The organism is Aeromicrobium sp. UC242_57, from assembly GCF_044452305.1.
Classification (GTDB): domain Bacteria; phylum Actinomycetota; class Actinomycetes; order Propionibacteriales; family Nocardioidaceae; genus Aeromicrobium.
This window is the reverse complement of the sequence record NZ_JBIOAM010000005.1, coordinates 879,576-934,204: the sequence shown is the minus strand read 5'-3', so window position 1 is coordinate 934,204 and position 54,629 is coordinate 879,576. Positions and strand designations below refer to the sequence as shown.

61 protein-coding genes, 13 pseudogenes and 1 riboswitch (1 of these 75 only partly in view) are annotated in these 54,629 nt (G+C 67.8%); of the genes and pseudogenes, 25 read left to right on the top strand and 49 right to left on the bottom strand.

Going from position 1 to position 54,629, the window contains the following annotated elements; genetic code table 11:
* Positions 1-1,428: the 5' portion of an Ig-like domain-containing protein gene (locus ACHMWU_RS27395; RefSeq protein WP_396048666.1), read on the bottom strand. 99 nt of this gene lie to the left of the window's left edge; 1,428 of the gene's 1,527 nt are visible here — the first part of the coding sequence; the start codon lies at positions 1,426-1,428; its stop codon lies off the left edge, out of view.
* 2 nt (positions 1,429-1,430) lie between these two features.
* Here ACHMWU_RS27395 and ACHMWU_RS27390 point away from each other — a divergent pair, with 2 nt between their 5' ends.
* Positions 1,431-1,790 (top strand): hypothetical protein, encoded by a 360-nt coding sequence (locus ACHMWU_RS27390; RefSeq protein WP_396048665.1) that lies wholly within the window; start codon positions 1,431-1,433, stop codon positions 1,788-1,790.
* 254 nt (positions 1,791-2,044) lie between these two features.
* On the opposite strand, the gene ACHMWU_RS27385 is transcribed toward ACHMWU_RS27390, so the two are convergent.
* The 5 genes from ACHMWU_RS27385 to ACHMWU_RS27365 form a co-directional block, all read right to left on the bottom strand.
* Positions 2,045-2,509 (bottom strand): aldolase/citrate lyase family protein, encoded by a 465-nt coding sequence (locus ACHMWU_RS27385; protein WP_396048664.1) that lies wholly within the window; start codon positions 2,507-2,509, stop codon positions 2,045-2,047.
* 115 nt (positions 2,510-2,624) lie between these two features.
* A complete protein-coding gene (locus tag ACHMWU_RS27380) occupies positions 2,625-2,909 on the bottom strand; it encodes an aldolase/citrate lyase family protein (protein WP_396048663.1) in 285 nt (94 codons plus the stop codon).
* The gene (locus tag ACHMWU_RS27375; protein ID WP_396048662.1) at positions 2,909-4,117 is read right to left on the bottom strand and encodes a CaiB/BaiF CoA transferase family protein; all 1,209 of its coding nucleotides are present in this window, start codon (positions 4,115-4,117) and stop codon (positions 2,909-2,911) included. Before ACHMWU_RS27375 ends, ACHMWU_RS27380 begins: the two co-directional genes overlap by 1 nt.
* On the bottom strand, positions 4,114-4,842 hold the full coding sequence (locus ACHMWU_RS27370) for an alpha/beta fold hydrolase (protein WP_396048661.1): 729 nt from the start codon (positions 4,840-4,842) through the stop codon (positions 4,114-4,116). The genes ACHMWU_RS27375 and ACHMWU_RS27370 overlap by 4 nt, the downstream gene beginning before the upstream one ends.
* On the bottom strand, positions 4,839-5,150 hold the full coding sequence (locus ACHMWU_RS27365) for an antibiotic biosynthesis monooxygenase family protein (RefSeq protein ID WP_396048660.1): 312 nt from the start codon (positions 5,148-5,150) through the stop codon (positions 4,839-4,841). Before ACHMWU_RS27365 ends, ACHMWU_RS27370 begins: the two co-directional genes overlap by 4 nt.
* A 57-nt stretch (positions 5,151-5,207) precedes the next feature.
* Here ACHMWU_RS27365 and ACHMWU_RS27360 point away from each other — a divergent pair, with 57 nt between their 5' ends.
* The gene (locus ACHMWU_RS27360) at positions 5,208-6,035 is read left to right on the top strand and encodes a hypothetical protein (protein ID WP_396048659.1); all 828 of its coding nucleotides are present in this window, start codon (positions 5,208-5,210) and stop codon (positions 6,033-6,035) included.
* Positions 6,036-6,074: 39 nt separating this feature from the next.
* A complete protein-coding gene (locus ACHMWU_RS27355; RefSeq protein WP_396049251.1) occupies positions 6,075-6,905 on the top strand; it encodes an NAD-dependent epimerase/dehydratase family protein in 831 nt (276 codons plus the stop codon).
* An 80-nt stretch (positions 6,906-6,985) separates the two neighbouring features.
* Here ACHMWU_RS27355 and ACHMWU_RS27350 read toward each other — a convergent pair whose 3' ends face one another.
* From ACHMWU_RS27350 to ACHMWU_RS27290, 13 genes and pseudogenes are all read right to left on the bottom strand, one after another.
* The gene (locus ACHMWU_RS27350) at positions 6,986-7,282 is read right to left on the bottom strand and encodes a hypothetical protein (protein ID WP_396048658.1); all 297 of its coding nucleotides are present in this window, start codon (positions 7,280-7,282) and stop codon (positions 6,986-6,988) included.
* Positions 7,248-8,168 carry a hypothetical protein gene (locus ACHMWU_RS27345; protein ID WP_396048657.1) on the bottom strand — a complete coding sequence of 307 codons (921 nt, stop codon included), beginning with the start codon at positions 8,166-8,168 and terminating at the stop codon, positions 7,248-7,250. The genes ACHMWU_RS27350 and ACHMWU_RS27345 overlap by 35 nt, the downstream gene beginning before the upstream one ends.
* A gap of 8 nt (positions 8,169-8,176) precedes the next feature.
* A complete protein-coding gene (locus tag ACHMWU_RS27340; protein WP_396048656.1) occupies positions 8,177-8,788 on the bottom strand; it encodes a neocarzinostatin apoprotein domain-containing protein in 612 nt (203 codons plus the stop codon).
* 27 nt (positions 8,789-8,815) lie between these two features.
* Entirely contained in the window at positions 8,816-9,103 is a 288-nt protein-coding gene (locus ACHMWU_RS27335; RefSeq protein ID WP_396048655.1) for a hypothetical protein, read from the bottom strand.
* Positions 9,104-9,197: 94 nt separating this feature from the next.
* A pseudogene (locus ACHMWU_RS27330) lies at positions 9,198-9,563 on the bottom strand (ATP-binding cassette domain-containing protein); the annotation flags it as partial.
* Positions 9,448-11,694 (bottom strand): ABC transporter permease, encoded by a 2,247-nt coding sequence (locus tag ACHMWU_RS27325; protein ID WP_396048654.1) that lies wholly within the window; start codon positions 11,692-11,694, stop codon positions 9,448-9,450. The pseudogene ACHMWU_RS27330 and the gene ACHMWU_RS27325, both read right to left, overlap by 116 nt.
* Before the next feature lie 18 nt (positions 11,695-11,712).
* Positions 11,713-11,970, bottom strand: coding sequence for a hypothetical protein (locus tag ACHMWU_RS27320; protein WP_396048653.1), 258 nt, complete (start codon positions 11,968-11,970; stop codon positions 11,713-11,715).
* Positions 11,963-12,469 (bottom strand): ABC transporter ATP-binding protein, encoded by a 507-nt coding sequence (locus ACHMWU_RS27315; protein ID WP_396048652.1) that lies wholly within the window; start codon positions 12,467-12,469, stop codon positions 11,963-11,965. The genes ACHMWU_RS27320 and ACHMWU_RS27315 overlap by 8 nt, the downstream gene beginning before the upstream one ends.
* A gap of 32 nt (positions 12,470-12,501) precedes the next feature.
* Complete coding sequence (locus ACHMWU_RS27310; protein ID WP_396048651.1) at positions 12,502-13,023, bottom strand: hypothetical protein; 522 nt, start codon at positions 13,021-13,023, stop codon at positions 12,502-12,504.
* 132 nt (positions 13,024-13,155) lie between these two features.
* Positions 13,156-13,416: a hypothetical protein gene (locus ACHMWU_RS27305; protein WP_396048650.1), complete on the bottom strand. Its 261-nt coding sequence runs from the start codon at positions 13,414-13,416 to the stop codon at positions 13,156-13,158.
* Positions 13,413-13,802, bottom strand: coding sequence for a hypothetical protein (locus ACHMWU_RS27300; protein ID WP_396048649.1), 390 nt, complete (start codon positions 13,800-13,802; stop codon positions 13,413-13,415). The genes ACHMWU_RS27305 and ACHMWU_RS27300 overlap by 4 nt, the downstream gene beginning before the upstream one ends.
* A gap of 42 nt (positions 13,803-13,844) precedes the next feature.
* Complete coding sequence (locus ACHMWU_RS27295; RefSeq protein ID WP_396048648.1) at positions 13,845-15,158, bottom strand: hypothetical protein; 1,314 nt, start codon at positions 15,156-15,158, stop codon at positions 13,845-13,847.
* Positions 15,159-15,332: 174 nt separating this feature from the next.
* Complete coding sequence (locus ACHMWU_RS27290) at positions 15,333-15,839, bottom strand: hypothetical protein (RefSeq protein WP_396048647.1); 507 nt, start codon at positions 15,837-15,839, stop codon at positions 15,333-15,335.
* A 138-nt stretch (positions 15,840-15,977) separates the two neighbouring features.
* Between ACHMWU_RS27290 and ACHMWU_RS27285 the strand changes: the two genes are divergently transcribed.
* On the top strand, positions 15,978-16,649 hold the full coding sequence (locus tag ACHMWU_RS27285; protein ID WP_396048646.1) for a class E sortase: 672 nt from the start codon (positions 15,978-15,980) through the stop codon (positions 16,647-16,649).
* Between the two features lies 1 nt (position 16,650).
* Positions 16,651-16,806, top strand: coding sequence for a hypothetical protein (locus ACHMWU_RS27280; protein ID WP_396048645.1), 156 nt, complete (start codon positions 16,651-16,653; stop codon positions 16,804-16,806).
* Between the two features lie 23 nt (positions 16,807-16,829).
* Here the strand turns inward: ACHMWU_RS27280 and ACHMWU_RS27275 are convergent, their stop codons facing one another.
* The 18 genes and pseudogenes from ACHMWU_RS27275 to ACHMWU_RS27190 form a co-directional block, all read right to left on the bottom strand.
* Entirely contained in the window at positions 16,830-17,669 is an 840-nt protein-coding gene (locus ACHMWU_RS27275; protein WP_396048644.1) for a hypothetical protein, read from the bottom strand.
* 2 nt (positions 17,670-17,671) lie between these two features.
* Positions 17,672-17,977 (bottom strand): hypothetical protein, encoded by a 306-nt coding sequence (locus tag ACHMWU_RS27270; RefSeq protein WP_396048642.1) that lies wholly within the window; start codon positions 17,975-17,977, stop codon positions 17,672-17,674.
* Positions 17,970-18,854: an SDR family NAD(P)-dependent oxidoreductase gene (locus tag ACHMWU_RS27265; protein WP_396048640.1), complete on the bottom strand. Its 885-nt coding sequence runs from the start codon at positions 18,852-18,854 to the stop codon at positions 17,970-17,972. Before ACHMWU_RS27265 ends, ACHMWU_RS27270 begins: the two co-directional genes overlap by 8 nt.
* Positions 18,839-19,117, bottom strand: coding sequence for an SDR family NAD(P)-dependent oxidoreductase (locus tag ACHMWU_RS27260; RefSeq protein WP_396049250.1), 279 nt, complete (start codon positions 19,115-19,117; stop codon positions 18,839-18,841). Before ACHMWU_RS27260 ends, ACHMWU_RS27265 begins: the two co-directional genes overlap by 16 nt.
* Positions 19,118-19,240: 123 nt before the next feature.
* A complete protein-coding gene (locus tag ACHMWU_RS27255; protein WP_396048639.1) occupies positions 19,241-19,846 on the bottom strand; it encodes a hypothetical protein in 606 nt (201 codons plus the stop codon).
* Between the two features lie 303 nt (positions 19,847-20,149).
* Positions 20,150-20,905, bottom strand: a complete 756-nt coding sequence (locus ACHMWU_RS27250; protein WP_396048638.1) for a hypothetical protein — start codon at positions 20,903-20,905, stop codon at positions 20,150-20,152.
* Positions 20,902-22,146, bottom strand: a complete 1,245-nt coding sequence (locus ACHMWU_RS27245) for a Rieske 2Fe-2S domain-containing protein (protein WP_396048637.1) — start codon at positions 22,144-22,146, stop codon at positions 20,902-20,904. The genes ACHMWU_RS27250 and ACHMWU_RS27245 overlap by 4 nt, the downstream gene beginning before the upstream one ends.
* 9 nt (positions 22,147-22,155) lie before the next feature.
* Positions 22,156-22,533 (bottom strand): hypothetical protein, encoded by a 378-nt coding sequence (locus ACHMWU_RS27240; protein ID WP_396048636.1) that lies wholly within the window; start codon positions 22,531-22,533, stop codon positions 22,156-22,158.
* Positions 22,524-23,159, bottom strand: coding sequence for a hypothetical protein (locus ACHMWU_RS27235; RefSeq protein WP_396048635.1), 636 nt, complete (start codon positions 23,157-23,159; stop codon positions 22,524-22,526). The genes ACHMWU_RS27240 and ACHMWU_RS27235 overlap by 10 nt, the downstream gene beginning before the upstream one ends.
* An 11-nt stretch (positions 23,160-23,170) precedes the next feature.
* A complete protein-coding gene (locus ACHMWU_RS27230) occupies positions 23,171-23,980 on the bottom strand; it encodes a hypothetical protein (RefSeq protein WP_396048634.1) in 810 nt (269 codons plus the stop codon).
* An 86-nt stretch (positions 23,981-24,066) separates the two neighbouring features.
* A pseudogene (locus ACHMWU_RS27225) lies at positions 24,067-25,489 on the bottom strand (aldehyde dehydrogenase family protein).
* A 58-nt stretch (positions 25,490-25,547) separates the two neighbouring features.
* Entirely contained in the window at positions 25,548-26,708 is a 1,161-nt protein-coding gene (locus ACHMWU_RS27220; RefSeq protein ID WP_396048633.1) for an FAD-dependent oxidoreductase, read from the bottom strand.
* Positions 26,705-27,580, bottom strand: a pseudogene (locus ACHMWU_RS27215) (oxaloacetate decarboxylase); the annotation flags it as partial. The gene ACHMWU_RS27220 and the pseudogene ACHMWU_RS27215, both read right to left, overlap by 4 nt.
* Before the next feature lie 54 nt (positions 27,581-27,634).
* Positions 27,635-28,749, bottom strand: a pseudogene (locus ACHMWU_RS27210) (aldehyde dehydrogenase family protein).
* Positions 28,750-28,810: 61 nt separating this feature from the next.
* A pseudogene (locus ACHMWU_RS27205) lies at positions 28,811-29,137 on the bottom strand (aldehyde dehydrogenase family protein); the annotation flags it as partial.
* Positions 29,134-31,458: an acyl-CoA dehydrogenase family protein gene (locus ACHMWU_RS27200; protein WP_396049249.1), complete on the bottom strand. Its 2,325-nt coding sequence runs from the start codon at positions 31,456-31,458 to the stop codon at positions 29,134-29,136. The gene ACHMWU_RS27200 and the pseudogene ACHMWU_RS27205, both read right to left, overlap by 4 nt.
* A pseudogene (locus tag ACHMWU_RS27195) lies at positions 31,413-31,538 on the bottom strand (hypothetical protein); the annotation flags it as partial. The gene ACHMWU_RS27200 and the pseudogene ACHMWU_RS27195, both read right to left, overlap by 46 nt.
* A gap of 64 nt (positions 31,539-31,602) precedes the next feature.
* Positions 31,603-31,725: pseudogene (locus ACHMWU_RS27190) on the bottom strand (flavin reductase family protein); the annotation flags it as partial.
* A 202-nt stretch (positions 31,726-31,927) separates the two neighbouring features.
* Between ACHMWU_RS27190 and ACHMWU_RS27185 the strand changes: the two are divergent.
* Positions 31,928-32,260 (top strand): GntR family transcriptional regulator, encoded by a 333-nt coding sequence (locus ACHMWU_RS27185; RefSeq protein WP_396048632.1) that lies wholly within the window; start codon positions 31,928-31,930, stop codon positions 32,258-32,260.
* On the top strand, positions 32,257-32,640 hold the full coding sequence (locus tag ACHMWU_RS27180) for an FCD domain-containing protein (protein ID WP_396048631.1): 384 nt from the start codon (positions 32,257-32,259) through the stop codon (positions 32,638-32,640). Before ACHMWU_RS27185 ends, ACHMWU_RS27180 begins: the two co-directional genes overlap by 4 nt.
* Positions 32,641-32,744: 104 nt before the next feature.
* On the opposite strand, the gene ACHMWU_RS27175 is transcribed toward ACHMWU_RS27180, so the two are convergent.
* Positions 32,745-34,253, bottom strand: coding sequence for a carbon-nitrogen hydrolase family protein (locus tag ACHMWU_RS27175; RefSeq protein WP_396048630.1), 1,509 nt, complete (start codon positions 34,251-34,253; stop codon positions 32,745-32,747).
* A gap of 176 nt (positions 34,254-34,429) precedes the next feature.
* Here ACHMWU_RS27175 and ACHMWU_RS27170 point away from each other — a divergent pair, with 176 nt between their 5' ends.
* Positions 34,430-35,794, top strand: coding sequence for an MFS transporter (locus ACHMWU_RS27170; protein ID WP_396048628.1), 1,365 nt, complete (start codon positions 34,430-34,432; stop codon positions 35,792-35,794).
* Positions 35,795-35,994: 200 nt separating this feature from the next.
* Here ACHMWU_RS27170 and ACHMWU_RS27165 read toward each other — a convergent pair whose 3' ends face one another.
* From ACHMWU_RS27165 to ACHMWU_RS27145, 5 genes and pseudogenes are all read right to left on the bottom strand, one after another.
* Positions 35,995-36,582, bottom strand: coding sequence for a hypothetical protein (locus ACHMWU_RS27165; protein WP_396048627.1), 588 nt, complete (start codon positions 36,580-36,582; stop codon positions 35,995-35,997).
* Complete coding sequence (locus ACHMWU_RS27160) at positions 36,575-37,234, bottom strand: isochorismatase family protein (RefSeq protein ID WP_396048626.1); 660 nt, start codon at positions 37,232-37,234, stop codon at positions 36,575-36,577. The genes ACHMWU_RS27165 and ACHMWU_RS27160 overlap by 8 nt, the downstream gene beginning before the upstream one ends.
* Before the next feature lie 8 nt (positions 37,235-37,242).
* Entirely contained in the window at positions 37,243-37,470 is a 228-nt protein-coding gene (locus tag ACHMWU_RS27155; protein WP_396048625.1) for a CoA transferase, read from the bottom strand.
* Positions 37,398-38,451 (bottom strand): annotated as a pseudogene (locus ACHMWU_RS27150) (CaiB/BaiF CoA transferase family protein). Before ACHMWU_RS27150 ends, ACHMWU_RS27155 begins: the two are co-directional and overlap by 73 nt.
* Before the next feature lie 40 nt (positions 38,452-38,491).
* A complete protein-coding gene (locus tag ACHMWU_RS27145; protein ID WP_396048623.1) occupies positions 38,492-38,884 on the bottom strand; it encodes a hypothetical protein in 393 nt (130 codons plus the stop codon).
* Between ACHMWU_RS27145 and ACHMWU_RS27140 the strand changes: the two genes are divergently transcribed.
* The 3 genes and pseudogenes from ACHMWU_RS27140 (at position 38,878) to ACHMWU_RS27130 (ending at position 41,617) form a co-directional block, all read left to right on the top strand.
* A complete protein-coding gene (locus ACHMWU_RS27140) occupies positions 38,878-39,501 on the top strand; it encodes a hypothetical protein (RefSeq protein ID WP_396049248.1) in 624 nt (207 codons plus the stop codon). The genes ACHMWU_RS27145 and ACHMWU_RS27140 overlap by 7 nt on opposite strands.
* 18 nt (positions 39,502-39,519) lie before the next feature.
* Positions 39,520-40,829 (top strand): annotated as a pseudogene (locus ACHMWU_RS27135) (DUF4437 domain-containing protein).
* Positions 40,830-40,837: 8 nt separating this feature from the next.
* Positions 40,838-41,617: a hypothetical protein gene (locus ACHMWU_RS27130; RefSeq protein ID WP_396048621.1), complete on the top strand. Its 780-nt coding sequence runs from the start codon at positions 40,838-40,840 to the stop codon at positions 41,615-41,617.
* A 109-nt stretch (positions 41,618-41,726) separates the two neighbouring features.
* Here the strand turns inward: ACHMWU_RS27130 and ACHMWU_RS27125 are convergent, their stop codons facing one another.
* The 3 genes and pseudogenes from ACHMWU_RS27125 to ACHMWU_RS27115 all read right to left on the bottom strand — a co-directional run bounded on the left by ACHMWU_RS27125 (position 41,727) and on the right by ACHMWU_RS27115 (position 43,006).
* Positions 41,727-42,593: an NAD(P)H-binding protein gene (locus ACHMWU_RS27125; RefSeq protein ID WP_396048620.1), complete on the bottom strand. Its 867-nt coding sequence runs from the start codon at positions 42,591-42,593 to the stop codon at positions 41,727-41,729.
* A 22-nt stretch (positions 42,594-42,615) separates the two neighbouring features.
* Positions 42,616-42,672: pseudogene (locus tag ACHMWU_RS27120) on the bottom strand (hypothetical protein); the annotation flags it as partial.
* A gap of 169 nt (positions 42,673-42,841) precedes the next feature.
* Entirely contained in the window at positions 42,842-43,006 is a 165-nt protein-coding gene (locus ACHMWU_RS27115; RefSeq protein ID WP_396048619.1) for an ArsR/SmtB family transcription factor, read from the bottom strand.
* Positions 43,007-43,454: 448 nt separating this feature from the next.
* On the opposite strand from ACHMWU_RS27115, the gene ACHMWU_RS27110 reads away from it, so the two are divergent.
* The 13 genes and pseudogenes from ACHMWU_RS27110 (at position 43,455) to ACHMWU_RS27050 (ending at position 50,819) form a co-directional block, all read left to right on the top strand.
* Positions 43,455-44,435, top strand: a complete 981-nt coding sequence (locus tag ACHMWU_RS27110) for an ABC transporter substrate-binding protein (RefSeq protein WP_396048618.1) — start codon at positions 43,455-43,457, stop codon at positions 44,433-44,435.
* Positions 44,357-44,842, top strand: coding sequence for a hypothetical protein (locus tag ACHMWU_RS27105; protein ID WP_396048617.1), 486 nt, complete (start codon positions 44,357-44,359; stop codon positions 44,840-44,842). The genes ACHMWU_RS27110 and ACHMWU_RS27105 overlap by 79 nt, the downstream gene beginning before the upstream one ends.
* 100 nt (positions 44,843-44,942) lie before the next feature.
* Complete coding sequence (locus ACHMWU_RS27100) at positions 44,943-45,710, top strand: ABC transporter permease (RefSeq protein WP_396048616.1); 768 nt, start codon at positions 44,943-44,945, stop codon at positions 45,708-45,710.
* A gap of 20 nt (positions 45,711-45,730) precedes the next feature.
* Positions 45,731-45,985: a hypothetical protein gene (locus tag ACHMWU_RS27095; protein ID WP_396048615.1), complete on the top strand. Its 255-nt coding sequence runs from the start codon at positions 45,731-45,733 to the stop codon at positions 45,983-45,985.
* Positions 45,975-46,547 (top strand): annotated as a pseudogene (locus ACHMWU_RS27090) (ABC transporter permease); the annotation flags it as partial. The gene ACHMWU_RS27095 and the pseudogene ACHMWU_RS27090, both read left to right, overlap by 11 nt.
* Positions 46,548-46,566: 19 nt before the next feature.
* Entirely contained in the window at positions 46,567-46,932 is a 366-nt protein-coding gene (locus ACHMWU_RS27085) for an ABC transporter permease subunit (protein WP_396049247.1), read from the top strand.
* Entirely contained in the window at positions 46,929-47,498 is a 570-nt protein-coding gene (locus ACHMWU_RS27080) for an ATP-binding cassette domain-containing protein (protein ID WP_396049246.1), read from the top strand. The genes ACHMWU_RS27085 and ACHMWU_RS27080 overlap by 4 nt, the downstream gene beginning before the upstream one ends.
* Positions 47,410-47,868 (top strand): hypothetical protein, encoded by a 459-nt coding sequence (locus ACHMWU_RS27075; RefSeq protein WP_396048614.1) that lies wholly within the window; start codon positions 47,410-47,412, stop codon positions 47,866-47,868. The genes ACHMWU_RS27080 and ACHMWU_RS27075 overlap by 89 nt, the downstream gene beginning before the upstream one ends.
* Entirely contained in the window at positions 47,868-48,533 is a 666-nt protein-coding gene (locus ACHMWU_RS27070; RefSeq protein WP_396048613.1) for an ABC transporter ATP-binding protein, read from the top strand. The genes ACHMWU_RS27075 and ACHMWU_RS27070 overlap by 1 nt, the downstream gene beginning before the upstream one ends.
* A 729-nt stretch (positions 48,534-49,262) precedes the next feature.
* Positions 49,263-49,643: a Sir2 family NAD-dependent protein deacetylase gene (locus ACHMWU_RS27065; RefSeq protein ID WP_396048612.1), complete on the top strand. Its 381-nt coding sequence runs from the start codon at positions 49,263-49,265 to the stop codon at positions 49,641-49,643.
* A complete protein-coding gene (locus tag ACHMWU_RS27060) occupies positions 49,622-50,059 on the top strand; it encodes a Sir2 family NAD-dependent protein deacetylase (protein WP_396049245.1) in 438 nt (145 codons plus the stop codon). Before ACHMWU_RS27065 ends, ACHMWU_RS27060 begins: the two co-directional genes overlap by 22 nt.
* Before the next feature lie 213 nt (positions 50,060-50,272).
* Positions 50,273-50,488: pseudogene (locus tag ACHMWU_RS27055) on the top strand (DUF4389 domain-containing protein); the annotation flags it as partial.
* A gap of 142 nt (positions 50,489-50,630) precedes the next feature.
* A complete protein-coding gene (locus ACHMWU_RS27050; RefSeq protein ID WP_396048611.1) occupies positions 50,631-50,819 on the top strand; it encodes a DUF4389 domain-containing protein in 189 nt (62 codons plus the stop codon).
* 61 nt (positions 50,820-50,880) lie between these two features.
* Here ACHMWU_RS27050 and serA read toward each other — a convergent pair whose 3' ends face one another.
* From serA to ACHMWU_RS27035, 3 genes are all read right to left on the bottom strand, one after another.
* Complete coding sequence (serA, locus tag ACHMWU_RS27045; RefSeq protein ID WP_396048610.1) at positions 50,881-52,119, bottom strand: phosphoglycerate dehydrogenase; 1,239 nt, start codon at positions 52,117-52,119, stop codon at positions 50,881-50,883.
* A 45-nt stretch (positions 52,120-52,164) separates the two neighbouring features.
* Positions 52,165-52,254, bottom strand: a riboswitch (ZMP/ZTP riboswitch).
* Positions 52,255-52,285: 31 nt separating this feature from the next.
* Entirely contained in the window at positions 52,286-52,678 is a 393-nt protein-coding gene (locus tag ACHMWU_RS27040) for a PaaI family thioesterase (protein ID WP_396049244.1), read from the bottom strand.
* A 241-nt stretch (positions 52,679-52,919) separates the two neighbouring features.
* On the bottom strand, positions 52,920-53,387 hold the full coding sequence (locus ACHMWU_RS27035) for a hypothetical protein (protein ID WP_396048609.1): 468 nt from the start codon (positions 53,385-53,387) through the stop codon (positions 52,920-52,922).
* 208 nt (positions 53,388-53,595) lie between these two features.
* Between ACHMWU_RS27035 and ACHMWU_RS27030 the strand changes: the two are divergent.
* Positions 53,596-54,255 (top strand): annotated as a pseudogene (locus tag ACHMWU_RS27030) (RNA polymerase sigma factor); the annotation flags it as partial.
* Positions 54,256-54,629 lie beyond the last annotated feature (374 nt).

Genomic DNA, 54,629 nt, shown 5'->3' with positions numbered 1-54,629 from the left:
GCCCCCGAGCTCGCCTCGCGGATGCTCGCCAGCACCAAGAACGGCGACGAGATCGCCTGGCTGACGAGCGGGCGTCTCGCCAAGCGGTTCATGACCCCGGGCTACGCCAAGAAGCACGACGTCCTGAGTCGCTACGGCCTCTGATCTCCACCCTGCGGGTCCACCGCGCATCCTCATCCGGTGCGCGGTGGATCGGCAACTCTTCCGGGAGAGGTGGCTCAACAACCTCAAACGGTCCCACGAGGTTGATAGACCACCGTGCCGAGACAAAGCAGTGCCCCGGCCCTCCGAAGAGGACCGGGGCACCGACTGTGTCAAGCGATCAGCAGTTCGCGTTGACCGCGTTCTGTGCGGCAACAGCCGTCGCCTTGGCCGACGCCAGCTTGCTCGTTGGCGGTGGCCGACTTGCTCTTGGCCGTGGCGAAGCTGCGACTTGGCCGTCTTCAGCTTGCTGCTGGCCGAGGACTTGGCCTTCTTGGCCTTGGTGTTGGCCTTCTTGGCCTTCGCCAGCGCCTTCTTCGCCTTGGCCTTGGCCGACTTGCTCTTGGCCTTCTTAGCAGCCTTGGACGCCTTCGTGTAGGCCTTGGACGCCTTGGTGGCAGCCTTGGACGCCTTCGTCGACGCCTTCGTGGCGGCGGTGACCTTGGTCGTAGCCGTCTTCACGGCAGCCGTCGCGGTGCTGGCAGCCTTGGTCGCATTGGTGACTGCAGCCGTTGCTGCAGCCAGCGCCGTCTGGGCGTCGATGCAGGGCTGTGTAGCCGCGACCGTGACGCTCGTGGCCGTCGACGTCGACGTCTTGTAGGCGGCCGGGTCGGTCGGAACGAACTCAGCGGTGTACGAGTAGGTACCGGCCGAGACGTCGGTCAGCTCTGCGGTGGCGCTGCCAGCAACGACAGGAGACGTGGCCACGACGGCCGCGCCCTTCTTGAACTGCACGGTGCCAACGGCGTCGACGTCGTCGATCGACGCGACCAGGTTGACCTGTGCGGCCACCGGTGAGGTAGCAGCAAGCGTCGTCACGGTCGGCCAGCCGGTCGTGACGCAGTCGACCGTGTTGTCGGTATCGCCTGACGTCATCACCAGCGTCGCGCCAGTGACCTTCACGTCGGAGGTCGCGACGTCGGAGACACCGGTACGTCCGGCGTACGCCAACGGCAGCACGAAGCTCTGGTTGCCCGGTGCAGCAGGATCGAAGGAGGTGACTCCCTTGGCCACGAGAGGCGTACCCGCGACCGTGACGTTGAAGTTGTCGACGATCTTGGAGACGGGGACGAATGCCGGCATGCCGGACTGGAAGCCCGTGATCGACTCGATCCGGGCGATCTTCGGGGACGTACGAGTCTTGATCACCGCGGGGTACGTGAACGAGAACGTGCCGAAGGTGCACTGCAGCGCCTGCTTGATCTGGCTGTCCCTGAGCCGCACCACACGTGAAGGCGACGGGAGCGGCGGAGCCGCCGGGAGGACCGTACGGAACGCGCAAGGTGCCGTTGATAGCAACGCTGGTCACGGTGGCCGCGGTGACGTCAGCCGTGCCGGTGCGGGTGCCGGTCAGGGCAGGCAGCGCGAGCGGGTCGCTGAGCGCCACACCAGCGCCGCTGGCTCGGGTCGTCGTGCCGCTCAGCACAACGGGCTCGCCGTTGACGGTGGCGTTGACCGTCAGGGTGATGGTCTCCATCTTGAAGGTCGGGAAAGTCGCACCGCTTGCACCGTTGTGCAGCACGCCCGACGAGCTGGCCGGAACTGACACCGCAGTCCCGTCAGCGGAGATCGTCAACGACTGGGTGTAGGCCGTTGCCATGGTGTTGCCACTGGACACCACCGTGCAGTCCTGGTTCACCGCCACGGACGCACTGGTTGTCGCCGCGTGGGCGGTTCCCATGAAGGCGGGCACGCTCAGCGCACTCGCAACGAGGGCGCCGGCTGTGACGCCAGCAATCTTTCCAAAACGCATGTTTCCTCCTCAGGGACCGCACTCCGAACGAGTGTGGCCTAGGTCTCACCGATGAGAATATACGATATCCGATTGTTTTAACACGGTTTTCTATAACGACTGTGTGAACTTTCGAGCCAGCACTCGCCGGGCCTGACGTGCCACCGCCTCGTCGAGCATCCGGCCACGGCTGTCGACTGCCACGCCGCTACCGGCTGCGGCCAAGGCGGCCAGCACCTCCTCGGCCTCCGCGATCGCTTCTGCGCTCGGGGTGAACACGTCGTTGACGACCGCCACCTGGGCCGGGTGGATGCAGGCTCGTCCGACGAATCCGAGCCGCGCCAGCGCTTCGGTCGACGCCCTCAGCGCGTCGAGGTCGCGGAAGTCGGTCGAGACCGGGGCGATCGGCGGGGCAATACCAGCCGCCGCGGAGGTCACCACGATCTGCGATCGCACCCACAGGAGCTCTCGCTCGTCCGGCCCGAGCGTGACACCCAGATCTGCCCGCAGATCCGCCTCGCCCACCTGGAGCCGGTGGACCCGGGGGGCTGCGGCGATCTCGGCCGCCCGCAGCACTGCTGCTCCACTCTCCAGCAGCGGGACGATGCGTGCCCGCGATCCGAGCCGTCGAGCACAGCCGCAGCCGCGGCGACGTCATCGGCCGACTCGGCCTTGGCCAGGACCACGCCGGTCAGCCCTGCTGCGCCGCAGATCGCGCGGATGTCGACCAGCCCCGCCGCGCCTGGATTGACCCGCACCCACACCCCGACGTCGGTGGCAGGCAGTCCGTCCAGCCAGCCACGACGATGTCACGGGCCAGGTCCTTGCGCTCGGGCAGGACAGCGTCCTCGAGATCGACGATCAGCTCGTCGGCGCCTCGGTCGATGGCGCTGCGGAGCTTGTCGGGCACGTCACCCGGGACGTACAGCGCCGAGCGCGCGAGCCGCATCGTGTCAGTCGTGTCAGAGACCGTCATCACGCCTCCGCCGGACCGAATGCGCCGGTTGCCTTGAGCTCGGCGATCTTGGCGTCGTCGAAACCGGCCACGTCGCGCAGCACCTCGTGGAAGTGCTCGTTGCGCTGCGGCGCTCGCACGTACTCCGGGGGCTGCGTCCCGACACGTACCGGCGAGGCCAGCTGGGTGACCGTGCCGTAGCGCGGGTGCTCCGTCTCGACGAGCAGCTGACGCGCGATCGTGTGCGGCTCTTCCAGTGCTGCCGCCACGTCGTTGATCGGCCCGCATGGCACCCCGGCGGGGTAGAGCTCGCCGAGCCACTCGTCGACCTTCCTGGTCCGGAAGATCTCCTCGAGATGACCGATCAGCTCGGCCTGGTGCTGCTGCCGCAGAGCGAACGTCTCGTACCGCGAGCCAACGCCGGCCCATTCCGGATGCCCGACCACGCCGGCCAGCCGCGTCCAGAACTTCTCCTTCGCGCAGCCGACGACGAACCAACCGTCCGCCGCCTCGAACGCCTGGAACGGAACCAGCGAAGGATGGGCAGAGTGGCTCGTGCGGGCCGGGGTGTAGTCGGCGTTGAGGTGCCACGTGGCGGGGTAGGTGAGCATCGACATCGCCGTGTCGTAGAGGCTGACGTCGCAGTCCATCCCGATTCCGTCGCGGCGCGCGGCGTGCAGGCCGGACAGCAAGGCCAGTGCTGCAACGTAGCCGCCGGAGAAGTCGACGAGCGACAGCCCCGACTTGGTCGGCGGCCCATCGGGCTCGCCGGTCAGGTCCATCCACCCGGCCAGACCCTGCAGGATGTAGTCGTACCCCGGTTCCTTCTGGCGCGGTCCGGTCATCCCGAAGCCGGTCAACGAGCAGCAGACGATCGCCGGATTGAGGTGCTTGAGCTGCTCGTACGTGATCCCGATCTTCTCCGGCACGTCGCCGCGCAGGTTCGAGTAGACGACGTCTGCGTTGCGCACGAGCTCCTCGAACACCTCTCGTCCGGCCGGGGTCGTGATGTCGAGCGAGAGGCTCTTCTTGTTCCGGTTGAAGGTCTCGAAGAACAGCGAGTCCTCGTCCTCGGCGTACGGCGGGACGTAGCGTCCGACGTCGCCGCCGACGCGCGGGTCCTCGATCTTGATGACCTCGGCGCCGAGGTCGGCAAGGTGCACGCTCCCGAACGGCCCTGCACCGTACTGCTCGAGCGAGATGATCCGGACGTCTTCCAAGGGCTTCACGGGGTGGCTCCTGACGAGCTGGTGTTGTGCATGGACAGAGGCTGTGGTGCTTGCTTCAGCAGCGCCTGCGCGACGGCCGCGGGCGCTGAGATCGGGGCGTCGTGCCCGGCGTCGATCACGACGGGCACGACACCGGCCGCCTCGACGCGTGCCCGGGTGGCACGGGAGGGGTAGCCGTGGGGCGTGCGAGCGCAGAACACGAAGGTCTCGCGCACCCCCGTCGGCACTGCCGGAACCGGATCGAGCGCCGGTCCGACCGGGCTCGGCGTCAGCCGGTCATTGAGCCAGGTGACGGTTGCTTCGTCGTACTCGCCGGACGCTGTGGTCGCTGGCTGCGACGGAACGCTCCCATCGCGAGGCGGGAGCACGTCGGTGGAGGGAAACAGGTCGATCGCGCGCTCTCCAGGCGCTGGCACCGCGGCATCGAGGTGCACCACGGAGGCGATCCTGGCGGGGATGCGGGCGGCCACCGCACTGGTGACCAGGCCCCCCTGGCTGTGCCCCACGAGGACGACCTCAGCCAGGTCCTCGAGCTCGATGAGACGCGTGACCTGGTCTACCCACACCTGCAGCCCGGTCACCTCGGAGAGCTGGCCGATGTGCTCACCCGCGCCGACCAGGCTGGGAGCGTGGACGTCGTGCCCCGCAGCGATCAGCAGCGGCCGGACGCGCGACCAGGCCCAGCCACCCCGGAAGGCGCCGTGCACGAGCACGAAGGTCGTCACGACAGGCTCGGATCCGGTTCGTCGAGGACGACCTCGAGGTACTCGCGTGGATAGGAGTCGTAGGGCTCGAGGTGCTGGTACATCGCCTCGGTGTGGGCGACATAGCCCTCGGCGCGGGTGCATTCCTCGTAGCTCTCGACCTTGTCGAAGAAGCGCAGGTGGGTGAAGTGCTGCGGATCCTCGATCCCGCGCACCAACCGGCGGCCACGAAACCCGGGATGGTCCCGGAAGAACCGTCCGAACTCCTCGTTGAGCGCGATGTATCCACGCGCGTGCTCTTCACCCGGTTTCGTCCGGGCCTGACTCACCACAATGATCATCGCAATCTCCTAGCATCATAGATCATATATGGATAGTCTCATCCAATGAGTAGCAGCAACCAGACAAAGACCATTCCTGAGTTCCTCGCCGATGCGCCCGACGTCGACAGCCACGACCTGTGGCAGCAGTTCTGGGACATCCTGAGCGAGGCAAAGGACAAGATCACGGCGGTCCTTCCCGTCGAGCCCCACGCGTCCAGCGCAGGTCTCGGTTCGTGGACCACCGACGACGGCGGCTACGAAGGGTCGCTCAACACCTACACAGGCGATCCGGACCAGGGCGCCGAATGGCTCGTCCACTCCTGGATCGGCAACCGCAGCGCCTCGATCCTCGACATGAACCTGCAGGTGTGGCTGGGTCCGCACATCGACGTGCCCCACCTCGTCATCGTGTTCGGCACGATCCCCAACATCTTCCACTTCAGCGACCTCGTGCCGCGCCGCGACCTGATGACCGACATCGAGCACCTCGACCGCTACTACGACTCGCAGAACGACTCGTGGCTCGCGCTGCGCGGCGACGACCGCTTCACCTGGTCGGTCAGCCACGGCACCTACATGCGCGCCTACCTGTCGCCGCTCGGCAACTCCTACGTGGCCGACCGCACCGACGACGTCGTGGAGACCCTCCGCGCCGCCGTGCACCAGCGGGTCGACACCTGGCTGCAGTGGGTCGCCGAGGCGCAGCCCGTCCCCGAGGCCGAGCGGGCCGCGCTGCGCAAGCGCGACCACGCCGTCCGCACCTACGGCTACACCCTCGACCCGATGAACGAGCTGTCCAAGCGATTCCTCGGTGCCGAGCGGGTCGACGAGCTCGTCGCCGTCCGGGCCGGTCTCGCCCAGATCGCCGAGATCGACGGAAACTCGCCGTGAAGGTCCTCGTGATCGGAGCCGGCTTCGTCGGATCGGCCGCTGCGACCCAGCTGGCCGCAGCTCGGCCACGAGGTCACGGTGACCGCGACCAGCGAGGAGAAGGTCGCGACGCTCAAGGAACGGTTCGGACGAGCCGTCGTCCTGCGCGGATCCGATGCCGACAGCGTCGCAGCCGCCGTGGCCGACAAGGATGCTGTGGTCATCACCGCAGGGCCTTCGGCCCAGGGATCCATGACGGCAGAGGGTCGTGCCAAGACGTATCACGACGTCCTGGTCAGGACAGCCGAGAACATCGTGGCGGCAGCCGGACCCGACAGCCGGCTGGTCTCGCTGTCGTCGCTCTCGGTCTACGGCAATGCTGCCAACCACCTGACCGAGATCGATGAGTCCTCGCCCGTCACCACATCGTCGGATCCCAGCCCGAGCAACTTCCTGGCCATGGAGCGCACCTACTCCCAGGCCGGCGACCAGGCCGCGATCCTGCGCTGCGGCGACATCTTCGGTCCTGGCGATCCCCCGGTCGCCGAGAAGGTCGCCATGGCACACAAGTATCTCGGCGGCTCGGTGCCGTTCTCGGGCGCAGCGCTGCTGTACCGGCTGCACGTCGACGACGCGGCAGCAGCCGTCGTGCACGCGGTCCAGGACGAGCTCGCCGGAGTGTTCAACCTGACGCATGCCGAAGTGCCGCCGACCAACGCTCGGCTCTTCGACACGCTCTCGGCCGAGCAGGGGCTCCCCCGCTCGACTACCGCGACGAGATCGCCTCACCTTCGTCACCGATCTCGGTGGAGAGACTGGCCGCGACGGGCTTCCAGGCCACGCAGTCGTTCGACCCCGCCCTGGCAGCACTGCGCTGACCGACACAGCTGACGCAACGCTGCTGACACGAAGAAGCCCTCCCCCGGCCTGGCGGCCGAGGGAGGGCTTCTTCGTTGGTAGGTCAGCCGGTGTCAGGCACCTGTCTGACGTCCGCGGCGCGGCAAGAACAGCAGGAGCGCTGCAGCCAGCAGAACGAAGGCGCTCGACCAGAGACCGATCATCATCAACGGTGCACCAGCACCCGTCTTGGGCAAGGTGTCAGCTGAGGTCGCATTGCTGTTGCTGTTGTCGTCGTCATCATCCGAGCCATCATTGTCATCACCGATGCCGACCGTCATGGTGCCGATCTTCCCGCCACCACTGCAGTCGGAGTAGATCTGCAAGCCCGCCATCTCACCGAAGTCGAACTTGAACGCGGTGATCTCCACCGACAGCGTCCTCGTCGGTCGTGATCGACGACTTCAGCGTCGGCACCGGGACCTTGGCCTTGGTCGCCACATTGACCGTCGACGTGCTCGAGAAGTTGACCTTCTTGCCGCCGATCAAGGCCGAAGCGTTGATCTTCATGGTGCCGTTCTCGATCGGCAGCGGAGCGAGGCCCGGGATGTCGGTGAAGGTCGCTCGCAGGTTTACCTTGCTGTCACCAGCCTTCGCCCGCGAACCCGACATCGTGACCTTGGGATCGTAGGTGAACGGACTTCCGAGCGTCTCCAGGGTGCACGTGAACTTCGCCGTCCCCTCCGCGGGGACACCCTCCTTCTCGCCGTCTTCCGGCTTCTGGGTCGGCGTCGGGGTGGGGGTCGGCGTCGGAGTCGGCGTGGGCGTCGGGAAGACGACGTCATCACCCTTCTCGCAGTTGATGTCGACGACGACTCCCGACGACGTGACCACGAAGTCAGCCTTGGTGATCTCGATCTCCGGATCAGCGGTGCTGCCGGCATAGTCGCCGCTCATCGGCATGACCGGGATGGGAGCGTTGCCGGCGGCGACCGCCGTTCCATTGCCAGTCGCGGCGACCGGCGCGTCACCGACCGTCAGAGTCAACGCGCCGGTGATGGTGCCATTCAGCGGCGCAGGCGACAGGCCCGGCATGTCAGACATCGCCAGGACGATCTTCTGGGTCGCACCAGAGCCCGTGAACGTGGGTGTCACCGTCGGCTCCCACGTGAACTGCTTGTTGAACGGCAGCGTGTTGCAGGTGAACTCGACCGTGAAAGGATCTGCGGCGGCAGCGGCAGGCGACGTGCTCAGGCCGGTCACCCCGACAGCCACCACGGCGGCCGAGACGGCACCGGCAGCGAGACGCTTGGTCATCAGGGTCCTCATGCCACACCGCCCTTGCTCCGCAGACCGATCCGCAGGCCCGCTCCGACGACCAGGAACAGTCCGGCACCCAGCAAGACCATCGGCAGCACGTCGCTCGCACCGGTCTTCGGCAGCTCGGTGCTGGCCGCAGGGGTCGCCGCGGGGGTGGTCGGTGCCGGCGTCTCGGGCGCCGCAGCGGCAGCGCCAAAGGTGACCGGGATGATCGACTGGTTGGCCGAGACCGTCGCAGCGTCAGCAGCACCCGGCAGCGGCGCAGCAGCGATGACGCACTTGATCTTGGTGCAGTCGTGAGCGCCGAACTTCTCCTTCACCACGATCGTGAAGGTGCCGATGGAGCCCTTGTCGTCGGCGTTGCGGAACGTCGCGCCACCCTGCAGGTTGCAGTCACCAGGGCCGGTGTAGCCCTCGATGCACTGGCCGGCCGCGATCTGCTTGAGGCCCGGCTTGAAGCCCGACCCGCTGAGAGTCACGGTCTGGCCGTCCTTCAGGGTCGTCGCACTGACCTCCAGGGACGGCGCCGCGAAGCTCGGTGATGCGCTGAAGATGGCGACGACGAACAGCGCGAGCGCTGCCGCCGATGCCTTGGCGAGTGCCGTGGTGGTTCTCATGATTTCTCCTTGGTCGAGCAAGCTGGCTCAGGGAATCTTCGGTGTCGGGATGTCGAATGGGTCGATGACGGTGGTGAGGCCTGCGGCGACGCCGGTCGTCCGGACGGCGGACCTGGTGATGGCGTTCTCGTCGGTGCCGAGGTAGGACCGCACGACCTCGGGGTGCTCGCGCACCTCGTCGGGGGTGCCTTCTGCGATGACTCGGCCCAGGTTCATGGCGATCATGCGATCGCACAGGTGCGACAGCAGGGGCAGGTCGTGCTCGATCACGACCATCGTGGTGCCGAGCCGCGGCGGATGCCGAGCAACAGCCACCCAGCGGCTCGCTCTCGCTCTGCGCGATGCCGGCCGAGGGCTCGTCGAGCAGCAGGACACGAGGCTCGAGGGCCAGGAGGCAGGCCAGCTCCACGACGCGCCGGGTACCGGTCGACAGCTCGGAGATGCTCATGCGGGCGAATGGCGTGAGCGCCATCCGCTCGAGCAGCTCGTCGGCCATCTCGGACTTGCGCCGCTCGGCGGCGCGTCCACCCAGCGATGCAGCCCAAAGGCCCGAGGGGGCCACCCGCTCCTGGGCCAGCATCAACGTCTCGTGCACCGTCAGGGTCGGGAAGAGCGCCGCGTCCTGGAAGGACCGCACGAGGCCGACCTTGGCCCGGTCTTCAGGCGAAGACTTGGTGACGTCGCGTCCGCCGTAGACGATCTGGCCCTGGTTGGGCGCGGTGAAGCCGGCGATGATCTCGAACAGCGTCGTCTTGCCGGCGCCGTTCGGACCGATGATGCCAACGATCTCGCCCTGCGCCGCGTCGAGAGTCACCTCGTCGACCGCGAGCACTCCGCCGAACCGGCGGGTGACCGCATTGACCGACAGCACCGGAGCATCGCTGATCTCCCCGTTCGGAAGGATCGCGGGTGCTGAGCCCCTCGAGCCGGAGCTCGCAGGCCAAAGGAGAGACCGCATCGCCCACGGCGCCCAGCCGGGCACGTTCCACGTCGATCCCGGCGCGTCGTGCGACACCGTCGGCCCACCAGTCGCGGACCTTGCAGATGATGCCGCCGAGCCCGTCCTTGAGCAGGACCACCACGAGAAGCCAGCCGATGGCCAGCGCTGCCTGTCCGGGCAGGTCGAGCGCCCACAGGCTCGGGATGCCGATGATGATCAGGGCACCCAGCACGGGTCCACCAGTCAGCGCGAGACCACCGACCACGGCGATCGCGACGACGTCGATGCTGGCGCCGGCCGGGAACGAGTTGACGGTCAGCTCGGTCTGGCTGTGTCCGATGACCGCGCCACCGAGACCAGCCACGGCGCCGGACAGCGCGAAGATCTGCAGCTTGCGCATGCGGCTGCGGACCGTGAAGGCGCGCGCCGCGTCCTCGTTGTCGCGGATGGCCTGCAGGGCTCGGCCGAAGCCGCTGTGCCGCAGGTTCGCCACGAACCACATCGCGAGGATCAGCATCAGCAGGGCGAACAGGTAGTAGTCGACCGCGAGCTCGAGGGCGTAGCCGAACCAGGTCGGCTTCTCCGGCTGCACGCCGAAGCCGAGGAAGCTGTCGAGCTTGAGCAGCCAGCCCGACGTGGCCAGCGCCAGCGCCAGGGTCGACACCGCGAGCGCGAGCCCCTGCAGACGCATCGCAGGAATGCCGACGAGTGCCGAACAGATGGCTGCGGCGAGGATTCCCGCGCCAACGCCCAGGACGAAGTTGCCGGTCGTGGAGACCGCGTGCACCGAGACGGCCGCACCGATACCGGCGTAGGCGAACTGGCCCAACGAGAGCTGCCCGGAGACACCCGTCAGCAGTCCGACGCTGAGTCCGACCAACGCGAATCCGATGACGTTGATCAACGCCGAGGCCGTGGAGTTGCTGATCGTGTAGGCCAGTCCCACCGAACCGGCCAGCAGGATGGCGCCCATGATGCGGGGGAACCAACGAACGGCCCACAGCTTCTGGTACTCCTGCGGCAACGGCACCATGACGATCCGCTGCCAGCCGACACGCTCGCGGGCCGCGCGGCCCAGAGCGGGCTGGGTCAGCAGCGCGATGACGATGATGACGCCCAGCGCGAGCGGCACCATGTTGCGGGTGTCGGGATTCGACAGCAAGAACTGCTCGAGGACGCCGACGCCGAGCGAGGCAATGACGGCGATCGGGATCGACGACATGCGGGCGATGACAGCTCCCGCCAGACCCTTGAGCAGGATGTCCGGTCCGAGGGTGTCGATCGACTGACCGGCTGTGGTCGGGGTGACCAGGATCGCCGAGAAGGCAGCGACACCGCCGGCGATCGCCCAGGCGAGGGTCGCCATGCGCTTGGCCGGGATGCCGTCGAGAAGAGCTGCGTCGTTGTCGTCGGCTGCGGCGCGGATCGCGATCCCGACGCGGTGCTGCCGCAAGAACCAGCCGAGGGCCAGCAGCAGCAATGGGCCGAGCGTGACCATCGCGACCTGCGGCGTCCCGACCTGAGTGGCCCCGATCGAGAACTCGGGCAGACCAGGCGGGCGCGGGAAGGTGAATCCGGTGACGCCGTCGGTGTTGATGATCAACGCGAAGATCAAGATGAACTCGGACAGTCCCAGCGTCGCGATCATGCCGATCATCGTGGGACGGCCAGCCAGGCGACGGACGACGATCCACTCGATCGCCGCTCCGAGACCCGCCGCGACACCCATGGCCAGGAGGAAGGCCCCCCAGTAGGGCATTCCCCAGTCGCCAGCCAGCAGGCCCAGCATCGAGGCGCCGAAGACGCCGATCGACCGTGGGCGAAGTTGACGAACCGGCTCGACCGGTAGACCAGCACCAGGCCGACCGCCAGCAGACCGTAGGTCAGGCCGGCAAACAGACCGATCGCGAGTCGGTCGACGCCGAAGTCGAATCCGCCCAGGTGATCCGGGCCTCGGCCACCGCAAGGGTGTTCAGCATCGTGTTCATACGCCCTCCGCCACGTGGCCACCCAGCATCAGGGTGCGGATCCGTTCGGGATCGGCGGACAGCACGGCTGCGGACTCCTCAGCGATGATCTCGCCTTTCTCCATGACGTAGGCGCGGTGCACCAGTGAGAGCGCGACGTTGACTGACTGCTCGACGACCAGCACCGATGTGCCGCGCTCGTTGAGGCGTCTGACCAGCTCGCACAGACCACCGACCACGACGGGGGCGAGTCCCAGCGAGAACTCGTCAATCACCAGAAGCTCTCGGGTCGTTGACGATCGCCTTGGCCAAGGCGAGCATCTGACGTTCTCCGCCGGACAGCGTCGATGCGGCTTGGTTCCGTCGAGCGTCGAGCCGCGGGAAGATGGCCAGAGCAGCTTCGACCGCCTCGTTGACCCACTTCTTGTCCTTGGCCGCGTACCCGTGCATCGTCAGGTTGTCGACGACGCTGAGCGATCCGAAGGCCGACTGGCCGATGACCTGGCTCAGGCCGGCCTCGACGCGCTTGCGAGGCGACCAGCTCGTGGCGTCGACGCCCCCGAGGTGGACCGACCCGGCGTCGGGCTTCAGAAGCCCGCCGATGACCCGCAGCGTCGTGCTCTTGCCGACCCCGTTCGGACCGAGGAGCGCCACCATCTCACCGCGCTCGACGGTCAGGCTCGCGCCGAACAGGACCTGGACGGGACCGTACGACGCGCTGATCTGATCGACGCGCAGGGCCGGAGCCTTGGCGTCACTCGGTGAACGCGACATCTTCACCCTTGTAGACGAAGCAGCGGCACTCGTCATCGAAGCTGATCGCCCGGGTAGGCGCCGGCTGCGGCACGGCCGCCGTTGCCCAGTGCGTTGCCGAAGCCGGCCGCGGTCTGGAAGTCGCCACCCACCTTGTCGACCGCTTCGCCCCAGGTCGTCGCGCTGAGGTCTCCGGATGCTTCGTCAGCACCCAGCTTCAGCAGACGGACGGCGTCGCAGTACGGGAAGGCGACGCGCGCAGACTCGCGGGTCTTGAACGAGATGTCGGCCTCGGAGTAGATCTCGAGGCACTCCTTCTCAGCATCTCCGGACGGGAAGGACATCTCTTTGTCCGGGACGTCCTGCGGCGGGTGGAAGCCGATACCGACCATGCCGTCCATCGTGTTGGAGGGCACTGTGTCGGGGTTGTTGACGAAGAACGACGGGTTGTCGAAGCTCGAGATGGCGTAGGTCGCGTTGAACTGCTTCGAGCCGGCGATCGTCGCGAAGATCGAGGCGAGTCGTGAGCCGCCGAGGAACATCACTCGGTCGACTCCGCCGCTGGCGAACGTCACGGCGGCCTGCTCCCGAACCCATGTAGATCGAGCCGATGTCGGTCGTGTCGACCCAGCCGACCTCGGCGGCGATGCCGAGCTTCTTGCTGCGGGACAGCGAGCTTCTCGATCGTGCGTCGGTTGACAGGCGTGTCAGCAGCCACGATGGCGGCCTCTTGCGACCCTCGAAGAAGCCTTGGGTCGACAGGGCGTCGATGTAGGACGCGGTGAAGCCGGTGTACTCGGGGAAGCTCGGGACCAGAGATAGGGAGCCAGCTCGTCGAACAGCTTCTGGTCGTTGGCGACCAAGGTCGCATCGAGCATCAGTGTCTTGCGCTGTGCATAACAAGGACGTGCATTCGACTGGAACTGTCCGGTCAGCACGACGGCGAAGGCCTTGTCGTCCTGGGTCACCTGGTTGCAGAGCTGCTCCTCGGCCGCCGGCGAGTCGGCCTGGGCGTCGTACCAGCGGAAGACGGCGTCGAGCTGCGTCCGCCCAGACCGCCGTTGGCATTGACCCAGTCCTCGAGCGCCTGGACCTGGGCCTTGGGGTCGCCGGTCGAGGCGGTGACCAGCTTGGTCTGCTTCTTGACCGCGTCGAGGTCGACTCCGACGAAAACGACCTTGACGCTCTCGTTGCTGGCCGAGGGGCTGGCGGACGGCGAGTCGGAACCGCCTGAGCCGGGCGCGATGGCGCCGCACCCCACCAGCGCGAGGGCGGCGGCGGCCGCGACTACTACCGAGCGCACCCCCAGTGCCCGGTCACGGGGCTGCGTCGAGCCGCCGTTTTCCTCAGCCATGGAACGCCCTCTCGTCAACATGGGACCTACTATATAGGATATCTAGTTTGCCGACGAGGCTCTCTGAGCAGAATGTTCCATCTCCGCACTCCGCGACGAACAGCGCTCGAGCCAGCGCTCGACCGCGTCGACGTCGACCACGGCGTCGGCCGTCGCACCGACACCGACCGGCGTGGGGAGGCCGGCGTCATCGGACTGCAGGGCCCACCACTTCTCCAGGACGTCGAGGTCGATGACCGCAGCACCGGCATCGCCATGCGCCGCCACGCCGGCGCCAGGCGCAGCGACCAAGGCGCTCACCCGGCTCGGCTTCGGAGCGAACACCCGACGGCGAACCGCGAAGACGATCAGCAGGAGCCCCAAGGCGTTGAGGCCGAACAGGCCCCACGGATACGTCTCCCACTCGACCGTGAACGCCCCGGACTCACCCGCGCCGAGCTGACCGGTGATCGTGTAGACGCCGAACGCGCCGGCGGACAGGCTGATCGGGATCTCGACGTTGAGGCTGTCGCCCGGCGCCAGCCGGCCGAAGCCGTCCGACGTGTAGATCGGATCAGCGTCATCGCCCTTGCCGACCGCGATGCTGAGACCGGGTGCGACCGCGTCGACCGTTCCGACGTTCTCCACTTGGAACCGCAGCACTCGCTCCGGCCCGCCGCCGAACAGGTCGGCCAGCCCGGTCGAGCCTGCCAGTCTCACCTTCGACACGGCGAGCGCGTCGGCGGGGAGCGCCCCGGCCTGGGGGCCGTCGACGCTCGTCACCGGCATGTCGACCGGTGCGGGGATGTCGAGAGGCAACGTAGCCGGGGCCGAGGCCACCGGCGTGGTCGTCGTGCCGCCGCCGTTGTTCTGGTTCTCGTTCTCCGTCTCGCCACCACCGCCACCACCACCGCCGCCGAGATCGACGTCGACCGTCGCCTCGAGCGAGGAGCCGGGACGTTGCTGCACGGCCACGACAGACGCCACCTCGGCGTCGTCCGGCACCGTGACCCGGGCCGTCAGGGCGCCGCCCGTTCCGGCTTCGACGCGCACCGAGGAGCCCACACGGTCACCGCTGTCGTCGACAGCCGTGACGCGGACCGGCCGCAGCGGGTCCCACTGCTCGCCGGTCAGGTTGAGGCGGGTCGAGGTGGAGGTCGAGAGGAGCTCGAGCGCCGGCTTGTCCAGCACGCTCAGCTGCTGGTCGAGCACGACGTCGTCGCCCCCGACCTGCGATGTCGCCCGGATCGAGCCAGCGCCCGTAGCCGCGTCAGCGGGCACCGTGAGCTTGGCCGTGCTGCTGCCGTCGGCGAGTGTCGTGACTGGTGTCGTCGGTCCACAGCCAGCTGCGGACGGTCCACAGAATCCCAGCTCCACCGGGGTCTCCGAGGCGAATCCCGAGAGGCTCAGCTGCACTTCGTCGCCAGGACGGGCCGCGTTGACGACCTTTGACCGACCACCCGCGTGACGGTCAGGTCGGTGGCCGCGACCGTCGCCAGGCTCGCCACCACCGAGGTGTCCTGAGGGGTCGTGGCCGGGTTGATCGTGGCATCACCGGTGGTCTGTCCGTTGCAGGCCAACCGCTGGGCGAGCCCCGGCAGGTCGAAGTACACAGCGCGAAGGATCAGTGCGGAAGCGCCGGCCACGGCAAGGGGGGAACGATCCTTCGGCGACCGTCTCGGGAATCGCTGTCGCGCCGACAGGAACGTCGAAGTCGACCACGATCGGGTCGAGCGCTGTGCGCTGCGCCTCGGGATCGATCACGTCGAAGAAGTACGTCGCGGTGCCGGATGTCTCGGTCAGCTGAGGCAGGAGCGACGGACCTTCGGCCATGCCGAGGCTGAACGTACGGACTCCTCCGACGACGGTGTCTCCTGCGGTGCCAAGACTCGGCTCGGGATCCGCGGCCCACGGCTCAAGCGCCGTGCTGATGTCGGTGATGCCGGTGACGTCGTCGACCTCGGTGCCGGGACCCGGCACGTAGCGCCAGCAACCGCCGGTGGGCACGACCGGTTCGGCTGGTGCAGCCGAGGCGCTCGCCACGAAGAAGCCGGGCATGGTAGAGCCCAGGACCACCAAAATGGCGAGAAACGACCTCATAGGTCTAGCTGGCATGACACACTCCAAAACGAGGGCGTGCAGGATCGCACCTCATATCCAAGGGGCGACGACAAGTCTACATGATATATTAATCACGTGTCGAGCCCTGTTTCCTCCGTTGTTCCAACGGTCCTCCGCGTCTTCGCAGAGCTCCTGTTGACGGCCGGAGCCTTGCTCGCTGCGCTCGCGTTCTACCTCCTCGTCTGGACCAACGTTCAGGCAGCCGCGGCCCAGGACGACCTGCTCCAGGAGTTCCGCTCACAGCAGCAGAAGAACCAACCCGCCGGCGATGTCCAGCGCGAGACCGGTGACGGTCTCAACGTGCTGCAGATCCCGCGCCTCGGTGACGACTGGAAATGGGTCGTCGTGGAGGGCGTCGACATCAAGACGCTCAACAAGGCACCTGGCCACTTCCCCGACACCGCGCTGCCCGGGCAAGTCGGCAACTATGCCGTCGCCGGGCACCGAGCAACCCACGGCGAGCCTTTCGCCAATCTCGACCGGCTGGTCGAGGGAGACAAGATCTACGTCGAGGCTCCGGACGGCTGGTTCACCTACCAGGTGACCTGGTCCCGCATCATCGCGCCGACCCACACCGAGATCCTGGCGCCCGTGGCCGGCAAGCCCGGAGAGAAGGCGAAGGCACGCACGATGACCCTGGTCACCTGCCACCCTCGATGGGGATCGAGCGAGCGGCTCGTCGTCGGCGCACAGCTCGTCGAAGAACGTTCCTTGGCTGCAGGCCCACCGGAAGAAGTGGCGGACTGACATGTACTCACTGATCTGGCGACTGCTGCCCGGACCCACCGCAGTCAAGGTAGGTGAGGCGATCCTTCTCGTGCTGCTGGTCCTGTGGCTCCTGATGGCCGTGATCTTCCCGGCCCTCGAGCCGCACCTGCCCATCGAAGAGGTCGTCGTCGGCTAACCCTCTCCCCGCTGACGAGGCACTTATCGCCCCTCGGCGAGGTAGTTGCTGCCCATGGACAGGGCGTCAACTACCTCCTCATGGGGCGATAAGTACCTCCTCAGCGGGGAGGGGGCGGGGTCAGTGCTCGCGGAGCAGCGTTCCGTAGCCCTGCGCTGGTCGTCGATGCCGTTCTCGCGCAGGGCCATCCACCACGTGGCGGCATTGATCGCGATGACCGGCTTGTCGAGCCAGCGCTCGGCCTCGTCGGCCAGCTCGGTCATGCACAGGTTCGTGCCGCACTGCACGATCGCGTCGACGTCGGAGTCGTTGATCTCGATCAGCGACTCGCGCAGGGTCTTCTCCGTCACCTGGGCGATCTCGACGGCACTGTTGACGGACAGACCCTTGATCTGACCGACCTCGAAGCCGAGCTCGGTGAAGAACTTGCGCACGTTCGTGTCGCCGATCGGCGTGTAGGGCGTGACGACAGCGATCTTCTTGGCGCCGAACAGATTGAGCGCACGCTCGCAGCCCTCGGCACCCGTCGCGACGCCCAGCCCGCCCGTGAGGTCCTGGATCTGCTGGACGAACTGGCGATTGCCCTCGACCCCGTCCCAGAACGTCTCGGCGCTCATGCCCATGACCATGTAGTCGGGCTGCATGGTCATCAGGCTCCGGACGCAGTCGTCCATGTTGGCCCGGATCTGCTCGAGCAGGTTCTCCATGCCCTCGTCGTCGGCGATCCGACCGTCCGGGATGTAGATCCGCCCGTAGTGCGACGTGACACCTGGAACGCGCATCGAGTCGAACTCGGGTTGCACGATCGTGTTGGTGCTCGGCGCGATGACGCCGAACTTGCGACGCCAGCCCAGACGATCCACGGTCACTTCAGCACCCCAGCCTCTTGGCCTGCCTTGGCCTTGGTCGGCAGGTACTCGCGCAACCACAACGCTCCCAGCAGGAAGCAGAACTGCACCACGGAATTGGTCAGCTGCTCGGCCCACTGCAGCTCGGCCGACTGGTCCGGCTGAGCGGCCAACGGCGGCAGGATGTTGGTGCCCAGGACGTACAGGACGAACAGTGCACCGACACCGGGCTTGCCCGCCTTGAAGGCGATGACCGCGGCGGTGATGCCCAGAGCAGATGCGCTCACTGCGGCGGCGATCAGGAGGGGCCAGTTCTCACCCATCCACAGGGCGCCGATCGCGGCTCCCACCGGGAAGGCGGCGAACGGCCAGCCCGGCAGCACGCTGCCTCGCTTGGCCGAGAGCAGAGCCCAGACCAGAGCACTGAACCCGAAGGCCAGGCACGGGAAGAGCATCCGTTCGAGGATCGGGTACTCCCAGCAACCGGTGGCGACCAACAGCTTCCAGGTCGCCTTGCCGAGGCCACCCAGCGCGACGACGATGGCGCCGATCAGCGCGACCGGGAAGACGCTGGGCACGCGCCGACCGACGGCCTGGGCCGTGATGATCAGGGCAGCGCTGGCCAGGACGACGGGGACGAAGTCCTCGATCGCCAGCGCTACGCCGTACTCCTCGCAGACGTTGATGCTGCTGGCGAGCAGAGGTGTGGTTGAGCCGTTCATCAGGCCTCCTGGGGTGCAAGATGTCGCGCTTGCGGAATCCAGCGCTCATGAAGCGGCCCATCGCCTTGGGCTTGGTCAGCCAGGCGACGCGCGAACCGTGCTTGTCGGCGTCGAGGACCTGCTCGACCAGCCACGGGGTGACCGTCTCGACCCGGTCGCCGAGGATGTTGAAGATCTTCTTGACCTTCTCGAACTCCTCGGGATGCCCCTCGTAGTCGCCCACCAGCAGATCGGTGGCCACGATGCCCGGCGACAGGAAGCCGACCTTGACCGTGCTGCCCTTGGCGTCGCGGATCAATGCCTCGGTGAGGTACTGCACGGCGCGCTTGGACGCACCGTACGTCGCCATGCCGGGCTGGTGCTCGCCCCGCGACCCGAAACCTTCCATGTTCCAGATCCAGCCGCCGCCGGACTGCGACGACATGCCGGCCTGCGCGATCGCCGAGCCGTTGAAGGCGCCGATCAGGTTGGTCTGCACGACCCCGTCGACGACTCGGCCGGCTGCTCCGCGAGGGGGCCCCGCGGCGCCGACACTCCGGCGTTGTTGATCCAGATGTCGACGCGGCCGAAGTGCGCGGCCGCCTGGTCCCACAGTGCCTGCACGGCGGCGCGGTCGGAGACGTCCGTGACGACCCCGAGCACCCGTCCGGGATCAGCCAGACCTTCTCGCAACGCCGAGACGCCGGTGTCGACCGAAGCCTGCGAACGACCGCAGACCGCGACCTGGTGACCGCGGGCCAGCAGCCACGTGACAGGCCCAGGCCGATACCGCGCGTACCGCCGGTGACGACGACGACTCGTCCGGTGGTCACCGAGGTTCCCACGTCAAGGAGCCGTGCACGAAGTGCGTCGTGGTCTCGCCGCTCACGGCTGCCAGACGATCGCCAGCTCGCGGGTGTCGGGATCGATCAGGAACTCACGTCCGCGGATCTTCTCGACACCCGTGTTGTCGGCGCCGACCAGGTGCTGCACCGTGAAGAGTGCCCGGCCGTACGACGTGGCGTTGCCGAAGACCTCGGGGCCTTCGTACATCGTGCGTGCGCCGTCGCGGTAGCGGTCGAACGTGTACTGGCGATCGAGGTGACCGCTCCACGTGACCGTGTGCCGAGCCGACCGCAGCGACGTCGGCTCGTGGTCGATGCGCACCTGCACGGTGCCCTCGGTCTGCTGGTCGGCATCGTTGACGAAGAGCGTGCCGGTCCAGGCGCCTGCCTGCTTGGTCGGCAGCACCTGGGGACGCGAGCCGCGCTCCTGCTCCAGCGCACGCCACTCGTCGACGAGCTTCTGGGTGGCCGGATTGGTCTCGCGGTCGGTGGTCCGCTTGTAGACGCCGTTGAAGACCGCGCACACCGTCCAGCCGTCGTGCAGGACAGACGAGTAGACCTGGGTCTCTCCGTCGGCGAGCACCTGGTTCCAGGTACGAAGGTCGGCCTGCCAGCCCGGCGAGTAGTAGTTGGCCTCGACGAACAAGCCATAGGGCTGGCCGGTGCCGTAGAAGTCGGGTCCGGTGTAGACCCGGTTCTCGTCGGAGTCGACGACGCCGAAGTCGAACTGCGCGCCGAGCTCGAAGCGGTTGCGCAGCGGTCCTGCTCCGGAGAAGCTTGGAGTCCATCCAGTAGCGAGCGCCCTCGGCGGTCACCTCACTGGCACGCGCGATCGACTCGAAGCCGACGTGATTGCCCTGGGCGTCGAACAGGCCCGGGATACCGTGCCACTCGCCCTCGATCTTCTTCTGCCACTCGCTGGTCTCGACGACGGCCTCGGTCGTGGTGGTCATGCGGACACCTCGTTGGTGACGGCTTGCTTGCGGATGCTCTCGGCGACGGGTTCGGTGATGAGTCGCGAGATCTGCGCCCACACCTTGTCGACGTCGGGGCTGAACAGCAACCGACGATTGCGGTCGTCACGGACCGCGAGATCGGTGTCGGCCACATCGGCGATCACCTCGGCCGGGACGTCGTTGTCGACCAACGAGAACCAGTGGTCGAGGAGTCTGCCGACCGGCCCGCCCAGGTGGCCGAAGGCCTCCTCGGAGGCACGGCTCGCCAGCATCCACGGCGACATGACGGACGTCTGGCGAGGCTCGAGGTTGGCCTTCGTGAGACCCTCCATCTCGCCGACCTGGGTGAACGTCTCGGTCAGCGGCGTGTGCGCCCAGTCGTTGTAGACCATGTGGGTCGCGTTGTCGACGCGCTGGATCAGGTCGAGGTGGAAGGCGTGGTAACCGCCGGCACCGACCGAGTCGAGCGTGAAGTGCGGCACCGGCGAGTCGGCGGGCATGAACGCGAACACCATGTGGCTGTCGAGGCCGATCTGCGGGACCACGATGCCGACGTAGACGGCCTTGGCCACCTTGTCGCCGGTGAAGATGCGCACCGAGCCGACCGGGTCGGGACCCATCGTCGAGCTGAGGGTCATCGCCGGACCACCGTCGGCGCCGGCCACCTCTTTGAGGCCGGCCCGGTCGATCAGTGTGTCGAGAGTTCCCAGGCAGAGATCGCGGGGCAGGCTCAGTACGTTTTCCTTCACGCTGGTGGTGGGTTCATCGGTCGCGGCGGCCGGCTTCGGAGCGGGATCGTCGTCGTGCAGCACCAGGCGGTGCTCCACGCGGGGCGGTGTCGTCTCGCCGCGGCCCTCGAGGATCTCGCGGCTGCGGACCTCCTTGAAGTTCCAGGCATTGGCCAGCTCGGGCACGGACTTGCGCGTCGGGGACGGGATGACCCGGGCCTCGACCCGGGCGCCGCCTTCGCCGACGATCGTGTTGCCTTCGACGCCCCAGCCCGCCTCGATGAGCCTTGGCGGCGGCGACGGTACTTGACCGCGTTCTGGTCGCTCTTGATGTGCAGCTCGGCCGAGAGGTCGAACGGCAGCAGCTCGGGCCGGACGTTGTCGACGATCGCTTGGTCTTCGTACAGGACCTTGAACACCCGGCGGCGGGCATCGCGGTCAGCCCACTTGCCCTTGAAGAACGAGCGCAGCGCGACGAACTTGACGAGTGTCCACTCGTCGTCGATGGGGATGTTGACGTCGAAGATCTTCATCGCACCCATGGGGGTGCCGACGTCGAGCAGGATCATGTTGGGCAGGTACCACGTCGTGGAGACCGGCACCGGCGGACGATCGGCCAGCGCCTGACGGTTGGGGTTGATCATGCCCCAGATGCCCTTGGAGCGCGGCGGGTTCAGCACGATCGAGATCTTGCAGTGCCAGTCGGACTCCTCCATCACGAACTCGGGCACCTCGGGCTTCTCCGGGTTGCCGAAGACGCCGCCGTGCACGAACGGCGTGTGGGCGACGTCGACGCCGTTCTCGAGGATGCGCTCGTAGTTGGAGTTCCACAGGAACGAGCCCGTGACGGCGCGGTAGGTCTCGGTGTCGTCGATCTCGGACCAGTCGGGGATCGGCGGGCGCTCGTCCTCGGGCAGGTCTCCCATGTAGACCCAGATGAACATGTACTTCTCTTGGGTCGGGTATGAGTCGATACGGGCCTTGCGCGGGATGGCCTTGTCGGGCTGCGCCGGGACCTTCTGCACAGCACCGTCGGGGCTGTACTCCCAGCCGTGGTACGGACAGACGATGCAGTCGTCCTTGATGGTTCCGCCCGACAGGGCAGCGCCGCGGTGCACGCAGAGGTCGGACATCGCGACGACGGAGTTGTCGCTGTTCTTGCGGTAGAGCACCAGCTGCTGGCCGAGGATCTTGACCTTCTTCGGCTTCCCGACCTCGAGGTCGGTGCTGAACTCGACGGCGTACCAGAAGTTCTTGAACATGGGTTCCTCCTAGCGTCGACGGATGTCGGCGATTTCGGGGCGGGATTGGTCGTGCCAGCGGTCGAGCTCGACCTTGGCCTCGGGATCGGCTCCGAGCCGTGCCGAGAAGAAAGTGGTCACCAGCTCGATCAGGACCGTGCGGAGGTGGTCCTGGTCGGCGGCGGGCGGGCTTTCGAGGAAGCCGCGGGCGGAGGTGGGATCTTCCGGTCCGGCAGGCAACATGTGGCCGGCGTCGGCGAGCAGCACCAGCCAGGCCTCGGTGGTCGCGGGCAGCGCCTCGCTCCACGTGCGTTCGATCGGGTCGTGCCCGGGGGCACCGGCCTCCTCGCCGTAGCGGATGGCGCTGGCGGCGACGACGCCGTCGGACGTGCCACCGATCAGCAGCACGGGTGCGTCGACCAGTGCAGGAAGCAGCGTCCCCGGCGCATGGCCGACTGCTGCGACGCCATCGTGTGCGCTCCGTAGGTCACGACCGCGCGCACCTGCGGGAACCACTCGGTGCGTGCCGACTGCAACGTCACGGTTCCACCGGCGGAGTGCCCGAAGAGTCCGATCTTGTCGAGATCGAGCAGACCGGCGAGCGGACCCTCCTCCTGCGCGAGCGCGACCGCGTCGAGCACCGCGCCGAGTGCGGCGGTCGTCGGCTTGGTGCCGTAGGTGTCAGGACCGACCGCCGTCAAGTCGACTCCCGGCGTCAGCCCGAACTGACCGGGGAAGAGCTCGGCGACCCAGTCAAAAGTCACCACGACCATGCCGGCGCGCGCCAGAGCGACGGCAAGGTCGAGGTAACCGAACGACGCGACGTTGATGCCTGGCACCACGATCACGACGGGATAAGGGGCGCCGGTGGAATCGGCGGCCAGTGCGCCACTCATCCGCTCGACGTCATTGCGCGCCTCCAGCGCCGGGTACCGCATCGTGACGTGCGCAGTGTCGTACGGCGCCTCGGTGCCGGGCACCCGGACTGCCGTCCGGTGTGCCCGCACCCATGTCGTCGACCCGGTGGTGTTCACAGTTCTCGTCCTCAGCGCAGGTGGGCGCGGGGCAGAACCCGGTCGCCGCCCCAGAGAGCACGGATCAGCTGCCGGGTCTTCTCGGGACCGAAGAAGCGATCGCCCATCTCGTTGGCGGGATCGCGCTCAGCGATGTTGCGACGAGTCAGCTCGTCCTGGGCAGCCAGCTCGGCCTGCTCCTCGACCGGGACCCGCTCGGCGGCGTCGACCCAGCCCAACCAGCGGTCGAGCTGACGCTCGGCCAGATCGGTCACGAGGTCGGTGGTGCGCTGGTCACCCGGTGCCATGAAGCAGAACGCGGTGGGCGACAGGCTGGCCCGCACGAAGGCGCTGCGGCTGACGAACGGCTCGATGAAGTCGTTCTCGGCCTGGATCTTCTCCCACTCGTCGTTCAACGGCTCGTAGTAGCGGTCGAAGGAGTCGGTGTCTGTCATCAGGTTGCTGCGCGGCACCGAGTCGAGGAACAGCCAGCCCTGCGGGAAGGCGCCGAGCGCCATGCCGAAGTGCGGGACCCGGATGTGCGGCCCGAGCCAGATCGTGAGATGCACGTTGACGAACCCCATCTCGGCGCTCTCCATGTGCGAGTGGATCATCCAGTCGATCTCGGATCCGGCGTAGGCGCGCACGCTGCCGGACGGTCCGTTCTCGGAGGAGAAGCTCTCCAGCGAGTCGGTCGAAGGATCACGCACCAGGTCGAACCGGTCGGCCACCTTGGCGGCCATGCGGTCGATCAGCGCCTTCCAATCAGCGAACAGCGAGGTGACGTCCGTGGGACCCGCCTCGTCGAAGTACTCCTGAACCGACTTGAGGTTCTGACTCATGCCCTATCCCTCCACTTTCCGCACACGTTTCAAAACAATATATTCTATCTTCGTTGCGCTGTGGTGATCCCGTCCAACATTTCTCACTATTGTGGGTAGGCGTTGGCCGCGAGGCCAGCAGCGCCAGCGCGAAATACCGCCGGAGCATGGATCACGCAGGCCTGCACGTACTCCATCAAGCCCTCGTCGCCGTACTCGCGGCCCCAGCCCGAGCGCTTGACTCCGCCGAATGGCGCGCGCAGCGCCATCCCGGTGCGATTGTGCGTGTTCACGAACGTGAATCCGGCCTCCAGACGAGCAGCCACCTCGAAGGCTCGCTCCTCGTCGCTCGACCAGACCGAGGCGCAGAGCCCCAGCTCGGTCGAGTTCGCGCGAGCAACCGCCTCGTCGACCGAGTCGTAGGTCAGCACCGGCAAGGTCGGGCCGAACTGCTCGGTCGCGACCACCGGGTCGTCGTCGGCAGCACCGAGCACGAGCGTCGGCCGGACGAAGTGTCCGCAAGACAGGTCGCCGACCACGGTGCCGATCTCGACCACCTCGGCGCCACCAGACCTGGCGTCGTCGACCAGCCCCTGGATCCGGGCGGCCGATGCAGCGCTCACGACCGGTCCCATGGTCACGCCGGCCGTCAGTGGATCGCCGACGTGCAGCACCCGCCGTGCGGCGGCCACGAGCGCCGCCACCATCTCGTCGCGGCGGTCTGCCGGGACGTAGAGCCGCTTCACTGCCATGCAGACCTGGCCGCTGGTCGCAAAGGCCGCCATGACCAACCGGTCCATCGCAGCATCGTCGAGGTCGGCGTCGGGCAGGAGGATGGCCGGGTCGTTGCCCCCGAGCTCGAGGACGCTCGGGGTCAGCGAACGCCCAGCCAGGGACGCGATGGCCCGGCCGGCGACGTCGCCGCCCGTGAACGCGATCCGCGACACCAGCTCGTGGCCGACCAGCGCCGTGGCCGTCTCGACCTCGCCGTGCACGACCCGGACCAAGCCCTCGGGAAGCTGCGCAGCCACGGTCTCCAACATGCGGGTCACGCCGAACGGCGCCAACGGAGACGGCTTGACCACGATGGCGTTGCCGGCCACGAGCGCCGGCGCCACCTTGAGCATCGACAAGATCAGCGGAGCGTTCCACGGGGTGATCGCCCCGATCACGCCGAACGGCCGGTGACGGATCACCAGGCGCCCGCGATCATCATCGGTGACCGTGTCCGCGAGCAGCCTGTCCGCGGCCGGCGTACCAGCGCAGCACCGTCGTCGCAAAGGCTGCCTCGCCCCGAGCATCGCCCAGGACCTTGCCGGTCTCACGAGCCGTCAGCTTGGCAATCGCGTCGAGCTCTGGCTCCAAGGCGTCGGCAGCAGCCTCGACCAACCGGACCCGGTCAGCCACCGACGTGGCTGCCCACGCACGCTGCGCGGCAGCCGCCAGCCTGATCTCGCGGTCGACCGCGTCGGCGTCGTGGAAGTCGACCTGGCCGACCGCCTCGCCGATCCGTGCAGGGTTCTCCCGCACGATCACGTGCTGGCTCCTCCGAGCACCGCGACGGGCTTGCCCAGTCGCAACGAGTTGATCATCGAGGTGTTGAGCAGGTGGGTCCGCATCCGCTCGGGATCGGCCGCCAAGGCACGCAGCCGTCGTGGTACGCCTGCTGGGCGGCCGGATCGGTCTGACGCAGGCGCTCCCAGTTGTCGTGGGTGATCGTCTTGACGTACGACAGCGCGACCTGGCGACGGGCCTCGCAGGCTGCGTCCAGCTCAGCCTCCGAGCCGGATCCGTCCAGCAGCGCCAGAAGGGCCTGGGCCTCGACCACGGCGTCGTGCAAGCCGCTGTTCATGCCCATGCCGCCCAGCGGGTTGTTGATGTGGGCGGCGTCGCCCATCAGGATCAGTCGATCCTTCCGGAACGTGTCGGCGACCCGCTGGTGCACCCGGTAGAGCGTCGTGTGCAGGACGTCCCACGGTCGACCGAGGTCGGCGACACCGGCCAGACGCGCCTGGATCCGGGCGGGGTCGATCTCGACCTCGTCGGGGCTGTCCTGGTCGGTCGGGAAGAGGATCCGCCAGTGCTCGGGGGTGCGGAGCACGACGAGCCACTCGGTGGGGTCGAAGACATAGTTGACGGCAGCGATGCCCGGCAGGATGCTCTCGAGATCTTCGGTCGTCGAGGCGACCAGGAAGCGTTCGGGGTAGGTCATCCCCTCGAACGTGAAGCCAGCGGTCTGACGCACCTGCGAGTTGGATCCGTCGGCGCCCAGAACCCAGTCGGCGGTGAAGACGTCGCCGATCTCGGTCGTCACGGTCGCCCGGTCCGCCGTCGTCTCGGCCTTGACGACCCGCTGCCCGAAGTGCACCGTGACATTGGCCAGCGACTGCAGCGCCGCGAGCAGGATCGGCGTCAGCTTGCTCTGCTCGCACTGCACTCGAAAGGGGAAACGAGTGTCCTCGGACAGGGCTCCCAGGTCGAGGTTCGCGATCGGGCCGGTCTGCCGATCGCGGTACTGGAAGCTGGTCGAGACGATGCCGCGTTCCATCAGCTCGTCGAGGACCCCGAGGTCGTCGAGCATCTCCAGGCTGGGCGGGTGGAAGGTCGAGGCTCGCGACTCGGTCGCAAGGTCGTCGCCGGCCTCCAGGACCGTGACCTGGACTCCTGCCCGCGCGACCACCAGTGCAGCGGTCAGGCCGACCGCGCCTGCGCCTGCAACGATCACCGAATCGGTGCGGACCTGGCTCATCCCTGTACCTCTTTCGTCACAGCCGCCGCAGGTGCGGCGTATCTTTTTTCGTCCTGCAGGAGCTCGGGCAGGCCGACCAGGTCGGTCAGCTCGCTCCAGGCCATCCGGTCGACCGCACCGGCGTGTCCCGTGCCCACGATCGCCGCCATCGTCTGTCGCATCGCTTCGGCCGCGGCGAGGACCGCCGAGACCGGGTGGATCACGAGTCGTACTCCGGCCTCGGCCAGGCGCGCGTCATCGGGCCCGGCATCGATCGGTCCGCCGGCCTCGGACCTGTTGTACATCTGAGGCAACGGACGGCCATCGGCCGCCAACGCGTCGGACACCGCCTCGAGATCGTCGATCCCGGCACCCTCGACGAAGACCGCATCGGCACCGGCCGCCGCGAAGGCGCGGCACCGTTCGACGACGGACTCGCTGCCCAGCACCGACAGTGCATCGGTGCGAGCCACAATGACCAGCCCGGTGTCTGCGTCGACCGCGGCACGGATCCGGGATGCCGCCTCGTCGACGCTGACGACCTCCTTGCCGCCGAGGTGACCGCACCGCTTCGGTGCGACCTGGTCCTCGAGGTGGAGCCCGGCGATGCCGGTGGCGGCGTAGGCCTGGGTGGTACGCCTCGCCTGCAAGGCGTTGCCGTAGCCGGTGTCGGCGTCGGCCAGCAGGGGAACGTCACCCAGAGCAGGCAGCAGTGCCGCTGCCCGCCGGGCGATGTCGGTGCCGTGCACGAAGCCGAAATCGGGAAGACCCAGGTCGACCGCCGACACGGTCGCCCCCGAGAGGCAAGCTGCCTGGGCCCCCGTTGCAGCGGCCAGTCCGGCCGATATCGCGTCGTACACACCCGGCAACCGGATGACTTCGGACCCATGGAGAAGGGCCCGAAGTCGATCCGCAGAGCTCCCCGTCTGCGAAACGTCGAGAGGACGTCATCGCCCGTGCAGGGCGTAACCGCCCTCGACACCGACGACACGAGCGCCCGTGAAGATGCGGATCGTCTCCACCGAGCCCTCCTCGCCCATGCCCGACAGACCCCACGCGGGACGCGGAGTCATCAGGTGCAAGCTCATGATCGTGGAGCCGTTGACCTTGACCTCACCTGCGCGCACCAGACGCGCGACCTTGAGAGCAGCCTCGGTGTCGGTGCCGACGACATATCCTTCAAGACCGAAGGGAGTGTCGTTGGCCAGCGCGACGGCCTCGTCGAGCGTCTCGTAGGTGTGGACCGTGGCGACCGGGCCGAACATCTCGTCGCGCGCCGCCGCGGACGGCACCCCGGTGATCAGGGTCGGCGCCAAGAAGCTGCCCGGTCCGTCCGGAAGCTTCGTGGTCGAGTGGGCCGTGCCGCCAGCCGCAACCCGCTCGTCGATGTCGGCCTGCAGCCGGTCGCGGTGACCCGAGTGCACGATCGGGCCGAGATCGGTGGTCTGCTCGAGCGGGTCGCCGACGGTCAGATCGGCCATGCGGGCACCGATCTCGGCCACGACCTGGTCGGCGAGCTCGGCCGGCACGATGAGTCGGCCGAGAGCTCGGCACCACTGCCCGTTGAGGGTCGTCAGCAGGTCAGCAGCGCGACGGGCTGCCTCGGCCACATCGGCGTCAGGCATGACCACGAGCGCGTTGTTGCCGCCCAGCTCGAGCTGCAGCGCGGTGAAGTTCGACGCACAAGCAGCAGCTATCTCACGGCCGGCCCACAGCCCGCCGGTGAAGGAGACCGCGCGGATCCGCCGGTCGTTGACCATCCGGCCGCCGACGGCAGAACCGCCGTGCAGAAGCTGGAAGGTGCCGGCCGGTGCGCCGTTCTCAGCGAGCACCGCATCGACCACACGGGCCAGGGCCGTCGTGCCCACGGGGCGTACTCGCTCGGCTTGAGCAACGAGGGTGCACCGGCTGCCAGCGTGCTGGCCACCTTGTGCGCAGCCATGGGGGCTGGAGCATTCCAGGGCACGAGGCTCAGCGCAGGACCGAGCGGCAGCCGGAAGACCTCGACCGGATTGCCGTGCTCGCCCGTGCTCGTCTCGAGCAGCACGCCGTCGCGCAGCATCTGCGCCGCCAGGTGGAATGCGCCCCGGAATGATCACGCCGACGATGCTGGTCTGCAGGACCGGCACTCCCGTCGCGAACGACTCGAGGGCCGCGAGGCGCGGAAGCTCCCCTTGCAGGGCCGCGCCGATCGCGTCGAGGATCTCGGCACGACGCTCGATCGAGACATCGCTCCATGCCCCGCTCGTGTGCACGCGGTCGGCAGCAGCCAAGGCCGCCTCGACGGAGTCCTCGTTGCTCGCCACGGCCTTGCCGACCTGCTCGCCGGTGAACGGATCCTCGAGCACGAGGTCGAGGACGTCGGCCGGTGCCGACCAGACGCCGTCAACCGGCTTGTTCGACCGCTGGGGCTCCAGGCCGGCGCGGGCGAGCCGCTCGGTGTAGCTCATCGCGCGGCCACTTTGGCTTTCTCGGCGGTGCTGTCGGCCATCGCGTCGCGCGTGGTCAGACCAGCCCAGCCCTCACGCTCGACGATGACCTTCGCCAGGTCGAGCTTGCCGCGTTCGGCGGGGAAGGCCTGGACGAGGCCCATCGCGGTGTCGCGCAGCGAACGGCCGAGCACGTTGTCCATGAGTGCCCCGGATGTTCCGCACATCTTGAGCGCATCGATCGCCACAGCGAAAGCATGCTCACAGATCGCACCCTTGGCAAGCTTCCAGCTGGCCACGACCTCGTCCTTGGGCAGGATCGGCGGCTCGCTGGCCTCGAGGTCGATCTGACGGCGCAGCCACAGGTGCGCCTCGCCGAGCGATGTCTCGCCGTTGCCGATCAGGACCTGGTGCATCGGGCTGGACGCGATCGGCTTGCCGGTGTCGGCGAACTTCGCGCTCATGGTGCGGTCGAGGGCGTACTCCCACACGCCGCGAGCAACGCCGGCGTAGATCGCTGCGATGGCGACCTGGTTGCCGACCCACGAGCCGCGCGACATCTGCGTGGCCCGGGTGAATCCTCCGGGGATCGCGAGGGCTTCGTCAGCGGGGACGAAGCAGTCCTCGAGCACCAGCCCGTGGTTGTCGGAGGCGCGCATGCCCAAACCTTGCCACGGTGCGCGCGGACGCACACCAGCCGACTCGCGCGCGACCAGGAACAGACCGAGCCCGTCGATGCCCGGCACGTCTTCACGGCGCGCCGTCACCAGGTAGTAGTCGGCGGTGCCCGACAGGCAGCCGAACGACTTCTCGCCGTTGAGCAGCCAGCCGCCCTCAGTCGCGGTCGCCGTGGTGGAGATCAGGACGTTGGCGTTGCTGGCCTTGACCGCCTCGCTGGCGAAGTTGGCGAGCATCATCTGCTCGGCACCCATCCGGCGCAGGACCTTCTCGGCGAACTGACGCACGACGGGGACTTCCTCGTCGGTGTACAGACCGGCCTCGACGGCTGCCAGCGGCAGCATGCCGCGCGAGGAGGCCGAGCAGTGGAAGAAGTACGCCAGAGCCGTCGATCCGCAGACCGTGCCCAGGGCGTAGGTCGTCGCGGCGAGGTCGCGAAGGCCGCCGCCGAGACCGCCGAACTCTTCGGGAACGACCAGGCCGAGCAGGCCCGCGTCGGCGAGGGGCCTGACGTGACCTTCGGGGAAGGCCCCGAGGGCGTCGGCCTCCTGAGCCGCGGCGGCGATCGCGGGCAGGACGGACTCGACCCGTTCCATGCGTGCTCGCTCAGCCGGGGTCAGATCAGGAATCAGGACCTCTGCGGTCAGCTTCTGGGTCATCCTGTGGCTCCTTACTATCTCGGGTTCTCCGGCCAGGGCAGGCACGGAGGAGTTCTGGGTGGGGGTGGTGGGCACGACGGTGGCGCGGTGGCGAAGCTCTCGTGCCAGGACGACCAGGGCGGAGGTGTCGACGGGGGTGTCGACGTCGACCTCTTCGAGGAGTCGAATCAAGTCCTCGGTGGCCACGGCGCCGGCCAGTCCGCCGAGCGTCGTGTCGAAGTGGCGGACACCGCTCTTGAGCGCGGTGATGGCCTTGACCAGGCCGAGCCGGTCGCGGTCGTGAAGTCCGAGGCGCAACGGCGTCGGCCGAGCAATCGCGACCGCTTCCTGCAGCAGGGCACGCACTCGCAGCGGGGTGGCCCCGCCTGCAGTGTCGATCAGCCCGATCTCGAGGACCTGGGCTCGGCCGAGACGCTCGATCGTGCTGAGGACGGCATCGATGCGCTCGACCGCAAACGGATCCTCGAGGTGCACGGCGCAGCGGTCGGCGATCCCATCGACCGCGGCGATGACCCGGTCGACCTCGACCGCGTCGGAAGGATCGAGCAGGAACTCTGCATTGCCGACGCCCAGAGTGAAGGCGAGGTCGGCCTGCTGCCGGTCTGACACGAGGACGCTCGCAGCTTCCAGCGGGATCGTGCGCGGCACCAGTGCTGCGGCCTCGTCCAGCGTCACGGCCGTGCTCAGGTCGGCGACCCGCACCCTGGCACCGGCCTGCGCGACGCCGGTCGCCACGTGCGCGACCTCGGTGGACAGGCCTGCAGCGACCAGCCCAGAGACCACTCCGCCGTCGGCGAGCGTGGCGACGTCAGGCAGCACGTCGGCGAACTGGCCCCAGCCTCGTGAGTGGAACAGCAGCGGGGCGGACCTGCGGGCAGCATGACCGGCGAGGACCTCTCCACGAAGATCGTGTGGTCTCCACCGGGGTAGGCGTGCACGACCCGGCAGTCGAACCAGCCGAGCGCCGAGTCGAGCAGCGGCACTCCGGTGGCGGCGGTCGTCCACGACTCGCCCGCGAACCGGTCCTCGACGCCAGGATCCATGCCGGCGAACCGTCGACCGACATCGGTCTGGTCCTTGGCCAGGACGTTGACGCCGAAGATGCCACTGTCTTCGATCAGCTGATGGCTGTAGAGGCTTGCGACTCAGACAGATCGACACCAGTGGTGGATCAAGACTCACGCTCGAGAATGAACTCGCCGTCATTCCGTGCCATGCCTCGTCACCAGACAGCGTCGTCACGACCGTTACCCCACTGGGCCATTGGGCCATCACGTCACGGAACGTCGTTGCATCAACCATGGTCCACCTCCTTGTCGTACAAGAATATACGATATCTGTTCTTCGCGTAAGGAGGCGCGTACCCGCGGTCTGTCATTCTCGCCGCGTCGAATATATGATCCTCAGTGGCGACTGCCTGCGCAGCCGCCGATCAACCCCCTGCTCCCGAACACACTTCTTTGAAGGACAACGCATGAGTCGACGCTCCAACGGCGCCACCGGCGTCCGGCCGATCGCGCACCACTCCCTGGTCGACCGGGTTACCGATGCGCTCCACCGGGCGATCTTGAACGGTGACCTCCCCCCGGGCTCCACCGTCTCCATCGTCGACCTGTGCGAGCGCTTCAGCATCAGCCACATCCCGGTCCGTGAAGCCCTGCGGCGACTCGAGAGCGAAGGCGTCATCAGCCTGCGCCCGGGCCGTTCCGCGCTGGTCGCGACCGTCACGTCCGACGACTCCGCAACATCTACCGCCTGCGCAAGCTGGTCGAGGCCGATCTGTGCCTGCGCGCCGGACCGGTCATGACCGAGGAACGACTGGCCGACGCCGAGCGCGCGCTGGCCGAGTACATCGGCATCGAGCGCGAGCCGTCCGGACTGGCCGCCAAGCATCACGCCTTCCACGAGGCGATGCTGCTCGACGTGATCGGTCCCGCCGACTCCAACGTCCTGCGCCTGCTCTGGAAGGCGTCCGACCGCTACCTGCACCTGCTGATGGCCGACCTCGACCACAAGCCCGAGACGCAGGAGGGCCGGATCGACGAGCATCGACTCCTGCTCGACCTGGCCCGCGCAGGCAAGGTCGAGGAGTTCAAGAACTCCTGGGTCGCCCACCTCGACAGCACCGAGACGGCGCTGCTCGAGGCCCTGGCCGTTCGCGAGAACGCAGACCCGGCGCCGTCCTGACCGAGTGAGCCAGGCGGCACCGAGCCACTGTTCCTACCGGCTCGCGTCGACCAATGGTGCGGCCAGCTGCCAGGGCCGCCCGTCGACGACGTCCGTGCCACGGCTCACGAAGCGGTTGGTCGCGCACACCGGACGAAGCACAGCGACGGCGACCGAGCCGTCGGCGTGAATCGGGTCGGGCGACTGATGACACCGACGAACGGGTTGTCCCACTCGCCCCACAAGGTGAAGTCGCCGGAGAGCGGGATGAGCACGCCGCCGCCGTGCTCGGGGTGGCGGCGCGACGACATCGCGAGGTTCAGCCGGTTCTCGGCCGCCCGCTCCAGCAGCAGGAGGTCGACGTCGAACTGCTCGGCCACCGTGAACGGGACCGCGACGGCGTCGGCGTCGGCGAGGGCCGCGAGCCGGAAGGTCTCGGGGTAGAGCGCATCGTCGCCCACGACGACCGCGAGTCGGCCCCACGGTGCGCTGTGCACCGCGATCGGCAGCTTCTGCGCCTCGACGGTCGACGGGATGTCTCCGTGGCGGTCGCTGCGGTGCAGCTGACCTTGGTCGGCTCGATGCCACGAGCAGAGACGACCGCTCCCAGGTGAGCACCCGAGACGTCGATGAAGCTCGTGACGGCCAGCGTCTGCGTGCCGGCGAGCAGCGTCGCGAGCGCCTCCGGGGACAGCGCCGCCGACGCCGGGTTGCTGGCCAGTCCGTCCTGGTGTGCTGCCAGCTCTGGCAGCACCACGCAGCTCGACACCTGCAGCCACGGCTTCGGCCACCAGGGCTGCGATGTCATCGCCTGCCTGCGGCGACAGCACAGCGGCTCGGACCTCAGACGCTCCTGCCGCGGCCCGACGGCCGATCGGCTCGTCGGCGAGCGCCGAGTACAGCTCAGGCCGACGTCCGGCCATCACGTCCGTGCCGTCGGGACGCGACTTGTCATCGGCCAGCGAGACGTCGATGTCGGCGATGACGACTGCCTCGCCCGTGCGCGGTGCGCACGCGACCACGGTGCCGTCAGGCGCGACGATCTGGCTCTCACCTGCACCGTGCAGCCGATCGACCGGCACGCCCACGCGCGATGCGACCTGCTCGATGCTGTGCTCCGGGACCAGGGGGCCGACCTTGTTGGCGGCAACGACCCACACCTTGTTCTCGGCGGCACGGACCGGAACGTGCAGGGACGCCTCGTCGAGCGCGAAGGAGTTCAGGCTGTTGAGCAGCAGCTGCGCGCCTTCGACGGCGAGGGTCCGCGGAGTCTCGAAGATGACACCGTCCATGCAGGAGTAGAGACCGAGGCGGCCGATCGGGGTGTCGATGACACCGACCCGGTCGACGGCGGTGTCGATGTGGTCTCGTTCAGAACCCATCAGCACCTGCTTGTCGCTGACGGCGAGCACCTCGCCATCGGGCGCGAACAGGATGTTGCTGCCGCCCACGCGACCGTCCTCGCGCAGCAGCGTGCAGTTGGCCATCAGGTAGATCGCGTGCTCGGACGCCTTCGCCGCGAGTGCAGTCACGAACGGGCCGTCGAGCGACTGGGCCTTGCGGCGAGCATGCTCGCGATCGCCATACCAGGAGACGTGATTGGCGAACTCTGGGAGCACGACGCGCTGCGGCACCTTCGGCCACCGCGCGGTCGATCATCCGCAGCGCCGTGGCCAGATTCTCGTCGACGTCCTCACCTACGGCGTACTGCACGGCTGCGACTCGCACCATCAGGCGACTCCAATTCATATATCTTGTATGATTTCTGCAATCTTAGTCACACCGCGATCCTCAAGCACAGGAGTCCCCCATGCCGGACGTCGAGCCAGTGACCAATCCGCCTCGTGTGGTCACCCTGCCAGTCCATGCCCGCGGTGGCGAGCGTGATGTCGATCTCGAGCGCGACGCTCCGTTCGGCTGGTGGCCGGCCATCGCCATCGGCCTGGTCGCCTTCATCGACCGGGTCGAGGTCAACCTCATCGCCGGTGCGCTACCCGCGATCCAGGATCACTTCGGCTTCAGCGACACCGTGGCCGGGGCGATCCCGACCGCAGCGAGCATCGCCGCAGCCCTGCTGCTGCTGCCCGCCGGACGTCTCGCCGATCGCGCGCCACGTGTCGCGACCGTCGTCATCGTGGTGCTGGTGTGGTCGCTGTTCTCGGTGCTCAGCGGACTCGCCACGACCTTCGTGATGTTCTTCCTGGTCAGGATCGCGATCGGTGCGGCTGGCCAGCTGTACAACCCACCAGCGTCGAGCCTGATTGCCGACTACTACCCCAGCCGAAGTCGCGGCAAGGCCTTCGGCATCGAGCGCGCCGGCTACTACATGGGCTTGCCCGCCGGCGTCATCATCGGTGGCGCAGTCGCCGAGGCCTTCGACTGGCGGGCGGTCTTCTTCATCGCCGCAGTCCCCGGAGTCGTCATCGCGATCGCCATGGCCACGGTCAAGGAGCCGCTGCGCGGACTCGGCGACAAGATCGATCGTCTTCGCTCGGGTGGGTCCGACACCGCAGCGTCCGCGCACACCGGCGTCGCGGCCAGCGCGTCCATCTTCGCCGAGGCCAAGGTGCTGCTGAAGGTGCACACGCTCAAGGGCGTCATCGCCGCACAGGCGATGCTCTCACTGGGCGTCGCCGGCCTCTTCTACTGGCTGCCGACGTTCTTCGAGCGCACCGAGGACCTCGGCTACGACGCCGCTTCCGGACTCGCCGGTGGTGTCGGCGGCACGGGCATCGTGATCGGCATCATCCTGGGCAGCCGGATGGGCGACAAGGCTCGTCCGGGCGGCTGGCGGATCAAGGTGGCCAGCGGCTTCCTGCTCGTCGGCGCGATCGGCCTGAGCCTGACCGTGCTCGTCCCCGGCGTCCCGTTCCGCGTCGCAATGGTCGCCGTCGCCTGCGCCGGATTCGCCGGAGCCATCCCCAACCTGACAGCATCCGCGGCCGACGTCGTGCCCTCGGCGAACCGCGGCATGGGATTCGCCCTGCTCCAGTTCCTGACGACGCTCGGCGGTGCCTTCGGGCCTCTGCTGGTCGGGCTGATGTCCGACGTGCTGGGCTCGATCAGCCTGGCCATGCTGTGCCTGCTGCCGCCGCTGTTCATCTCGATCGTGATCCTCGCCCGGGTGCGCGGCACCTACGACGACGACGCAGCCGCCGCGACGGCATCCGTCTGAGGCACAACACCGGCCGGGCGCGGTGGATGCGCAACCTCATGGGTCATCCACCCGCCAGGCACGGTGGATGCGCAACGTCATGGGCCGTCCACCGTGGTCGCGCGGCGGTTTTTCAACCTCACTCGGCCGAATGAGGTTGCTGAGACACCGCCCTGGCGGGATGAGGTTGCGGATCCACCGCCCAGGCGGGGCGGGGTCGGTTAGAACGTGTGGATGATCGCGAGGCCGGTGACGTCGGGAGTCGCGGTGCCGGCGGGGACGAATGCCCACCGACGCGCACCCGGCCACACGATCTCGACATCGGTGCCGAAGACCGCACCGGCGACATCGTCGCGAGCCGCCAGCGAACCGACCAGGCCATCACGCGGACCGCGCGAGAGCGCCGCGTCCACCGTGAGCAGCTCGGTGCTGCCGGCATCGGCGGCCTCTCCGTCAGCCCAGCCTCCACCCGCGCCCGAGAACCACACCACGGCGCGCGTTCCGTCGAGCGTCGACGTGGCCGCGCGGGTCGCCTTCGGCTCCACCACCAGTGCCTGTCCGGCGCCGCAGGTCAGCCCGCTGATCGACAGCGCGCCATCGAGCACGACCATCTCCTCACCGGCCGGCTGATGACCCACGGCATCGCGGGTCCAGCCATCAGGGAACCGGACGATGACCGTGCGGGTGCCCTGCTCCGGGTTGGCCCGCAGCATGACGATCCCAGCAGGCTTCTCGGCACCGGCGATCTGGTGCTCGCCCCAGGCGAGGTCGGCGGAATCGAGGTCGACGGCGGTCGGCTGGTCAGTCATCGGCGGGCTCCTGAAAGGTCGAGAGGTGTTCGAGGATGTCGTCTTCTGACATGACGTCGGCGTACTTGGCGTCGAGGTCGAAGAGGTTCGCGTCGTGCACGGTGGAGTCCCGGTCGCCGCAGGCATCGCGGACCACCAAGGAGCGGAAGCCGTGCTGGGTGGCGTCGAGCGCCGTGGCCCTGACGCATCCGCTGGTCGAGAACCCGATCACGATCGTGGTGTCGACCCCCAGGGCGCGCAACGTCGAGGCGAGGGTCGTGCCGAAGAATGCGGAGGCGTACTGCTTGGTGACCACGACCTCGCCGGTCAGGGGCGCAGGAGTCTCCGGGAAGTCGACGAAGGGTGAGCCCTCTTCGAACGCCGTCAGCCCCGGCACCTTGACCGCGAACCATCCGCCGTCGACACCGCCGGGAGCCAGCAGGACACGGGTGAAGATCACCGGTCGACCGGCTGCCCGTGCGGCGTCCACGATGCGCTCGGCGCTGGCTCGTGCGGCCTCGAAACGTCCGTGGGCGTCGGTGAACGGCCCACCGTCGAGGTAGGCGCGGCAGATGTCGACCACGACGACGGCCGGAGCAGAGCCCGGTCCGATCCGACTGGCGAAGCCGACAGCTGCGTAGTCTTCGGCCCGGTCCTCGGACGAGAGAGTCATCGCGAGCCTCAGATGATTCCGCGCTCGGCGAGATCGGCGCGGGCGTCGGCGTCGATGCCCAGCAGGTCTCCGTAGACGTCGTCGGTGTGCTGACCGAGCTCGGGTCCGGTCCACCGGATCGAGCCGGGCGTCAGCGACATCTTGGGGACGACGTTCTGCATCTTCAGCTGGCCGAACGTCTGGTCCGGCACCTGGACGATCGAGTCGCGTGCGATGAAGTGCGGGTCGTCGAGCATGTCGGCGGCCTTGTAGATGCGGCCCGCCGGAACTCCGCCCGGAGTTCATCAGCCTCGAGCAGCTCGTCGGCGACCAGGGTCGCTGTCCACTCGGAGATCAGGTCGTCGAGGTGGGCCTGCGCCTTGCCTCGCCCGACGTGGGTCGAGTACTCGTGACCCGGAGCGTGCCACTCGGGATGACCCATGGCGTCCGCGAGGCGGGAGAAGACGGTGTCCTGGTTGGCCGCGATGAGGATCAGCTGGCCGTCCTTGGTCGGGTAGACGTTCGACGGCGCCACGTTCGGCAAGATCGCGCCGGTGCGCTCGCGCTGGTACTGCGCGACGTCCCACTCGGTGACCAGGCTCTCCATCATGGCCAGCACGGACTCGTAGATCGAGGCATCGACGACCTGCCCCTCGCCGGTCCGGTTGCGGTGCTGCAGCGCGGAGAGCGCGCCGACGCATGCGTGCATGGCGGCCAACGAGTCACCGATCGAGATGCCGGCACGGGCCGGCTGGCGGTCGGCGTCGCCGAGCACGTACCGCAGGCCGCCCATCGCCTCGCCGATCGAGCCGTATCCGGCGCGCTCGGAGTAGGGGCCGGTCTGTCCGTAGCCGGAGACCCGGACGAGGATGATTCCGGGGTTGACCTCCTTGAGCCGCTCGTACGACAGGCCCACTTCTCGAAGGTGCCGGCCCGGAAGTTCTCGACGACGATGTCGGCTTCAGCCACGAGCTTCAGGAACAAGCTTGGCCCTCTGCCTCGCGCAGGTTGAGGGTCACCGACCGCTTGTTGCGTCCCACGACGGGCCACCACAGCGACTTGCCGTCGGTGCGGCCCCAGGCACGCATCGGATCACCCGCACCGGGCGCCTCCACCTTGATCACGTCGGCGCCCTGGTCACCCATCAAGGTCGCGGCGAAGGGGCCAGCCAGCAGCTGTCCCGCCTCGATCACGCGCACGCCGGACAGGGACCCGTTTCCAGAAACCGTACTTTCCATGGCAGGATCATATATCCGATAGGATACTGGCGGAAGCCGCCTAGCCGAGGAGTGGACGAGTGACGACGTCATCAACAGTGGAAATCGTCGAGGTCTCACCGCGCGACGGACTGCAGAACGAGAAGCTGGTCCTGCCCACGGCGACCAAGGTCGAGCTCGTCCGTCGTAGCGTCCGCGCCGGCATCCGGCGCATCGAGGTGACGGCCTTCGCCCGCCCCGACCGGGTCCCGCAGATGGCCGACGCCGCCGACGTGCTCGCCGAGCGCGCGGCACCGAAGGACTCACCTCGATCGGACTCGTGCTCAACCGTCGCGGTCTCGACCGTGCCGTCGAGGCGGGCTGTGACGAGATCACCGCAGTCGTCGTGGCCTCGGACGGACTCGCCCTGCGCAACCAGGGAGTCGACACGGCGGCCCAGATCCAGGCCTGGCACACGATCGCCGACGATGCTCGCCAGGCTGGCGTCAAGGCCAGTGTCATCATCGCTGCCGCCTTCGGCTGCCCGTTCGACGGAGTCGTCTCCACCGAACGCGTGCTGGAGGTGGCCCGCGGCGTCCTCGACGGCAGACCCGACGGCTGGCCATCGCCGACACGATCGGCGTCGGCGTGCCTCGCCAGGTCACCGACATCGTGGCCGGCCTGCGCGCCCTCAACCCGGACATCCCGCTCCGCGCGCACTTCCACAACACCCGCAACACCGGCTACGCGAACGCCGTCAGCGCCGTCGCGGCCGGCGTGACCGTGCTGGACGCCTCGGCTGGCGGCATCGGCGGATGCCCCTTCGCCCCCGGAGCCACCGGAAACATCGCTACCGAGGACTTGCTGTACCTGCTCGACAAGAGCGACATTCCGGTGCGCTCCCATCGCGCTGACGGCGCAGCGATCGATCCGATGGAGGTCGCCGAGATCGGCACCTGGATCGCGGCCGAGTCTCCAGCCGCCGCAAGCTCCGGCCATGCTCGCCCGCGCCGGCTGGTTCCCGTCAGCGTGAGTGTAGACGCGTGGCGCACCCTTAACTTACGTGTGGTAGATATCATATATTCTGTTTGACCGATCGATGGAGGCACTGTGCGACCCCATGTGGAACTGATCCAGGAAGACGACTACATCTGGCATGCCGCTGCGCTGCCCACCGCGGAGGGACGCGCCAGCGAGCGTCGTCTGTCCGTCGACGAGGAAGATGGTTCGTGCTCGCTGCGCGTCGACTTCCACACCGACTGGGGCCGCAGCGCTGGAATCCACCACGCCAACACCGAGTACTACGTGCTGACGGCGAGATGACGTACGGCGACAAGAAGATCGGCAAGGGCGGCTACGTCTACGCCCCCAAGGGTGTCCCGGTCGACTCGATCACCTTCGCCAAGGACGCCAAGATCCTGCACTACCGCGAGTACGGCGATGCCGGCTTCGACGCCGTCGACTCGCTGAACGCACCCCGCTGGGAAGGTGCCCGCGAGGAAGCGATCGTCATCGACTCCGAGGCCATGAAGTGGGATGCGGTGCCCAACCCGGGCCCCATGCCCGGCCTGTTCATCAAGTACCTGCACGTCGACCCGGAGACCGGCTTCTACACACGTCTGGTCCACGCCCAGGAAGGTTGGTCTGACCACCGTCTGGCTCACCATCCTTGCTACGAGGAGGCGTACACGACCGACGGCCACATGGAGTACAACTTCGGCACGCTCGATCTCGGCACGTACTTCTTCCGCCCCGCGCGGGTCAAGCACGGCCACTTCACGACGATGGAGGGCGGCGCCACCTGGCTGCTGCGCTCGGACGGCGAGCTGAAGAACTGGTACAGCCAGAACGAGTGGGTCCGCTGGGGCGCCGACGGCGTCAACTACACGCCCGACGGCCTCAACGAGGAGCCGCACACGCCGGCACGCTGGTCGTCCTCGACCCACGACCTCGCCGAGCCGTGGCGCTCGGACGAGGACATGCGTCAGATGAACGCCGCCTGGCAGTTCCAGATCGACCAGGGCCAGAACAACACCCCGGTCAAGCACCAGGGCACCGGAGCCGATCCGTCGATCCTGGCGATCATGAAGGCCATGGACGCGGCCAACCTCCAGGGCGGCCACAGCGACGAGCACGGCCACTCGCACGATCATGACCACGATCATGACCACGAGGACGGGCACAGCCACTCGCACGATCACGAGCACAGCCACGACGAGACCGAGACCGAGACGATCAACCTCGACTGGGGCTGGGCCGGAAAGGCCGTCGAGCACCCGGACGAGCGCACCGGCAAGAACGCCCACAACTGGGGTGCGCTGGTCTCGTGGAAGGACGGCGACCCGATCCCCGCGCCGATCATCTCCTCGCTGCCCGTTCGCAGCCGCTCGCGCGGCCGCTGGGACGGCGACGGCATGTGATGGCGGCCTTGTCCGTACTCACTCCTTTGATCAGTGCCTCGACGGCGACCGGGACTTCCTCGGTCGCCGTCGAGGCGGCTCACGGCCTCAACGGCCAGACGATCGCGATCATCCTGCACGTCCTGCTGTTCGTGTACTGGCTCGGCGGCGACCTGGGTGTCTACTACTCCAGCCGATTCATCATCAAGCCCGATCTCCAGCCCGAGACCCGGGCCATCGCGGCGAAGATCATGGTCGGTTGCGACATGGCACCCCGCTTCTCGCTGATCCTGTTCGGTGCCAGCGGCCTGACGCTGATGTACTACGGCCCGTTGGGTGACGAGTTCTTCATGACCGGCTGGATGCTCGCGCTGGCCTGGGTCGGCACCCTGGTCTGGGCGGCCGTCTCGTTGTTCGAGGCTCGCGGAACCGGCGGCGCCCGCGCCACGCATGTGCGGCACACCGCCGACTTGTGGGTCCGGTACGCGTTGTCGGCCGTGCTGGTCGGCTTCGCGTTGTACACCCTGATCGCACCAGAGCCGTTCGGCGTCGACACCAATCCGAAGTGGTTGGGCGGCAAGCTGCTCGCCTACGGGCTGTGCATCTTCTGCGGCGTGATGATCCGGCGGGCCCTGCGTCCGTTCGGACCGGCCTTCGGCGCCCTGATGACGACCGGTTCGACCCCCGAGGTCGAGAAGGGCATCGTGGGCTCGATCCGTCGCAGCGAGCCCTGGGTCTACGGCATCTGGGCCATGGTCTTGATTGCCGCGATCCTCGGTGTCATCAAGCCAGGTTCCACCGCGTTCTGACTCACGCGCCGCCAACGCATCGGCCCCCCGACCAGGTCATGGTCGGGGGGCCGATGCGTTGCTGACTGAGTGACTCAGATGTCGGTCGGCATCATGTTGGTGCCGCTCTTCATCCGTTCGCGGAAGCTTCCGGTCGGGAACTCGCGGTCCTTGGCTTGTCCATGAAGCCGCGCAGCGTGCGCGTGCCGTAGGCCGGTGCGACGTGATCGACGACCGACCAGTACTTGGCCGCCTCGAGGTAGTACGCCACGGGCTTGAGGTTCTTGCTCACCTTGCCCAGCCGGGTGAGGCGGGCGATCTTCTTGTCCCAGGTCGCCATCGAGACGACGTCCCAGTTGGGCTCGCGGCCGGTGATGTCGAACATCATCTGCCCGGCACCCTTGAGGGTCACGGCATTGTCCGGGTCCCACGGTCCGCCGACCGGGAGCACCCGGCCGAGAGCGTCGTCCGACAGCACCTGGTTGGTGATGAACTCAGCGAGGTCCTCGCGCGAGATCGGGTTGACGACGTTGTACTCACCGTGATCGAAGATCCGGTACGGCTCGCCGTTCTTGACGTCGCCGAACGTCATCGACAGGTACGGGTAGTAGGCCGTCGGACGGATGATCGTCCACGGGAGCGGTCCGTGGTGCTGACCGATCAGCGCGCCCTCGACCTGGAGCTTGTAGACCTGGGGGATCAGCTCGGGCCGGTAGGCACCGAAGTCGCTGATGTGGATGAACTGCTGCACGTTGCGAGCGACGGCAGCGCGGATGCCGTTCACGACGGCCTCGTGGTCGACGACGCGGCACTCTTCGGCGTCATTGGGCCGACGGCCGCTGAGCAGCGAGATGACGACGGCAGTGGGTCCGCTGGAGACTGCCCTGGTCACGTCGCCGGGACGGGTCGGATCGCCGATCACGACCTCGGCGTCGGCGAACTCCGCCTCCACGGCGACGTCGCCGCTGCGGGCCAGGACGACTGGACGAGTAACCACGTCGGGCGAGCTCGGGGACCAACGCCCGGCCGATGTAGCCGGTACCGCCGAGGACGAGGACACGTTCGCCCGAGCCCATGCCGGTCGGACCGGTCTTGTAGGTGTCGGAGGAGCTCCCCCAGCAGGCGTGTCAGCAGTTCCTGACTGTGCTTCTGGGCGGATGCAACATCGAGTGAGGTAATCGTACTGAAAGCCATGCGTAGATCATATATGATCCGTAGGTTCGTGGCGAGCGTCTCAGCGCCTCGTCACGGATCGTGCGGAGGGCTCTGCGGATCACTGATGTGGTGCAGCAGCTGGTGGGCTTCCTCCTGCACCAAGGTCCACCGACGGAACCGGCCTTCGCGGCGCACCGTGACCACACCGGCGTGGTGCAGGGTCCGCAACGCCTGCGTGACGGTGTTGGTGGGCAAGCTTCAGTCGCCTCGGCCAGCTCGAACACGGCTGAGTCGGGGCGTTCGTGGATGGCCAACAGGATCTTCATGCGAGTGGGGTCGGAGAGCAGCCCGAAGGTGCCGACCCAGTCGAGCGGCTCGGCGACACTCGGCCGAGCCTGCGGCTCGACGTCTCGATGATCCGATGGCGACACCTGTGCTCCGTTCACATGCCCTTGCCCGAACTGTCTTGCCCGAACTGTAGTGGGTGGCTGATTCTTCGACATGTGTCCACCTGGACAGATGAACAGATATATGATCTATTCATCCCATCATCAATCTCCTCCCAAGGTGGTCTCCATTGTTCGCCCTCAGACGTTCTGTGCTCGCTCTGAGCAGCGGAGTGTGCCTCGTTGCGCTCGCTGCCTGCGGCTCCGGAGATGTAACCGGGGCAGCCAACGGCCAGGTCACGCTGCTGACCGCAGCGATGCCAGAGACGCTCAACCCCGTCGCCGGGTACGCGAACACCGGCAAGGGCAAGATCAACGAAGGCCTGCTGACACTCCGGGGCACCGCCGACGGCTTGCCGGACCTGGTGCCCAACCTCGCGGCGGCGCTGCCCAAGATCTCGCCGGACGCCAAGACCTGGACGGTCACCCTCACGCCCGACGTCACGTTCTCCGACGGATCCGCACTCGACTCCGAGGACGTCGTGGCCACCTACCGGGCAATTGCCGACGAGAAGTCGGCCTCACCCATCGCCGGCGACCTGGTCAATCTCAAGTCCGTCGAAGCCGTCGACGAGGAGACCGTCCGGTTCACCCTCGAGGCACCACAGGTCTCCTTCGGCACCTTGCTGCTGATCGGCATCGCACCCTCGGAGAAGATCACCCTCGGACAGAAGGTCGAGGAATCCACGCTCAACCAGGAGCCCGTGGGCACGGGTCCCTACGTCGTCCAGTCGTTCTCGCCCGAACGCCTCGTGCTGGAGCCCAGTCCCACCTATCGCGGAGACGCACCCCAGATCAAGAAGATCGTCTACGTCGTCGCCGCTGACGACAACACCCGGGCGCAGCGGATGACGGCCGGCGAGTTCGACGGCACGGTCCTGCCCCCGCGTCTCGCCGAGACCTTCAGCGACCGGGACGACTTCGAGGTCGTCGCCGCCAAGACGGCCGACTGGCGCGGGCTGTCGCTGCCCTACGACAATCCGTTCACCGCCGACCCGGCCGCCCGGCTGGCGCTCAACATCGGCATCGATCGCGAGGCCATCATCGACGGTGTGCTGGCCGGCCGTGGTCGCTCGGCCTCCGGGTTCGTCCCTCCCGAGTACGGCGAGCTTACAACGCCGACGCGACGTTCACCTTCGACGCCGACCGGGCCAACGCGATGCTCGAGGACGCCGGCTGGATCCGCGGCAAGGACGGAATCCGGGCCAAGGGGGCAGAACGTGCCGCTTTCACGCTGATGTACCGGCCCACCGACCTGGTCCGCCGCGACCTGTCGGCCGCGTTCGCCTCCGAAGTGCTCAAGCCCGGTGTCGACGTCACGATCCAGGGCGTCGACTTCGCAGAGGCCGAGCCGCGCGTCGCCACCGACTCGATCCTGCTCGGCGGCGGCGACACCCCGTACGACGTCGACTCCCAGATCTACAAGATGCTGCACTCGTCATACCCCGAGGCCGGCAGCTTCTACGACAATCCCAGCAAGTACGCCGACCCCAAGATGGACGCTGTGCTGAAGCGCGGTCGCACCTCGCTCGACGGCCCCGAGCGAGTCGCTGCGTATCACGAGGCGCAGGCGTCTACGTGGAGTCGCCGTCGATGGTCGTCCTCGCGTTCATCGATCACATGTACGTCCAGAAGAAGTCCGTGAGCGATGCGTGGAACGGCACGTCCACGATGCTGGAGCCACATGAGCACGGCACCGCCTGGGGGCCGTGGGTGGACATCGATCTGTGGACCGCCAAGTCCTGATGTCCACCTCACTCGACACGACGACCGCAGACCCGGTGCGCGGAGGGGCCGCGCATCGCGGTCAGCGCAGTCGCCGGCGCCGATCGGGACGTCTGCTGCGCGCTCGCCTGCTGCTCGCCGCCCCGATCACAGCCGTCGTGTCGATGGCGACGTTCTGGCTGGCCTCGCTCTCGCCGTTCGATCCGCTGGCCGCGTACCTGGGCTCGCGGTTCGAGAAGACGAGCAGCGCCCAGCGAGCGATCCTCGCCGAGCAGCTCGGGCTCGACGACTCGTGGATCGCCATCTGGGGACGGTGGATCCGTGACGTCGTCCTGCACTGGGACTGGGGCCAGTCCCGGTCGCTGGCTCGTCCTGTCTCGGACGTGCTGGCCGACCGCCTCCCCTACACCTTGCTGCTGGCCGGCAGCGGTCTGACGATTGCCATCGTGCTGTCGCTGCTGCTGGGCGTCCGCGCCGCGTGGAAGCCCGGCTCGTGGACGGATCGATGCGCCACGGCCCTGGCCTACTCGATGCAAGGCATCCCGCCCTTCGTGGTCGCTCTGGTCGCGATCAGCGTCTTCTCGTCGGTACTGGGCATGCCGGCCGGTGGAGTCTCGGCCGGCGGTGCTGACCCGACAGCGGGATCGATCGCCCGTCACCTCGTGCTGCCCGCCTTCGTGCTGGGCCTGTCGCAAGTGCCGTGGCTGCTGCTCAACGTGCGTTCGTCGGTCATCTCTGCCCTGGGCGAAGATCACGTCACCGCGGCGCGGGAGCAGGGGCCTGCCTGACCGTACGGTCGTGTGGAAGCATGCTCTGCCGCAGCGCTCCTGCCATTCGTGACGGTCATCGGTGTGCGACTGCCCGAGCTCGTGACCGGCGCCCTGCTGGTCGAGACGGTCTTCGCTGGCCCGGGCTCGCCTCGGCCACGGTCGACGCGGCGATTGACGGAGACTTCCCCCTGCTGGCCGCCGTGACGACCTTGACCTGCCTGGCCGTGCTGATCGGGTCGGCCCTGGCCGACTCGGTGTACCTGTTCGTGGATCCGAGGATTGATGACATCTAACGCCACCACGTCGAGACGTTCCGTCCCGGTCACGACAGCCCGGGCGCCACGCCCAGTCGAGCCGCAGTGGCGCCCAGCGCCGTCGTGGCCTCGGCGACGTCGGGGCGCTCGGCGTCAGACGAGCCGACGGACGTTGCTCCTGTGCTGCGCGGTGCTCGTGTCCGTGGCCCTCTACGCGGTCATCGTGCCGATCTTCGCCACAGTCGATCCGCGCACCGTCGACCTCGTCGGCTACCTGCAGCAGCCCTCGCCGGCTCACCCCATGGGAACCGACCTGCTGGGACGCGACCTGCTGCTGCGCTGCGCGCAGGGCATTCGGACGTCGCTGGTCATCGCGGCGGCTGCAGCGCTCACGTCCACCGTCATCGGGGTGCTGATCGGCACCGTGTCAGCTGCGCTGGGCGGATGGACCGACCGGTTCGTGATGCGCGTCGTCGATGCCACGAACGCGTTGCCGCACCTGTTGCTGGGTGTCGTGATCGTCTCGTTGTGGCGCGGCCAGTGGTGGGCCATCGTGGTGTCGATCGGCCTGACCCACTGGACCCAGGTCGCCCGTATCGTCCGCTCGGCGGTTGCTGTCGGTGCGCACCCGCGAGCACGTGCGTGCGTCCGTCGTGTCCGGCGCGTCTCGCGTGCAGGTGTGGAGCACCCACCTGCTGCCCGCGATCATCCCTCAGGCGATGATCGCGGTCGTCCTGCTGCTACCGCACGCCATCTGGCACGAGGCTGCGCTGTCGTTCCTCGGCGTCGGGCTGCAGCCCAACGACCCGTCCTTGGGCACGCTGCTCCAGGACGCCCGGTCGGGGATCCTGGCGGGCGGATGGTGGCTGCTGGTGTTCCCTGCCTCGCTGCTCACGGCTACCTGCCTGGCGATCGCCGGCATCGGCGGCCACCTGAGCCGCGCGGCGATGCCGAAGCACTCGATCGAGTCGCAGGTGGCGCGATGAGCGCGGCCGTGCAGCTGGCCACCACCGTCCGCTTCGATGCGTTGTCGATCAGGATCTTGCTCCCGGGCCGCGAGCGGCGATGGGTCCATGCTGCCGAGGACGTCAGCCTGGGACTGGAGCCCGGCCGAGTGACGGCCGTCGTCGGCGAGTCCGGCTGCGGCAAGTCTCTGCTGGCCCTGGCCCTCATGGGCCTGCTGCCGGCCGGGACGTTCACGCGAGGTTCGATCCACTACGGCGACGTCGACCTGCTGACGGCGCCGACCTCGTTGATGCGCTCGATCCGTGGTGTCGGGCTGGGACTCATCCCCCAGTCGGCTGCCACCCACCTCAACCCGGTGCGCACGGTCAGAGCCACGATGGCCGAGACGCTGACGTTCCACGGCCACCCCGCGGAGACCGCCGATCTCCAGGCGCTGCTCACCGACTTCGCGCTTCCTGCTGACACCCTTGACCGCTACCCCCACGCTGTCGGGCGGAATGGCCCAACGCGTCCTGGTGGCGATGACCCTCGCGCTGCGACCAGAGGTGATCGTCGCCGACGAGCCGACCTCGGCACTGGATGCTGACTCGTCTGCGCTGGTCCTGGCGGCCTTGCGCGCACACGCCGATTCGGGCGCCGCGGTCATGCTGATCACGCACGACCTGGTGGCCGCCCGCGACGTCGCCGACACTGTCGCGGTCATGTACGCGGGACGACTGCTCGAGACCGGTCCGGCCGATCGCGTCCTGGTCGACCCGTGGCACAGCTACTCGCGGGCGCTGCTCGACGCACTGCCCGAGAACGGGCTCAATCCGGCACCTGGCGTGCCCCCGTCCTTGGTGGACCCCGATCCCACGGTGTGCGCCTGGCACAGCCGGATCGGCACGCGATGCGCCCCCGTCGTCAGCGAAGACAGCACCCACGTGATTGCCTGTGCGCCCGTAGGAGGACGTTGATGCTGACACTCGACGAGGTCACGTTCTGCTACCCCGGGAGCGACACCCCCGTGTTCGAGCGGGTCTCCCTGCAGGTGCCAGCCGGCGCCTCGATGGGTCTGCTCGCGCCCTCAGGATCAGGCAAGACGACGCTGCTGGGAGTCGCCTCCCTCTCGATGGAGCCGACGGCAGGCACGGTTGCTGTGGCCGGCACGCCGATCACCGGCACCGGTCATCGGGTGCCGCAGACGATCAGGCGCAAGATCGGGATGGTCGTCCAGTCACCTCGGGCTGCGACCAGCCCTCGCCTGACCTTGCAGCGCATCATCGCCGAGCCCCTGTCATTCGCCGACGGCCGCCGCACGCCCGACGCGTCCGCCTACGCCGCCCAGGTCGCCGAGCTCGCCGACACCGTCCAGCTGTCGGCAGACCTGCTCGAACGACTGCCGCACCAGGTCTCCGACGGCCAGCTGCAACGCGCCTGTCTGGCACGGGCGCTCGCGCTGGATCCCGAGATCCTGCTCTGCGACGAACCCACGGCGATGCTCGACTCGCCGACGACGGCGGTCATCATGAAGGTGGTTGCTGCCAGGGTCGAACGCGGCGCGGCCGCGCTGATCGCCTCGCACGATCGCGCCCTGCTCGGGGTGACCTGCGACGTGCTGAGGTCGCTCGACGCGGCCTGACGCCTCGCTTTCCACAGATTCGTCTAGTGGCATTGACTTGAATCGTCTAGATATCTAGACACAATGGATGAAACGAAGAGATCTGCTAGCAGCTGCTCGCGCGGCAAGCCAAGGTAGAAGGTCTAGAGGTCGTCACGACCGAGGGCGGGAACCACACCAAAGTGCGTATCGGGAATTGACAGACCGTCGTTCCACGACACAGCGAGATCAACGAGATCACCGCCAACGCCATCCTCAGGCACATGGGAGTGCAACGATGAACGTCACAGCGAAGGCCCAACGGACCGGCTCGTGGTGGGCAGTCGAAGTCGTGGAACATCCTGGCGTCTTCACTCAGGCCCGCCGGCTCGATCAGGTTCCTTCCATGGTCCGGGACGCAGTCGCCTTGGTGACCACCACGAACGCCCAAGACATCACTGTGACCGTCGTCCCTGTCGTTCCAGAGATGGACGAGATGGTCCGCGACGCCCGCGCAGCGAGGGCCGCCGCCGAGGATGCCCAGCAGGCCGCGTCAGAAAAAATCAGGCACGCAGCCCGGAGCCTGGTCAGTCACGACATGACCGTGCGTGACGCTGGCGAGCTGCTCGGCGTCTCACCGCAACGGATCTCCCAGCCGTCAAAGGCTGATCGCAGACGCCCCTCAGCCAGCAGATCGCCGCGCCGCCGCACTGCTCGCCACGTACGCTTGTATGCGTGGACGACCCGTCGCCGCAGCAATCGAACCCCGCCGTGGAACGACTGCTGCACGATTCTCTCGGCGAACGCCGCTGGCTCACGCTGACCGGGGCCGGCGTCTCGACCGACTCGGGAATTCCCGACTACCGCGGCCCGGGTTCACCTGTCCGTACGCCGATGACGTACCAAGACTTCATCCGCTCCCCCGAGAACCGCCAGCGCTACTGGGCCCGCGCCCACGTCGGGTGGTCTCGCATGCGCCGGGCCGAGCCCAACACGACCCACCTGCTGCTGGCCGAGATGGAATCAGCGGGCCGACTGACCGGGCTGATCACGCAAAACGTCGACGGCCTCCACAGCCGGGCCGGACACCGCGACGTCATCGACCTGCACGGCCGCATCGACCGAGTCGTCTGCCTGACCTGCCATGGCTGACACCGCGCGGCGCGCTCCACGACCGGCTCGCCCGGCTCAATCCCGGATACGAGTCCCGCGTCGGCGAGATCGCACCCGACGGCGACGTCATCCTCGACGAGACCGCCGACTTCGACGTCGCTCCGTGCAGCACGTGCGGCGGTGACCTCAAGCCCGATGTCGTGTTCTTCGGCGAGAGCGTCCCGAAGGAACGGGTGGCCAGCTGCTTTGCACTCGTCGCGGAGGCAGAGGCCTTGGTCGTCCTGGGTTCGTCGTTGCAGGTCATGTCGGGCCTGCGCTTCGTCAAGGCGGCCCGCAAGAGCGGCATCCCTGTCGTCATCATCAACCGTGGTCCGACGCGCGGCGACGAGCTCGCGACCGTCAAGATCGATGCTGGCTGCGCCGAGACCCTCGAGCTGGCTGGCGCCCTGATCTAGTCAGCTCGTGTTTCACGTGAATCACGCGTGATCAGTGCCAGAGGGCCCCGAAATTCGCTACGGTTTCGGGTAACCACTGGCCCACAGGAGGAATCGACATGAGCGACTCCACTCCCCCGCCCGTCCCCGGCGACGGGTTCCCTCCCCGCCGGCCGTGCAGCCGCCCACCACCGGGGGCTACCCCGCGCGGCTCGCCGTCGACCTCCCGACACGATCGCCCGCTGGCGGGTCATCGGCAACATCATCCTGGCGATCCCGCACTTCTTGATCCTGTACGTGCTGGCGATCGTGGCCGAGGTCGTCGTGATCGCCGCCTGGTTCGTCGGACTCGTCACGGGTCGGATACCCGAGGGCATGCTCAGCATCGTCGCGATGTTCCTGCGGTACCAGGCCCGCGTCGGGGTGTACGCATCGTTCCTGAACGAGGACTACCCGCCCTTCGCGTTCTCCAGCTCGTTCGCCGACCCGGGCGACTACCCGAACGTGCGGGTCGACCTGCAGGCCCAGGTCGAGAACCGCAGCCGACTGACGATCTTCTTCCCGGCTGATCCTGGCGATCCCGCACCTGATCGTGATCAGCATCCTGAGCGTCATCGCCTACGTCTTCTACATCATCGCCTGGTTCGCCGTGCTGATCACCGGTTCGTGGCCTGCACCTCTGCGCCGCTTCATCATCGGCTACCTGCAGTGGAACGTGCGACTCTCGGCCTACCTGATGCTGGCGACCGACCAGTACCCGCCGCTGAGCTTCGAGGACTAGCAGCACGCAACGGCCCCCGACCCGCTGATCGCGGGTCGGGGGCCGTTGTCGTGAGGTCAGCTCAGCTGACGAAGGCGCATCGTCTCGGGCAGCGCAGCCAGCTCCCGCAGCACCTCGGTGCCGAGTCGTCGGCGACGTCGGTCAGCACGTAGCCGATCTCGCCGCGGGTCGACAGTGACTGCGCCTCGATGTTGACATCGTGCTCACCCAGGAGGCCGTTGATCGTCGCCAGGACCCCCGGAGCGTTGCGGTGCACCAGTGCCAGACGATGCTTCGAGGCATCGGACGGCAGGTTGATCTCCGGCATGTTCACGCTCAGCGAGGTGCCGCCGTACGAGGCGTACGACCGCAGCTTGGAGGCCACGAAACGTCCGATGTCCTGCTGCGCCTCTTCGGTCGAGCCACCCACGTGCGGCGTGAGGATGACGTTCTTGAGCCCACGCAGGTCGGACTCGAACTGGTCGCCCTGCCGCTTCGGCTCGACCGGGAAGACGTCGACCGCAGCGCCGGCGATGTGCCCCGACTCGAGGTGCTTGCGCAGGGCGGCCGTGTCGACCGCGATGCCGCGCGACAGGTTGAGGAACAGCGAACGCGGCTTCATCTGCGACATCTCTTCATCACCGAACAGCCCGGCGTTGCCGGGACGTCCGTCGACGTGCAGGGTCACGACGTCGGAGATCGCGAGCAGCTCTTCGAGCGTCGAGCAGCGCTTGGCGTTGCCCAGCGCCAGCTTGTCGTCGATGTCGTAGAACACGACCGACAAGCCCAGCGCCTCGGCGATGACCGAGAGCTGGCTGCCGATGTTGCCGTAGCCGATGATGCCGAGCGTGCGTCCGCGCACTTCGTGGCTGCCGGCGGCCGACTTGTTCCACACACCGTTGTGCATGTCGGTCGACTTCTCGTGCAGACGACGTGCCAGCGAGATGATCTCGGCGATCGCGAGCTCCACGACGCTGCGCGTGTTGGAGTACGGGGCGTTGAACACCGCGACACCCTGACGGGTCGTGGCAGCCAGGTCGATCTGGTTGGTGCCGATGCAGAAGGCACCGATCGCGAGCAGGTCGGGCGCCGCAGCCAGCACCTTCTCGGTCACATACGTCGTCGAGCGGATGCCGAGCAGGTGCACGCCCTGGATGGCCTCGATCAGGTCGTCCTCGCCGAGCGCTCCGTCACGCGTCTCGACCTGGAAGCCCTTGCCCCGCAAGAAGTCCGCACCGTCGGTGTGGATGTTCTCGAGCAGCAGGACGCGGATGTCACCGTCGTTGAGCAGTGAGGTGGGGTACGGGGCAGTGTTCGTCATGGTCATCATCATCGCGGATGCCTCCAGTCAGCAGAAAATTGGCTGACGTGGGGCCCAGGCGAACGGTCCCGATGTCGTTGATTTCACAAGGGCTCCCCGGTGGTATCCACCTCAACGCCAGTCGCACTTGCTTGCCATCAGCGTACCGGCTGGTGCCAGCCCCTGGTCACACGACGCCGAACCGGGCCTTGATCTCGTCCGGCAGCTCCTGCTCGATGTTGGCGAGGCGCACCTGACCCTGCGCGATGAGCCGGTCGTCCTGGTCGACCGAGTCGAGGTGCCACAGCTGCTGGGTGCGGCCGCGGTGGATCGGCGTCGCGGTCGTCGTGATCGTGTCGCCGACCTTGGCCTGACGCAGGAAGTCGGTCGAGTTGTTGGTGCCCACCACGACGCCCTTGCCGCCGAACCACAGGAAGCCGGCATAGCTGGCCGTCGACTCGTGCACGGCGCAGTAGATGCCTCCGTGGGGGATGCCGAACGGCTGCAGGTGGTTCGTGGTGATCGTGAACCGCACGACGACCTTGTCGGGGGTCATCTCGAGGTGCTCGACGCCGAGCAGGCCGTCCAGGCCGGGATGTCAGTCATGTGCCCAGCGTAGGTGCCCCGAGAACGCGGCTATCGGCAGAGTTCGTCGATCAGGGACGCTGCCTGACCAGGCTGCTCCGGCAGCCGCTCGATCCAGCACCAGACCCGTGGACCCCCACCTCGTTCGATCCGACGGATCCCCCACCGGCGCTCGATGCGCTCGACGACATCCACGGCGCTCCTGCCCGGGACTGTCACCGCCAACCGCCGCAGGGTCAGTCGTGCCACGACCTGCGCGTCCAGCAGCCGCGGTCGACGACCCTCGCCACCTCGGAGAGCCCGAACGACTCGAGCAGTCCTGCGGGGACGTTCGGATCGTCCTGACCGCGACGACCCACCTCGACCACGACGAGCGACCAGTCACGCGACGTCCCGCGACGGCACAGACCCGCCACCTCGGTCTGCAGGTGCTGGACCGTGGCAAGCCCGGTCATCGGGTCGGTGCACCTCAGCTGCGAGTAGCGACCCAGCGCAGCCTCCGACCAGGCGACAGCCAGCGACCGCTCGAGAGCACGATCTGCCCCCGTCAGACCCAGCGCTGCGGACGCGCCGTCGAGATCGTCCAAGAGCGACTGCAAGCTCCTGCCGTCCAATGCGTAGAGGCTCGCCACCTGCCACACGGCATCGGCCAGATCGCCGTCACCGCACCAGGCAGCCACCAACGGTCCGAGCTCGGCCGCCACGGGCCCACCTCGACCTGCTGGTGCCTTGGCCGGACGGCCTCTTCCTCGAATCTGCACTGCGTTCTCCCGCCCGGGCCTCCCAGCCGCCTACCCGTTGGACCCTCGATCGGCCGATCCATCACGCAAGCCCACAAAAGATTCACAAAAATATTTCGCTGAACCTTCGTCACAGGACACACTCCTTTGGGTCTTATGTGCGGAGGGATCAATGCACACCGACGACCAAGCCGGCGACGCCGAGCTCATCACGCGCTACCGCGCCGGTGATGACGATGCCGCGACTGAGCTGTTCGAACGCCATCACGCGCCAGCGCGCCGCTTCGCCTCACGGCTGGCCGGACGCTCAGCGGCTGACGACCTCGCCGCCGAGGCCTTCAGCCGGGTTCTTGCGGCCCTGCGCAACGGTCGAGGGCCAGACGTGGCGTTCCGTCCCTACCTCATGACCTCGGTGCGCAATGCCCACATCAAGACGGGCCAGCGAGACAACAAGATCGTCTGGGTCGACGAGTACGAGCCCCTGGGCAACCAGGCGGCAGCCGAGGACGAGACCGATCTGCGGTCGGAGTCCTCCTTGCTCGCCCAGGCGTTCTCGAGCCTGCCCGAACGCTGGCAGACCGTCCTGTGGCACACCAGCGTCGAGGACGAGCCCCGCGAGGAGGTCGCCCGGTTGCTCGGCATCACTCCCGCAGCGGTCGGAGCACTCGCCTACCGCGCCAGAGAGGGACTGCGGCAGGCCTACCTGTCGGCGCACATCTCGACCACCGACGACGCCGTGTGCCAAGGCGTTCGCGAGAAGCTCGCGGCCTACTCGCGCGGCCAGCTGGGTCCCAGGGACACCGCGACGGTCGAGCAGCACGTCGACGACTGTCGGGACTGCGCACTGGTGCTGGCCGATCTGCGCGGCATCACGAGCGATCTTCCTGCCCTGCTGGTCCCGGCCCTCCTCGGTGGATCCGGCGCGGCGTGGTGGGGCGGTCGAGCCCGAGGGCGGTCCAGCCAGAGCCGTCCGCGCGGCACGTCATCGTCAGCCGGGCGACGAGCGATCGCCGGGACACGCACCCGGTTGGCTGCCGCGGTGTCGTCGCCAGCGGGCGCGATCGCGACCCTGGCGACCGGCGTCGCGGCAGCGGCGGTCATCGCGGTGATGCTGGTCCGGCCATCGGACCCCGGCACACCCTCGGAGGGCTTCGCCGACGCCGGGCCTGTTCGCACTCCCGTCGAGCAGCCACGTGTGCGCAGCGA

What these genes read in the sequence shown, in the direction of transcription:
- ACHMWU_RS27380 (WP_396048663.1), bottom strand. Translation starts at nt 2,909, where the DNA reads ATGACGGTCTCTGACACGACTGACACGATGCGGCTCGCGCGCTCGGCG.
- ACHMWU_RS27360 (WP_396048659.1), top strand. Translation starts at nt 5,208, where the DNA reads ATGAGTAGCAGCAACCAGACAAAGACCATTCCTGAGTTCCTCGCCGAT.
- ACHMWU_RS27345 (WP_396048657.1), bottom strand. Translation starts at nt 8,168, where the DNA reads ATGACCAAGCGTCTCGCTGCCGGTGCCGTCTCGGCCGCCGTGGTGGCT.
- ACHMWU_RS27340 (WP_396048656.1), bottom strand. Translation starts at nt 8,788, where the DNA reads ATGAGAACCACCACGGCACTCGCCAAGGCATCGGCGGCAGCGCTCGCG.
- ACHMWU_RS27315 (WP_396048652.1), bottom strand. Translation starts at nt 12,469, where the DNA reads ATGTCGCGTTCACCGAGTGACGCCAAGGCTCCGGCCCTGCGCGTCGAT.
- ACHMWU_RS27300 (WP_396048649.1), bottom strand. Translation starts at nt 13,802, where the DNA reads ATGGCTGAGGAAAACGGCGGCTCGACGCAGCCCCGTGACCGGGCACTG.
- ACHMWU_RS27290 (WP_396048647.1), bottom strand. Translation starts at nt 15,839, where the DNA reads ATGCCCGGCTTCTTCGTGGCGAGCGCCTCGGCTGCACCAGCCGAACCG.
- ACHMWU_RS27280 (WP_396048645.1), top strand. Translation starts at nt 16,651, where the DNA reads ATGTACTCACTGATCTGGCGACTGCTGCCCGGACCCACCGCAGTCAAG.
- ACHMWU_RS27270 (WP_396048642.1), bottom strand. Translation starts at nt 17,977, where the DNA reads ATGGGTGAGAACTGGCCCCTCCTGATCGCCGCCGCAGTGAGCGCATCT.
- ACHMWU_RS27245 (WP_396048637.1), bottom strand. Translation starts at nt 22,146, where the DNA reads ATGTTCAAGAACTTCTGGTACGCCGTCGAGTTCAGCACCGACCTCGAG.
- ACHMWU_RS27230 (WP_396048634.1), bottom strand. Translation starts at nt 23,980, where the DNA reads ATGAGTCAGAACCTCAAGTCGGTTCAGGAGTACTTCGACGAGGCGGGT.
- ACHMWU_RS27220 (WP_396048633.1), bottom strand. Translation starts at nt 26,708, where the DNA reads ATGAGCCAGGTCCGCACCGATTCGGTGATCGTTGCAGGCGCAGGCGCG.
- ACHMWU_RS27185 (WP_396048632.1), top strand. Translation starts at nt 31,928, where the DNA reads ATGAGTCGACGCTCCAACGGCGCCACCGGCGTCCGGCCGATCGCGCAC.
- ACHMWU_RS27180 (WP_396048631.1), top strand. Translation starts at nt 32,257, where the DNA reads ATGACCGAGGAACGACTGGCCGACGCCGAGCGCGCGCTGGCCGAGTAC.
- ACHMWU_RS27170 (WP_396048628.1), top strand. Translation starts at nt 34,430, where the DNA reads ATGCCGGACGTCGAGCCAGTGACCAATCCGCCTCGTGTGGTCACCCTG.
- ACHMWU_RS27165 (WP_396048627.1), bottom strand. Translation starts at nt 36,582, where the DNA reads ATGACTGACCAGCCGACCGCCGTCGACCTCGATTCCGCCGACCTCGCC.
- ACHMWU_RS27160 (WP_396048626.1), bottom strand. Translation starts at nt 37,234, where the DNA reads ATGACTCTCTCGTCCGAGGACCGGGCCGAAGACTACGCAGCTGTCGGC.
- ACHMWU_RS27155 (WP_396048625.1), bottom strand. Translation starts at nt 37,470, where the DNA reads ATGCTCGACGACCCGCACTTCATCGCACGCGACTCGATCGTCCAGGTG.
- ACHMWU_RS27110 (WP_396048618.1), top strand. Translation starts at nt 43,455, where the DNA reads ATGCCAGAGACGCTCAACCCCGTCGCCGGGTACGCGAACACCGGCAAG.
- ACHMWU_RS27105 (WP_396048617.1), top strand. Translation starts at nt 44,357, where the DNA reads ATGCTCGAGGACGCCGGCTGGATCCGCGGCAAGGACGGAATCCGGGCC.
- ACHMWU_RS27100 (WP_396048616.1), top strand. Translation starts at nt 44,943, where the DNA reads ATGTCCACCTCACTCGACACGACGACCGCAGACCCGGTGCGCGGAGGG.
- ACHMWU_RS27095 (WP_396048615.1), top strand. Translation starts at nt 45,731, where the DNA reads ATGCTCTGCCGCAGCGCTCCTGCCATTCGTGACGGTCATCGGTGTGCG.
- ACHMWU_RS27080 (WP_396049246.1), top strand. Translation starts at nt 46,929, where the DNA reads ATGAGCGCGGCCGTGCAGCTGGCCACCACCGTCCGCTTCGATGCGTTG.
- ACHMWU_RS27075 (WP_396048614.1), top strand. Translation starts at nt 47,410, where the DNA reads ATGGCCCAACGCGTCCTGGTGGCGATGACCCTCGCGCTGCGACCAGAG.
- ACHMWU_RS27070 (WP_396048613.1), top strand. Translation starts at nt 47,868, where the DNA reads ATGCTGACACTCGACGAGGTCACGTTCTGCTACCCCGGGAGCGACACC.
- serA (WP_396048610.1), bottom strand. Translation starts at nt 52,119, where the DNA reads ATGACGAACACTGCCCCGTACCCCACCTCACTGCTCAACGACGGTGAC.